At 71.3% G+C, this 56,961-nt stretch carries 52 protein-coding genes (1 of these 52 running past the window's edge); 23 read left to right on the top strand and 29 right to left on the bottom strand.

Annotated features, from left to right (window positions below; genetic code table 11):
- Nucleotides 1-107 precede the first annotated feature (107 nt).
- The 3 genes from B0B14_RS15720 to B0B14_RS15710 are packed head-to-tail and all read right to left on the bottom strand — an operon-like array spanning nt 108 to nt 1,816.
- Nucleotides 108-575 carry an SIP domain-containing protein gene (locus B0B14_RS15720; protein WP_076683536.1) on the bottom strand — a complete coding sequence of 156 codons (468 nt, stop codon included), beginning with the start codon at nt 573-575 and terminating at the stop codon, nt 108-110.
- 45 nt (nt 576-620) lie between these two features.
- Nucleotides 621-1,343, bottom strand: coding sequence for a tyrosine-protein phosphatase (locus B0B14_RS15715; protein ID WP_076683534.1), 723 nt, complete (start codon nt 1,341-1,343; stop codon nt 621-623).
- Nucleotides 1,340-1,816: a carboxymuconolactone decarboxylase family protein gene (locus B0B14_RS15710; protein WP_076683531.1), complete on the bottom strand. Its 477-nt coding sequence runs from the start codon at nt 1,814-1,816 to the stop codon at nt 1,340-1,342. The genes B0B14_RS15715 and B0B14_RS15710 overlap by 4 nt, the downstream gene beginning before the upstream one ends.
- A gap of 67 nt (nt 1,817-1,883) precedes the next feature.
- Between B0B14_RS15710 and B0B14_RS15705 the strand changes: the two genes are divergently transcribed.
- The 8 genes from B0B14_RS15705 (at nt 1,884) to B0B14_RS15670 (ending at nt 9,559) form a co-directional block, all read left to right on the top strand.
- On the top strand, nt 1,884-2,852 hold the full coding sequence (locus B0B14_RS15705; protein ID WP_076683530.1) for an alpha/beta fold hydrolase: 969 nt from the start codon (nt 1,884-1,886) through the stop codon (nt 2,850-2,852).
- A 128-nt stretch (nt 2,853-2,980) separates the two neighbouring features.
- Nucleotides 2,981-4,492 (top strand): ABC transporter substrate-binding protein, encoded by a 1,512-nt coding sequence (locus B0B14_RS15700; RefSeq protein WP_076683528.1) that lies wholly within the window; start codon nt 2,981-2,983, stop codon nt 4,490-4,492.
- Complete coding sequence (locus tag B0B14_RS15695; RefSeq protein WP_076683526.1) at nt 4,489-5,439, top strand: ABC transporter permease; 951 nt, start codon at nt 4,489-4,491, stop codon at nt 5,437-5,439. Before B0B14_RS15700 ends, B0B14_RS15695 begins: the two co-directional genes overlap by 4 nt.
- A complete protein-coding gene (locus tag B0B14_RS15690) occupies nt 5,436-6,377 on the top strand; it encodes an ABC transporter permease (RefSeq protein ID WP_076683525.1) in 942 nt (313 codons plus the stop codon). The genes B0B14_RS15695 and B0B14_RS15690 overlap by 4 nt, the downstream gene beginning before the upstream one ends.
- The gene (locus tag B0B14_RS15685) at nt 6,374-7,204 is read left to right on the top strand and encodes an ATP-binding cassette domain-containing protein (RefSeq protein WP_076683524.1); all 831 of its coding nucleotides are present in this window, start codon (nt 6,374-6,376) and stop codon (nt 7,202-7,204) included. The genes B0B14_RS15690 and B0B14_RS15685 overlap by 4 nt, the downstream gene beginning before the upstream one ends.
- Nucleotides 7,201-7,989, top strand: coding sequence for an ABC transporter ATP-binding protein (locus B0B14_RS15680; RefSeq protein WP_076683522.1), 789 nt, complete (start codon nt 7,201-7,203; stop codon nt 7,987-7,989). The genes B0B14_RS15685 and B0B14_RS15680 overlap by 4 nt, the downstream gene beginning before the upstream one ends.
- A gap of 150 nt (nt 7,990-8,139) precedes the next feature.
- Complete coding sequence (locus tag B0B14_RS15675; RefSeq protein ID WP_076683520.1) at nt 8,140-9,201, top strand: M4 family metallopeptidase; 1,062 nt, start codon at nt 8,140-8,142, stop codon at nt 9,199-9,201.
- Nucleotides 9,182-9,559: a protealysin inhibitor emfourin gene (locus B0B14_RS15670; protein ID WP_083710655.1), complete on the top strand. Its 378-nt coding sequence runs from the start codon at nt 9,182-9,184 to the stop codon at nt 9,557-9,559. Before B0B14_RS15675 ends, B0B14_RS15670 begins: the two co-directional genes overlap by 20 nt.
- Before the next feature lie 9 nt (nt 9,560-9,568).
- Here the strand turns inward: B0B14_RS15670 and B0B14_RS15665 are convergent, their stop codons facing one another.
- Genes B0B14_RS15665 through B0B14_RS15650 form a run of 4 tightly spaced genes read right to left on the bottom strand, consistent with a single transcriptional unit; the run spans nt 9,569 to nt 12,570 of the window.
- Nucleotides 9,569-10,192 (bottom strand): GNAT family N-acetyltransferase, encoded by a 624-nt coding sequence (locus tag B0B14_RS15665; protein ID WP_076683519.1) that lies wholly within the window; start codon nt 10,190-10,192, stop codon nt 9,569-9,571.
- Between the two features lie 9 nt (nt 10,193-10,201).
- Nucleotides 10,202-10,894, bottom strand: coding sequence for a uracil-DNA glycosylase (locus tag B0B14_RS15660; RefSeq protein WP_076683518.1), 693 nt, complete (start codon nt 10,892-10,894; stop codon nt 10,202-10,204).
- Between the two features lie 21 nt (nt 10,895-10,915).
- Nucleotides 10,916-11,791 carry an alanyl-tRNA editing protein gene (locus B0B14_RS15655; protein ID WP_076683517.1) on the bottom strand — a complete coding sequence of 292 codons (876 nt, stop codon included), beginning with the start codon at nt 11,789-11,791 and terminating at the stop codon, nt 10,916-10,918.
- The gene (locus B0B14_RS15650) at nt 11,788-12,570 is read right to left on the bottom strand and encodes an SDR family oxidoreductase (protein WP_076683511.1); all 783 of its coding nucleotides are present in this window, start codon (nt 12,568-12,570) and stop codon (nt 11,788-11,790) included. The genes B0B14_RS15655 and B0B14_RS15650 overlap by 4 nt, the downstream gene beginning before the upstream one ends.
- Before the next feature lie 127 nt (nt 12,571-12,697).
- Here B0B14_RS15650 and B0B14_RS15645 point away from each other — a divergent pair, with 127 nt between their 5' ends.
- Nucleotides 12,698-14,020 carry a bifunctional o-acetylhomoserine/o-acetylserine sulfhydrylase gene (locus B0B14_RS15645; RefSeq protein WP_076683510.1) on the top strand — a complete coding sequence of 441 codons (1,323 nt, stop codon included), beginning with the start codon at nt 12,698-12,700 and terminating at the stop codon, nt 14,018-14,020.
- A 130-nt stretch (nt 14,021-14,150) separates the two neighbouring features.
- Here the strand turns inward: B0B14_RS15645 and B0B14_RS15640 are convergent, their stop codons facing one another.
- Together B0B14_RS15640 and B0B14_RS15635 are read right to left on the bottom strand one after the other, a co-directional pair.
- Nucleotides 14,151-14,678: a hypothetical protein gene (locus B0B14_RS15640; protein ID WP_076683509.1), complete on the bottom strand. Its 528-nt coding sequence runs from the start codon at nt 14,676-14,678 to the stop codon at nt 14,151-14,153.
- 78 nt (nt 14,679-14,756) lie between these two features.
- Entirely contained in the window at nt 14,757-15,701 is a 945-nt protein-coding gene (locus B0B14_RS15635) for a hypothetical protein (protein WP_076683508.1), read from the bottom strand.
- 107 nt (nt 15,702-15,808) lie between these two features.
- Between B0B14_RS15635 and B0B14_RS15630 the strand changes: the two genes are divergently transcribed.
- Nucleotides 15,809-17,014, top strand: a complete 1,206-nt coding sequence (locus B0B14_RS15630; protein ID WP_076683507.1) for a homoserine O-acetyltransferase MetX — start codon at nt 15,809-15,811, stop codon at nt 17,012-17,014.
- 195 nt (nt 17,015-17,209) lie between these two features.
- Here B0B14_RS15630 and B0B14_RS15625 read toward each other — a convergent pair whose 3' ends face one another.
- The 6 genes from B0B14_RS15625 to B0B14_RS15600 are packed head-to-tail and all read right to left on the bottom strand — an operon-like array spanning nt 17,210 to nt 27,423.
- Nucleotides 17,210-22,792, bottom strand: coding sequence for a DUF11 domain-containing protein (locus B0B14_RS15625; RefSeq protein WP_076683506.1), 5,583 nt, complete (start codon nt 22,790-22,792; stop codon nt 17,210-17,212).
- Nucleotides 22,793-22,825: 33 nt separating this feature from the next.
- Nucleotides 22,826-23,584 (bottom strand): NUDIX hydrolase, encoded by a 759-nt coding sequence (locus tag B0B14_RS15620; RefSeq protein ID WP_076683504.1) that lies wholly within the window; start codon nt 23,582-23,584, stop codon nt 22,826-22,828.
- A gap of 46 nt (nt 23,585-23,630) precedes the next feature.
- Entirely contained in the window at nt 23,631-24,848 is a 1,218-nt protein-coding gene (locus B0B14_RS15615) for an MFS transporter (RefSeq protein ID WP_076683502.1), read from the bottom strand.
- 56 nt (nt 24,849-24,904) lie between these two features.
- Entirely contained in the window at nt 24,905-25,246 is a 342-nt protein-coding gene (locus tag B0B14_RS15610) for a thiamine-binding protein (RefSeq protein ID WP_076683501.1), read from the bottom strand.
- A 16-nt stretch (nt 25,247-25,262) separates the two neighbouring features.
- On the bottom strand, nt 25,263-26,540 hold the full coding sequence (locus tag B0B14_RS15605) for a glycosyltransferase 87 family protein (protein WP_076683500.1): 1,278 nt from the start codon (nt 26,538-26,540) through the stop codon (nt 25,263-25,265).
- Nucleotides 26,541-26,571: 31 nt separating this feature from the next.
- A complete protein-coding gene (locus tag B0B14_RS15600) occupies nt 26,572-27,423 on the bottom strand; it encodes an ADP-dependent NAD(P)H-hydrate dehydratase (protein ID WP_076683499.1) in 852 nt (283 codons plus the stop codon).
- Nucleotides 27,424-27,457: 34 nt separating this feature from the next.
- On the opposite strand from B0B14_RS15600, the gene B0B14_RS15595 reads away from it, so the two are divergent.
- Nucleotides 27,458-28,528: an NADH:flavin oxidoreductase/NADH oxidase gene (locus B0B14_RS15595; RefSeq protein ID WP_076683498.1), complete on the top strand. Its 1,071-nt coding sequence runs from the start codon at nt 27,458-27,460 to the stop codon at nt 28,526-28,528.
- Between the two features lie 63 nt (nt 28,529-28,591).
- Here the strand turns inward: B0B14_RS15595 and B0B14_RS15590 are convergent, their stop codons facing one another.
- The 3 genes from B0B14_RS15590 to B0B14_RS15580 form a co-directional block, all read right to left on the bottom strand.
- Nucleotides 28,592-29,650, bottom strand: coding sequence for a hemolysin family protein (locus tag B0B14_RS15590; protein WP_076683700.1), 1,059 nt, complete (start codon nt 29,648-29,650; stop codon nt 28,592-28,594).
- Nucleotides 29,643-30,968, bottom strand: coding sequence for a hemolysin family protein (locus B0B14_RS15585; protein ID WP_076683497.1), 1,326 nt, complete (start codon nt 30,966-30,968; stop codon nt 29,643-29,645). Before B0B14_RS15585 ends, B0B14_RS15590 begins: the two co-directional genes overlap by 8 nt.
- Before the next feature lie 125 nt (nt 30,969-31,093).
- Nucleotides 31,094-32,551 (bottom strand): GMP reductase, encoded by a 1,458-nt coding sequence (locus B0B14_RS15580; RefSeq protein ID WP_076683496.1) that lies wholly within the window; start codon nt 32,549-32,551, stop codon nt 31,094-31,096.
- A 176-nt stretch (nt 32,552-32,727) separates the two neighbouring features.
- Here B0B14_RS15580 and B0B14_RS15575 point away from each other — a divergent pair, with 176 nt between their 5' ends.
- Nucleotides 32,728-36,441, top strand: coding sequence for a multifunctional oxoglutarate decarboxylase/oxoglutarate dehydrogenase thiamine pyrophosphate-binding subunit/dihydrolipoyllysine-residue succinyltransferase subunit (locus B0B14_RS15575; RefSeq protein ID WP_083710653.1), 3,714 nt, complete (start codon nt 32,728-32,730; stop codon nt 36,439-36,441).
- A gap of 35 nt (nt 36,442-36,476) precedes the next feature.
- On the opposite strand, the gene B0B14_RS15570 is transcribed toward B0B14_RS15575, so the two are convergent.
- Entirely contained in the window at nt 36,477-36,971 is a 495-nt protein-coding gene (locus B0B14_RS15570; protein WP_076683492.1) for a DUF427 domain-containing protein, read from the bottom strand.
- Between the two features lie 101 nt (nt 36,972-37,072).
- On the opposite strand from B0B14_RS15570, the gene B0B14_RS15565 reads away from it, so the two are divergent.
- Nucleotides 37,073-37,675, top strand: coding sequence for a flavodoxin family protein (locus B0B14_RS15565; protein ID WP_076683491.1), 603 nt, complete (start codon nt 37,073-37,075; stop codon nt 37,673-37,675).
- A 5-nt stretch (nt 37,676-37,680) separates the two neighbouring features.
- Here the strand turns inward: B0B14_RS15565 and B0B14_RS15560 are convergent, their stop codons facing one another.
- Nucleotides 37,681-39,096, bottom strand: a complete 1,416-nt coding sequence (locus B0B14_RS15560) for a dihydrolipoyl dehydrogenase family protein (RefSeq protein WP_076683490.1) — start codon at nt 39,094-39,096, stop codon at nt 37,681-37,683.
- A 141-nt stretch (nt 39,097-39,237) separates the two neighbouring features.
- Here B0B14_RS15560 and B0B14_RS15555 point away from each other — a divergent pair, with 141 nt between their 5' ends.
- The 4 genes from B0B14_RS15555 to B0B14_RS15540 are packed head-to-tail and all read left to right on the top strand — an operon-like array spanning nt 39,238 to nt 42,394.
- Nucleotides 39,238-40,062 carry an ABC transporter ATP-binding protein gene (locus tag B0B14_RS15555; RefSeq protein WP_076683489.1) on the top strand — a complete coding sequence of 275 codons (825 nt, stop codon included), beginning with the start codon at nt 39,238-39,240 and terminating at the stop codon, nt 40,060-40,062.
- Nucleotides 40,059-40,730 carry an ABC transporter permease gene (locus B0B14_RS15550; protein WP_076683488.1) on the top strand — a complete coding sequence of 224 codons (672 nt, stop codon included), beginning with the start codon at nt 40,059-40,061 and terminating at the stop codon, nt 40,728-40,730. Before B0B14_RS15555 ends, B0B14_RS15550 begins: the two co-directional genes overlap by 4 nt.
- Complete coding sequence (locus B0B14_RS15545) at nt 40,727-41,449, top strand: ABC transporter permease (RefSeq protein WP_076683696.1); 723 nt, start codon at nt 40,727-40,729, stop codon at nt 41,447-41,449. Before B0B14_RS15550 ends, B0B14_RS15545 begins: the two co-directional genes overlap by 4 nt.
- A gap of 33 nt (nt 41,450-41,482) precedes the next feature.
- On the top strand, nt 41,483-42,394 hold the full coding sequence (locus tag B0B14_RS15540) for an ABC transporter substrate-binding protein (protein WP_076683487.1): 912 nt from the start codon (nt 41,483-41,485) through the stop codon (nt 42,392-42,394).
- A 114-nt stretch (nt 42,395-42,508) separates the two neighbouring features.
- On the opposite strand, the gene B0B14_RS15535 is transcribed toward B0B14_RS15540, so the two are convergent.
- The 3 genes from B0B14_RS15535 to B0B14_RS15525 all read right to left on the bottom strand — a co-directional run bounded on the left by B0B14_RS15535 (nt 42,509) and on the right by B0B14_RS15525 (nt 46,021).
- A complete protein-coding gene (locus B0B14_RS15535) occupies nt 42,509-43,792 on the bottom strand; it encodes an APC family permease (RefSeq protein WP_076683691.1) in 1,284 nt (427 codons plus the stop codon).
- An 82-nt stretch (nt 43,793-43,874) separates the two neighbouring features.
- Nucleotides 43,875-45,422, bottom strand: coding sequence for a glycerol-3-phosphate dehydrogenase/oxidase (locus B0B14_RS15530; RefSeq protein ID WP_143733743.1), 1,548 nt, complete (start codon nt 45,420-45,422; stop codon nt 43,875-43,877).
- Nucleotides 45,419-46,021: a TetR/AcrR family transcriptional regulator gene (locus B0B14_RS15525; RefSeq protein WP_076683486.1), complete on the bottom strand. Its 603-nt coding sequence runs from the start codon at nt 46,019-46,021 to the stop codon at nt 45,419-45,421. Before B0B14_RS15525 ends, B0B14_RS15530 begins: the two co-directional genes overlap by 4 nt.
- 35 nt (nt 46,022-46,056) lie before the next feature.
- On the opposite strand from B0B14_RS15525, the gene B0B14_RS15520 reads away from it, so the two are divergent.
- Together B0B14_RS15520 and B0B14_RS15515 are read left to right on the top strand one after the other, a co-directional pair.
- Nucleotides 46,057-47,733, top strand: coding sequence for an FAD-binding oxidoreductase (locus B0B14_RS15520; RefSeq protein WP_083710652.1), 1,677 nt, complete (start codon nt 46,057-46,059; stop codon nt 47,731-47,733).
- Complete coding sequence (locus B0B14_RS15515; RefSeq protein ID WP_076683484.1) at nt 47,730-48,641, top strand: diacylglycerol kinase; 912 nt, start codon at nt 47,730-47,732, stop codon at nt 48,639-48,641. The genes B0B14_RS15520 and B0B14_RS15515 overlap by 4 nt, the downstream gene beginning before the upstream one ends.
- Nucleotides 48,642-48,647: 6 nt before the next feature.
- Here B0B14_RS15515 and B0B14_RS15510 read toward each other — a convergent pair whose 3' ends face one another.
- Nucleotides 48,648-48,890, bottom strand: a complete 243-nt coding sequence (locus tag B0B14_RS15510) for a zf-HC2 domain-containing protein (RefSeq protein ID WP_076683483.1) — start codon at nt 48,888-48,890, stop codon at nt 48,648-48,650.
- Nucleotides 48,887-49,561, bottom strand: coding sequence for a sigma-70 family RNA polymerase sigma factor (locus B0B14_RS15505; protein ID WP_076683482.1), 675 nt, complete (start codon nt 49,559-49,561; stop codon nt 48,887-48,889). Before B0B14_RS15505 ends, B0B14_RS15510 begins: the two co-directional genes overlap by 4 nt.
- Before the next feature lie 36 nt (nt 49,562-49,597).
- Here B0B14_RS15505 and aroA point away from each other — a divergent pair, with 36 nt between their 5' ends.
- From aroA to bcp, 3 genes are read left to right on the top strand one after another with little or no spacing between them, the layout of a single operon-like run.
- Nucleotides 49,598-50,974, top strand: coding sequence for a 3-phosphoshikimate 1-carboxyvinyltransferase (aroA, locus tag B0B14_RS15500; RefSeq protein ID WP_076683480.1), 1,377 nt, complete (start codon nt 49,598-49,600; stop codon nt 50,972-50,974).
- A complete protein-coding gene (gene rsgA / locus B0B14_RS15495; RefSeq protein WP_076683684.1) occupies nt 50,971-52,044 on the top strand; it encodes a ribosome small subunit-dependent GTPase A in 1,074 nt (357 codons plus the stop codon). Before aroA ends, rsgA begins: the two co-directional genes overlap by 4 nt.
- Nucleotides 52,045-52,054: 10 nt before the next feature.
- Nucleotides 52,055-52,528 carry a thioredoxin-dependent thiol peroxidase gene (gene bcp / locus B0B14_RS15490; RefSeq protein WP_076683478.1) on the top strand — a complete coding sequence of 158 codons (474 nt, stop codon included), beginning with the start codon at nt 52,055-52,057 and terminating at the stop codon, nt 52,526-52,528.
- A gap of 4 nt (nt 52,529-52,532) precedes the next feature.
- Here the strand turns inward: bcp and B0B14_RS15485 are convergent, their stop codons facing one another.
- Complete coding sequence (locus B0B14_RS15485; RefSeq protein ID WP_076683475.1) at nt 52,533-52,946, bottom strand: histidine kinase; 414 nt, start codon at nt 52,944-52,946, stop codon at nt 52,533-52,535.
- Between the two features lie 247 nt (nt 52,947-53,193).
- Here B0B14_RS15485 and B0B14_RS15480 point away from each other — a divergent pair, with 247 nt between their 5' ends.
- Nucleotides 53,194-53,442 (top strand): WhiB family transcriptional regulator, encoded by a 249-nt coding sequence (locus B0B14_RS15480; RefSeq protein ID WP_055967481.1) that lies wholly within the window; start codon nt 53,194-53,196, stop codon nt 53,440-53,442.
- A gap of 201 nt (nt 53,443-53,643) precedes the next feature.
- On the opposite strand, the gene B0B14_RS15475 is transcribed toward B0B14_RS15480, so the two are convergent.
- The 3 genes in view from B0B14_RS15475 to B0B14_RS15465 are tightly spaced (at most 9 nt apart) and all read right to left on the bottom strand, a layout consistent with a single transcriptional unit that may run on beyond the window.
- Nucleotides 53,644-55,131 (bottom strand): sensor histidine kinase, encoded by a 1,488-nt coding sequence (locus tag B0B14_RS15475; protein ID WP_076683473.1) that lies wholly within the window; start codon nt 55,129-55,131, stop codon nt 53,644-53,646.
- 9 nt (nt 55,132-55,140) lie between these two features.
- Nucleotides 55,141-56,469: a CpaE/TadZ family protein gene (locus B0B14_RS15470; RefSeq protein ID WP_076683470.1), complete on the bottom strand. Its 1,329-nt coding sequence runs from the start codon at nt 56,467-56,469 to the stop codon at nt 55,141-55,143.
- Nucleotides 56,466-56,961 carry the 3' portion of an SAF domain-containing protein gene (locus tag B0B14_RS15465; RefSeq protein WP_076683469.1) on the bottom strand. The gene runs 134 nt beyond the window's last position, so 496 of the gene's 630 nt are visible here — the last part of the coding sequence; its start codon lies off the right edge, out of view; its stop codon occupies nt 56,466-56,468. Before B0B14_RS15465 ends, B0B14_RS15470 begins: the two co-directional genes overlap by 4 nt.

Genomic DNA, 56,961 nt, shown 5'->3' with positions numbered 1-56,961 from the left:
GGGGTTTCTCAGGCGGTTCGAGGTTTCTCGATCAGTCGAGAAGCAGGGGGACAGCCATTCGCGGGCCGCAGGCAGGCGGACGGCCCACCGGCGAGCGGCGGCGCGGGTCAGCGTGCGGTCGCGAGACCGAAACGCTCGGGAGTGTGGATCGCGGCGGCCGCGATGCCGAGACGCGCGGTCAGGTGGTCGACGATGTCGGCCGTGCCGAGGTATCCGCCGAGCAGGTGCACGCGCGTCGCGTCGTCGCCGTCGGTGCACAGCATCTCGTCGGCCCACGCGGTGACGGCGCGCGAGAGCGCCTCACCGGCCACGCAGCCGCGCCCGGATCCGGGTGCTCCGCTGCGGACCGATCGGTCGAGCCACGTCAGCGTCATCCGCGCCGGCACCGAGAGGGAGGCCTGCCACGAGGCATCCGGAACCTCGATGAACACGCGACCCGTCGAGCAGATCGGCAGGGTCGCCAGGAGAGCCTCGAGCTCGGCGAGCGCGTGCTCGTCGGCCGTGATGAGGTGCTGCACGCGCGTGTGACGCGACGTGCGGCAGACGGAGGCGTTGTGCTCGGCGGTGGTGATCATGACACCTCCACTATACGCCTGAGATAGGCCAGCCTTACCTGAGTATCAGCGTGGAGAGTCCACCAGTACCCGACGCAGCTCGGCGAGCTCATCGGCGCGCAGACCGTTCGCCTCCAGGTAGGCCGAGGGCGAGCCGTACCTCGCCGTGAGATCCGCGAGGAGATCGCGCATGACGGGCGCCGGCGAGCGCGTCGTGAGCTCCTCCAGGTTGCGGGCCTCGGGATGCTGCGCGCGCACCCACTGCAGCACAGCCCGATTGCGTCGCTCGGGAAGGAGCGTCTCCGTGCGGGCGTAGTCGGCGATCACGGCCTCCTCGTCCACGCCCGCGGCGGCCAGGGCGATCGCCACCGTGACCCCGGTGCGGTCTTTGCCGACCGTGCAGTGCACGAGGACGGGCTGATCGTGCACCACCCCGCGCACCACCTCGACGACACCGGGCGCGGAGTCGTCCACGATCCGACGGTAGAGCTCGGCGAGGGTCAGGTCGTCGGCGAAGAACGACGCGACCGAGCCGAGGAACAGAGGCACGCGCTGCACCGGGATGCCGAGTCCGTCGAGCCTGCTCGGCTCGTACGCCACCTCGTCGTCGTCGCGCAGGTCGATGACGCGCCGGAGCCCGAGGGCCGCGAGCGCCCCGCGCCCGCTGTCGTCGAGGCGGGCGAGCTGCCCGGAGCGGTACAGGATGCCGGAGCGGGTCGCGCCGTCGCCTGCGCGAAGACCCCCGACGTCGCGGAAGTTGAGCGCCCCGGGGACGAGCGGCGACGTCATGCCGGAGCGGCCGCCGCCCGAGGGGGGACGGGATACCGGCCCGCGATGGCGACGCGGTTGAACGCGTTGATCGCGACGAGGATCCAGCTGAGCGCGACGTACTCCTCTTCGCTCAGGATGCCGCCGACATGGTCGTAGACCTCGTCGGGCACTCCGTCCTCATGGATGAACGTGAAGGCCTCAGCGAGTTCGAGAGCCGCGCGCTCCCGCTCGGAGAAGACGCCGGACTCGCGCCACGTCGCGATCTGCGCGATGACGTCCGCGTCGAGTCCGGCGGCGAGGCCCCGGTCGACGTGGACCCGGACGCAGAACGCGCATCCGTTGAGCTGCGACGTGTGCAGCTGCACGAGCTCGCGCAGCCGGGCGTCGATGCCCGCCGCGTCGGCGACACCGGCAACCGTCCGCGAGAAGGCCTCGAGGGTCTTGTACGCCTCGGGGGCCGACCGTGACAGGTGCACGCGACGTTCGCTCATGGCCCCACATTACCGAGCGTCTCGACCCCCGGGCCCGGTGCCCGGGCGGACACGGCAGAATGGCGGAGTGAGCGAACCCAGCGACGAGTTCTCCTTCCTTCCCGCGCAGGCGGCCGATTGGGGCATCGACGGCCCGATCCCCCGCGGCGAGCGCGTCTCGATCACCCTGCCCGACGGCCGCACGCTCTCGGCGCTGCGATACGCCCCTTCGACAGGCTCAGGGGCCGAGGGCGGCTCGGGGAGCGCGGCGCCGGTCGTCACGTTCCTGCACGGCGCGGGCCTCAACGCCCACACGTGGGACTCCACGATCCTCGCGCTCGGCCTCCCCGCGCTCGCGATCGACCTGCCCGGCCACGGCGACTCGTCGTGGCGGGCGGATGCGGCGTACGTGGCATCCGTCCTCGCACCCGACGTCGTCGCGGGCATCGCCGCGTGGACCGACCGCCCGCAACTGCTCGTCGGCCAGTCCCTCGGCGGGCTCACCGCCGCAGCGGTCGCGGCGGCCGCGCCCGACCTCGTCCGCGAACTGGTGGTCGTCGACATCACACCGGGGATCTCCCCCCAGGGCGGGCCGGCGCAGCTGCGCGAGTTCTTCTCGGGCCCCACCGACTGGGCCTCCCGCGACGAGCTCGTCGACCGCGCGCTCGCGTTCGGCCTGGGCGGCTCGCGTGCCGCGGCCGAGCGCGGCGTGTTCCACAACTCCCGGGTGCGCAACGACGGCCGGGTCGAGTGGAAGCACCACTTCGCACGGCTCGCGAACGCGGCCGCCTCGGCACCGGAGAAGGCTCAGGCACCGGATGCCGATGCGCTCACGGCCGTGCTGTCCGACAGCGGGTGGCGCGACCTCGCGGGTGTGTCGGCGCCTCTCCTCCTCATCCGCGGTGACCACGGCTACGTCACGGACGAGGACGCCGCGACCTTCTCGGAGCGCCTGCCCGCGGCCTCCGTCGAGGTCGTGACATCCGGTCACAACGTGCAGGAGGAGGTCCCTGTCGAGCTCGGTGCGCGCCTGCGCACGCTCGCGGGAGTCGATTAACGCTTGTGTCTCGGTGACGGCCCCCGGTTCGGCGGCATCCGCGTCGTTATCTAGGCTTGTCTACCGCACCTGAGAATCAGCGTCCGCAACCCCCGAAACCGCACGCGGACGCTCCCGAAAGGAATCCCATGCTTCGTCGCACCGCCCTCGCCGCAGCGGCGTTCGCTGCCGCCGGCGCGCTCCTGCTCACCGCCTGCACCGCCGGAAGCCCGGAGCCGACCCAGACGAACACGGGCGCCCCGAACGCCGACGCGTCGGTCGCGATCCGGCTCGTGCTCGAGCCGAGCAACCTCGACATCCGCGAGACGGCGGGCGCTGCGCTCGACCAGATCCTCGTCGACAACATCTACCAGGGCCTCGTCTCGCGCACCCCCGAGCAGGAGATCGTGCCCTCGCTCGCGAGCGAGTGGACGGTGTCGTCCGACGGCCTCACCTACGACTTCACCGTGCGCGAGGGCGTGACGTTCCACGACGGCCAGCCCCTCACGCCGCAGGACGTCGTCTGGTCGCTCCAGACCCGCAAGGACACGGCGACGTGGCGCGACTCCGCCCGCCTCGCGAACGTGCAGTCGATCACGGCCGACGGCCAGACGGTGACCCTCACCCTCGCGGAGCCCGACTCGACGCTGCTGTGGAACCTCACGGGCCGTGCGGGCCTCGTCTTCAAGGAGGGCGACGCCGTCGACTACAAGACCAAGACGAACGGCACCGGCCCGTACACGCTCGACTCGTGGAAGCAGGGCGACAGCATCACGTTCCTGCGCAACGACGCGTACTGGGGCGACAAGGCCCAGGTCGCCGAGGTCGTCTTCGACTACATCCCCGACAACCAGGCGGCGCTCAACGCCGCGCTCGCGGGCGAGCTCGACGCCGTGACGGGCTTCGACGCGAACCTCACCGAGCAGGTGGAGGCCAACGGCGACTTCACCGTCGTGACCGGCGCCTCGACCGACAAGGGCACGCTGGCGTTCAACCAGAAGAGCGGTCCCCTCGCCGATCAGCGCGTGCGCCAGGCGATCCGCCAGGCGATCGATCACGACGCCATCATCGAGGCGCTCGGCGCCGGGGCGACGCAGTACGGCCCGATCCCCGAGCTCGACCCGGGCTACGAGGACCTCGCCGACGTCGCGCCCTACGACCCCGAGGCCGCCCGTGCACTGCTGGCGGAGGCCGGCGAGGAGGACCTGTCGCTGACGCTCACGATCCCTGCGTTCTACGGCACCACGATCCCGACGATCCTCGTCTCCGACCTCAACGAGATCGGTGTGACGCTGCAGGTCGAGGCCGTCGAGTTCTCGGCCTGGCTCGACAAGGTGTACAGCACCCAGGACTACGAGCTCAGCTACGTGCTGCACACCGAGGCGCGCGACTTCGAGAACTGGGCGAACCCGGAGTACTACTTCACGTACGACAACCCCGAGGTGCAGCGCCTGTACGCCGAGTCCGTCGCCGCCACCAGCGACGAGGAGGCCGCCGACCTGCTGCGCCAGGCGGCGAAGATCGTGTCCGAGGATGCCGCCGCCGACTGGCTGTTCAACGGCGCCTCCGTCGTGGCCGTCGGCAGTAACATCACGGGTGTGCCCTCCATCAACGTGAACGAGCGCCTCAACCTCAGCGAGCTCGCCAAGAGCGACGGGTGATCCGGTACGCGCTGACGAGACTGGCCCTGCTTCTGCTCGGGCTGTTCGTCGCCAGCGCGCTGATCTTCTTCACCCTCCGTGTGCTGCCGGGCGACATCGCCCAGGTCATCGGGGGGACCAACGCCACGCCCGAGCAGATCGCGGCGATCCGGGAGCGGCTCGGTCTCGACCGGCCGCTCCCGGTCCAGTACGCCGACTGGATCGGCGGGGTCCTTCGCGGCGACCTCGGCACGTCCCAGCTGACCGGCACCCCGGTGGCCACGGAGCTGGTGGAGAAGGCGCAGGTCACGGTGCCCCTCGGCATCCTGTCCCTGCTCATCGCCCTCCTGATCGCCCTCCCTTTCGGCGTGCTGTCGGCCATGAAGCGCGGACGCGCGGCGGGCACCGCGCTCAGCGTCACGTCGCAGCTCCTCGCCGCCGTCCCCGTCGTCTGGGCCGGGATGATGCTCGTGGTCGTCTTCGCCGTGTGGCTCGGATGGCTCCCGGCTCAGGGCTTCCCCCGCTCCGGGTGGGCGCAGCCGGGTCTCGCGCTGCGCTCGCTCCTGCTCCCCGCCCTCACGATCGGCATCGTGGAGGGCGCGATGCTGCTGAGATTCGTGCGCAGCGCGACGCTGCAGGCGGTCGGACAGGACTACGTGCGCACGGCCGCGGCGAAGGGCCTCACCCGCAACGCCGCACTCATCCGCCACGGCCTGCCCAACGTCGGCTTGTCGGTCATCACGGTGCTCGGGCTCCAGGTGGCGGGCATCATCGTCGGCTCGGTGGTCATCGAGCAGCTGTTCGGTCTGCCGGGCATCGGGCGCATGCTCGTGACCGACGTCGGCAACCGCGAGCTGTCGAAGGTGCAGGGCGAGCTGCTCGTGCTCACGAGCTTCGTCCTGATCATCGGATTCCTCGTCGACCTCACGCACCGTGTGCTCGACCCCCGGCAGCGGGAGGCGTCATGACGCCTTCGACGAGCTCAGGGACCGCGGGCGGGGGGCGCCGCCCGTCGCGCTGGGCGTGGCTCGGCCGCCTCTGGCGCCTCTCGACGGGCCGCTTCGGACTCCTCATCGTGGCGATCATCCTGCTGACCGCACTCGTCGCGCAGTTCTGGACGCCGTTCGATCCGCAGAAGACCGACATCTCGCAGCGCTGGCTCCCGCCGGGCTGGCCGCACGTGCTCGGCACCGACGGCACGGGCCGCGACATCCTGAGCCTGCTCATGGCGGGCGCCGGGACGGCCGTGTGGGTCGCGGTGGGCGCGGGCCTGATCGCCACGGTCATCGGCATCGCCCTCGCGGCCCTGGGCGCCCTCACCGCCCGGTGGGTGCGCGAATCGGTCGCCGTCTTCGTCGACATCCTGATCGCGTTCCCCGTGCTCCTCATCGCGATGATGATCTCGGCGATCTGGGGCGGGTCGCTCTGGGTCGTGGTGTGGTCGGTCGGCATCGGGTTCGGCGTCAACATCGCCCGCGTCACGCGGCCCGAGCTCCGCCGTGTGCTCCACAGCGACTTCGTGCTCGCGGGCCGCGCCTCAGGGCTGACGTTGTGGCAGAACCTCGTCCGGCACCTGATGCCGAACGTCGCGCCGGTGTTCATCGTGCAGCTGTCCTGGGGCATGGCTGTGGCCGTGCTGGCGGAGGCCGGCCTGTCGTACCTCGGATTCGGCGCCCCCGTGACGGAGCCCTCGTGGGGTCTCCTGCTCGCCGAGCTGCAGCAGTACATCACGGTGTATCCGCTCTCGGTGCTGTGGCCCGGTCTCGCGATCACGCTCACCGTGCTCGGCCTCAATCTGCTCGGCGACGCGCTGCGAGAGGCCACCGACCCGACGCTCTCGCGCGGACGCGACCCGCTGGCTCCTCCGCGCGCCGCGATCCGCCACGTGCCGGGGGTGGTCGGATGAGTCTCCGGGTGCAGGACCTCACGATCGACCTCGGCGGGCGGCGGGTCGTCGACGGCGTCACGTTCGACGTTCCCGACGGCGCCCGCGTGGGCCTCATCGGCGAGTCGGGGTCGGGCAAGTCGCTGACCGCCCTCGCGATCCTGGGCCTCCTCCCCGACGGCGCGTCGACGGGCGGATCGGTGCGCTGGAACGACGTCGAGCTGCTCGGGATGCCCGACCGCGAGCTCGCGGAGCTCCGGGGCGACGACATCGGCATCGTGTTCCAGGAGCCGCGCACCGCGCTCAACCCCATCCGCACCGTCGGCCGGCAGATCGCCGAGTCGGTCCGGATCCACGAGCACCTGGGCAGACGGGCCGCCCGGGAGCGAGCGGTGGCCGAGGCATCCCGCGTCGCGCTCCCCGACCCCGAGCGCATCATCGACCGCTATCCGCACCAGCTCTCCGGTGGACAGCGTCAGCGCGTGGCGATCGCGATGGCGCTCGCGTGCCGGCCTCGGCTGCTCATCGCCGACGAGCCCACGACCGCGCTCGACGTCACGATCCAGGCCGAGATCCTGGAGCTGCTGCTGTCGCTCGTGGAGGATGACGGGATGTCGCTCGTGTTCATCACCCACGACCTCGCCGTGCTCTCGCAGATCGCGACGCACGGCATCGTGCTCGAGCACGGGCAGGTCGTGGAATCGGCTCCCGTCTCCACCCTGCTGACCGCGCCCGCCTCCCCTGTGACGCAGGGGCTGCTGCGCGATGCCACCGCGACGCTCTGGCGCCCCGGCGGCGGGTCCGGGGCGGACCCCCGGAGAGAGCCGCGGGACGGGGGTGCGGGATGACGCTCCTCAGCGCACGCGGGCTCACCCGGCGGTATCCGCAGCCGAAGACGAAGCTATTCGAGCCCGCGCGCTTCACGACGGCGCTCGACGATGCCGATCTGGACGTCGACGAGGGTCAGGCCGTCGGCATCATCGGCGAGTCCGGATCGGGCAAGTCGACCCTCGTCCGCCTGCTCCTCGCCCTCGACACTCCGACCGCCGGCACCGTCGAGTTCGACGGGCGGCGGGTCGAGGCATCCGCCGCCGCCCGATCGCTGCACTGGCTGCGGCGCGAGACCGGCATCGTGTTCCAGGATCCGTACGCATCCCTCGATCCCCGCATGAGCGTCGGACGGATCGTCGCCGAGCCCCTCTGGGCTCTCGGCATCCCGGGCGATCGGCGCGCACGCGTGCACGACGTGCTCGAGGACGTGGGCCTCGAACCCGACATGGCCGACCGCTTCCCGCACGAGTTCTCCGGCGGGCAGCGGCAGCGCATCGCGATCGCGCGGGCGATCGTGCACCGGCCACGGCTGCTCGTCGGCGACGAGCCGCTCTCGGCGCTGGATGTCACCGTCCGCGCCCAGATCCTCGCCCTCCTCGCGGAGCTCCGTGCGCGCGACGGCCTCACCCTCGTGCTGGTGTCGCACGACATCGGCGTCGTGCAGAGCCTGTGCGATCAGGTCGTCGTCATGAAGGACGGACGCATCGTGGAGGAGGGTCCGACCGAAATGGTGCTGCTCCAGCCGCAGGTGGCCTACACGCGGCGCCTCCTGGCCTCGATCCCGGTGATCGACCCGCACTGAGCCGCGAACCCCGTTCCACGACGTCGGAGATCTGGGCTTCGCCGGTCCGAATCGCGGCAGCCCCTGCGCACGAGCGCGGATCTCCGGCGTTGTGAGAAGCCGGATGTCGTTCCCCGGCGGGATGTCTCCCCCCGGCGTTAGCCTCGGAGCATGACCTCGATCGTGCCGCCGTACCTCCTCGTCCGGATCGCCGCCGCCGACGCCGAGTTCCCGCAGGCGGCGAGCGCTGCCCGGGCGACTCTCGCCGCTCCGCGCGAATACCGGCCGATCCGGCAGAACCTCGTGCTGTCGATCGACGAAGGCGGAAGCCTGGTCGCCGAGACGTCTCCTGCGCCCGACCGGGTGATCTCCGACGCGAGGAACCGAGAGGTGCTGCCCGGTGTGCGCGTGCGCGGCGAAGACGATCCCGCCACGGGAGACGAATCGGTCGACGAGGCCTTCGACGGTCTGGGCGCGACGTTCGACTTCTTCGCGGATGCCTACGGCCGGGCGGGCATCGACGCGGCCAACGCTCCCCTGCTCGCGACGGTCCACTACGGCCGCGACTACGACAACGCGTTCTGGAACGGCGAGCGCATGGTGTTCGGCGACGGCGACGGCGAAGTGTTCACAGGCTTCACGAATTCGCTCACCGTCATCGCCCATGAGCTCGCGCACGGCGTGACCGAGCAGTCGGGTGGCCTCGTCTACGAGGGGCAGTCCGGAGCCCTCAACGAGTCGCTCTCCGACGTGTTCGGCGTCCTCGCCGAGCAGCACCACCTGCGGCAGACGGCAGACGAGGCCACATGGCTCGTGGGGGCCGAGATCTTCACGGATGCCGTGCAGGGCTCGGCGCTGCGCTCGCTCGCAGCCCCCGGCACGGCGTACGACGACGACGTCCTCGGCACCGACCCGCAGCCGGCGCACATGCGCGACTACGTCGAGACCGACGACGACAACGGCGGCGTGCACATCAACTCCGGCATCCCGAACCATGCGTTCTACCTCGCCGCCACCGCACTCGGCGGCCGTGCGTGGGAGCGTGCGGGGCTCATCTGGTACCGCACGCTGACGGCAGGGACCCTGTCGACCCGTGCGACGTTCGACGAGTTCGCACAGGCCACACTGGAGGCCGCCGCAGGCGAGTACGGTGAGGACTCGGAGGAATCCGCCGCCGTCCGAGCCGCCTGGGTCGGCGTCGGCGTGATCGAAGATGCGAACGAGCGAGCCTGACCCCGCCGATCGGCACGACACCGCGGGCGCCGCGCCGCCCGCCGACGTCATCATCGTCGTGCACGTCGTGCGCTCCGGCGGCATCGCCGGGCTCAAGCGCGAGTGGACCGCCGAGCCTCAGCCCACGGATGCTCCGCGGTGGATGCACCTGATCGACGAGTGCCCGTGGGAGGCATCCGACTCCGCGGGGCCACCGCGCGGAGCCGACCGGTTCCAGTGGCGGATCAGCGCCCGGTGCGCCGACGAGCCGGCGCGACAGGCGTCCCTGTCCGACGACGAGCTCGAGGGCCCGTGGCGCCAGCTGGTGGAAGAAGTGCGGTCGTTCGGGGGAACGCCGCGCGAGCGCGCCGGCCGCTAGCCGGCATCCTCACTCCGCGTTCTTGCGAGCGAACAGTCCGCGCTTCTTGACGGGCTTGAGGCTCTTCTGCAGGTAGATCGTGCCGAGCCAGCGCCCGAACTTGAAGCCGACGCGTCCCATCCGCCCGACCTCGACGAAGCCGAGCTTCTCGTGCAGGGCGACGGATGCCTCGGCGCCCTTGTCGCTGATCACGGCGACCATCTCGCGGATGCCCGCTTCTTCGCTCGCGGTGAGCAAGGCCTCCAGCAGCGCGCGTCCGAGACCCTTCCCCGCGGCCGCGTGACCCAGATAGATCGAGTTCTCCACCGAGAAGCGGTACGCGGACTTCGTCGAGAGGGGCTGCACGAGGGCGTACCCGAGGATCTGGCCCGATGGCGACTCGGCCACGAGGAACGGCATCTTCAGGCGCGCGAGGTAGTCGGCCTTCTCGCGCCACTGCGCCAGCGTCCACTTCTTCTCGTCGAACGTGACGACGGAGTTGGTGACGTAGTAGTTGTAGATCTCGCGGATGTCGGGAAGGTCGCGCGGCTGAACGGGTCGGATCTCGTACGAGAACGGGCGCTCGACCTCGGTCCGGGCGCGCAGATGCCGAGGGAGCACGCGTCTGCTCTTGTCGTATTCCTCCTCCAGCATGCCGACAGCCTACGCGGGGATGGTCCAGTCGATGCTCGTCGCTCCCTGCTGGGCCAGCAGAGCGTTCGTCTTCGAGAACGGCTTCGAGCCGAAGAAGCCGCGGTGGGCCGACAGCGGCGAGGGATGCGGCGACTCGATGATCGGCGTCGCACCCAGAAGCGGGCGGAGGTTCGCGGCATCCCGCCCCCACAGGATCGCGACGAGCGGCGCATCGCGGGCGGCGAGGGTGCGGATCGCGTGCTCGGTGACCTTCTCCCATCCCCATCCCCGGTGCGAGGCCGCGGCGCCGGGGGCGACCGTGAGCACCCGGTTGAGCAGCATGACCCCCTGATCGCTCCACGCCGAGAGATCTCCGTGCGGCGCGCGCGCGATGCCGAGGTCGTCCTCGAGCTCCTGGTAGATGTTCGCGAGGCTGCGCGGGAGCGGACGCACGTCGCGCTCGACGGCGAACGACAACCCGATCGGATGCCCCGGAGTCGGATACGGATCCTGCCCGACGATCAGCACCCGCACGTCGGCGAGGGGACGCTGGAAGGCGCGGAGCACGCGGTCACCGGCGGGGAGATAGGGCCGGCCTGCCGCGACCTCGCCGCGCAGGCGCTCGCCGATCGCGGCGATGTCGGGCGCGACGGGCGCGAGCGCGTCCGCCCAGCCGGCATCCATCAGCCCGGCGTCGGCGAGCTCCGGCAGCGTCTTGGCCATGGAATGCGGGTCCTTCCGGGATCAGGCGTCGGTCGGATGCGCCGTCGTGGTCATGACGAGTTCGATCCCGCCGTCGACCGCGGTGACGGCGAACGCGGTCGTCACGGCGCCGAGTTCGGCCAGCGACGTCGCATGCGTACCGCCGCACGGGATGCGCACCTCACCCTCCGGCAGCGTGCACACCCACGTGCGACGATCGGCCAGGGCTTCGCCGTCGCGTTCGATCCGGATGTCGGAGCCGGCCGCGATCCACGCGGCGAGACGCTCGTCGACGGCGGCCGCGAGCGCCGCGGGGTCGTCGAGCGCCGCGGGGTCGAAGCCCTTGCGGCGCAGCGACTTCCCGATGCGGTAGAGGTCGTGCGAGCCGTCGCTGAGGATCCGCGACTCCTGGATCGCCAGGGCGTCGAAGGCGGGGGCGCCGAGCGCATCCGTCGGCGCCTCCTTGCGCCACGCGGACGCGAGGGCGGCATCGAGCGCGAGCGACGCCAGATGGCACGCCGTGTGTCCGCGCGACAGCGCCGCGCGATGGTCGGCGTCCACGTCGATGTCGACCTCGTCGCCGACGGAGATCCCGTCGGCCTCGACGACGTGCGCGACGACGAAGGTCCAGCCCTCCGTTCCCGTGCGCACCGGCACCGCACGGCCGAGCAGCAGCTCTCCGCCCTGCGTCGCGCCGACGACGGCCTCGACGATCTCCGCCGGCGCGGCGTCGGCGACGCGCAGAGTGCCGCGATCGGCGGGCTGGTCGGGCCACGCGGTGTCGACCGGGTGGAAGGCCGTGCGATCGAGCACGACGGCGGAGCGACCGTCCGGCAGAGGTTCGACGTGGACGACCACCCCCGTGGACGCGGTTGCCCCGGCCGGGTAGTCGACCAGCGTCGCGGGCAGCGCCGTCACTCCGTGCCCCCGCGCGGACGCAGCGGACCGCGGGCCAGCAGGTGCTGGGCGGACTGCGCGACGGGGCGCATCGTGATGAGGTCGAGGTTCACGTGACCGGGTGCGTTGAGCGCATAGGCCACGACGTCCGCGACATCCGCTGCCGTCAGCGGATCCTGCACGCCCTCGTAGACCTTCTCGGCGCCCACGGTGTCGCCGCCGAGACGGTTGAGCGTGAACTCCTCGGTGAAGACCATGCCCGGTGCGACCTCGATGACGCGGATCGGCTCGCCGTTGAGCTCGAGGCGCAGGGCGTGGGCGATCATCGACTCCCCCGCCTTGGCGGCGTTGTACCCCGCGCCGCCGGGATATGCCGTCTGCGCCGCGGTCGAGGTCACGAACACCGTGCTCACGTAGCCGTCGTCGACGGCCGTGCGTCGAAGCAGAGGCAGCACCGCGGCGACGAGACGCTGCGTGGCGAGGACGTTCACCTCGAACATCCACTGCCAGTCCGCGGCCACGCCGTCTTCGACCCGGTCCGTGCCGCGCGCACCGCCCGCGACCTGCACGAGGGCGTGAACGGGGCCCGACTCCTCGAGCCATGCCGCGAGCGCCGACACATCGGCGGCGTCGGTCAGATCGGCCGCGTACGCGACGACCCCGACCTCGCTCTCCAGCTCTGCGAGGCGATCTGCGCGCCGCGCGACGGCGACCACATCCCACCCGCTCGCACGCAGCGCTCTGGCCACTGCTGCGCCGATCCCCGAACTCGCTCCCGTCACGACCGCACGTCTCGTCATGCGACCACGCTACCCGCAGCGGTTACGTCATATTTCCCCGGCGTTGTCGTTCCGGCGGCCGCTCCCTACTCTCGGGGGAGGCCGTAACACCCGTCGCGTGCCCGCCTCAGACCCGCAGGAGCCCATCATGTCCGCAGCCGAGAACTGGCGCTTCGAGACCAAGCAGATCCACTCGGGCGCCCAGCCCGATCCGGTCACCAAGGCCCGCGCCACCCCGATCTACCAGACGACGTCGTACGTCTTCGACAGCGCCGACCACGCGGCCAACCTCTTCGCGCTCGCGGAGTTCGGCAACATCTACACGCGCATCCAGAATCCCACGCAGGACGTCGTCGAGCAGCGCGTCGCCGCGCTCGAGGGCGGCACGGGCGCCCTCCTGGTCTCGAGCGGTCAGGCGGCCGAGACGTTCGCGGTGCTCAACATCGCCCAGGCCGGCGACCACATCGTGTCGTCGAGCTCGATCTACGGCGGTACGTACAATCTCTTCAAGTACACGCTCGCCAAGCTCGGCATCGAGACCACGTTCGTCGAGAACCAGGACGACCCCGAGGAGTGGCGTCGCGCCGTCCGTCCGAACACGAAGCTGTTCTTCGCCGAGACGATCGGAAACCCGAAGATCAACGTGCTCGACATCCGCACGGTCGCCGATGTCGCCCACGAGTCCGGCGTGCCGCTCATCGTCGACAACACGATCGCGACGCCCTACCTCATCCGGCCGTTCGAGTTCGGCGCCGACATCGTCATCCACTCGGCGACGAAGTTCCTCGGCGGTCACGGCACGACCATCGGCGGGATCATCGTCGACGGCGGCTCGTTCGAGTGGTCCAAGAACGTCGAGAAGTTCCCCGGTCTGACCGAGCCCGACCCGTCGTACCACGGCGCGTCGTACACGACGGCGGTCGGCGATGGCCTCGCGTACATCATCAAGGCGCGCGTGCAGCTGCTGCGCGACCTCGGCTCGGCGATCGCGCCCATCAGCGCGTGGCTCCTGCTGCAGGGCATCGAGACGCTCTCGCTGCGCATCGAGCGCCACGTGCAGAACGCCCAGGAGATCGCGGAGTGGCTCGAGAACCACCCCGACGTCGCCACGGTCAACTACTCTGGCCTCCCCACCTCGCCCTGGTACGCCGCGGCGAACAACTATGCGCCCAAGGGCGTCGGCGCCGTGCTGTCGTTCGAGCTCAAGGGCGGCGTGGAGGCGGGCCGCGAGTTCGTCAACTCGCTGTCGCTGTTCAGCCACCTGGCCAACATCGGCGACGTGCGCTCGCTCGTCATCCACCCCGCCTCGACGACGCACTCGCAGCTCACGCCCGAGCAGCAGCTCACGAGCGGTGTGACGCCGGGTCTGGTGCGCCTGTCGCTCGGTCTCGAGAACATCGACGACCTGAAGGCCGACCTCGACCAGGCTCTCGCCGCGGCTCGCCGCGTGTCGGAGGCTGCTCGCGCCTGAGCCGACTCCACCGGCACTCGAGCTGGTCGACGGCTCTTGAGCCTGTCGACGGCCCCTGAGCTTGTCGACGGCGCCTGAGCTTGTCGACGGGCGGATGCCCCGGACCGTACGGTCCGGGGCATCCGCCGTGTCACACCTGCGTCGCCGGCGCTTCTCCGCGGACCCCGGTCTTCTCCGTGACGCGGAACGCCGTGGCGGCGAGCACGTAGAACACGACGTCGGCCGCGAGCTTGCCCACGATCAGCCCGAGCGCGATGTCGGGCAGAAGGTGCACGGCCAGCGTCAGGGCGACCGGGCGCACGAGGAACGTATCGAGAAGCTCGGCAGGACCGAACTCGAGCACGAGGAGGACCGCCACACGCCGGGCGCGACGGAGCATCCCGTCGTCCGGGAAGTTGACACGCTGCTCGCGCCACACGGTGATCGCCGCGACGCTGTAGAAGCCGATATTCTCGGCCGCCGTCCCGACGAGTCCGATCACGATGGCGGGCGCTGCAGCTGCCGCGACCGCGACGCCGGCGACGAGCATCGTGGCGGTGCCCGCGAGCTCGGGCGGCAGGTAGCGCTTGATCCAGAACCAGAGCGCGCGCAGCGCGCGGTGGGCGGGCCGACGGGCCGCGTGGGCGGCGGCGGGCACACGCTCGGCGACGAGGGACATGCCGGCAAGAGGACGGATGCCGCGTCGCTGATACCTCGGTGCGCCGACCCGCGGGTCGAGGGGCGAGCGGGACGATCCTCAGGCCGCGGCCTCCCACCACCTCAGGACGCGGAGCGCGCGCAGAGTGACCCACCGGCTCGGGAAACCCTCGCCCTCCTGCTCGTGGGCGAAGAGGCGCGGACCCTCGTGACAGTTCTCGTAGGGGAACATGCCGTTCGCGTCGGCCTTGCCCCGCAGCAGCGCGATCGCATCGGAGAGACGCGGGTCGCGCCGGTCGGCCGCGCGGAAGTAGTCCAGCCCGCGCAGGACGTCGTGGAACCACCGGACGGGGAACGACAGCATCGTCATGCGGGGGTCGGCGACCTCCCCGGTCGAGGCGCGGCGGTAGAGCCCTCGGGCGAGGAGATAGTCCTCCCCGGCGATCCGCGCAGCCCTCGACGCCTCCGTGCCGCCGGTCGCCGCCTCCCACTCACGGAGGCCCTCGATGACGCAGATCGTGGAGTGGAAGGATCCCCGCGTCGACCCTTCCTCGGCCCAGCAGTTCCAGCCGCCGTCGGCCATCGGCTGGCCCACGATCGTCTCGGCGATGCCGGCGACGTCCTGACCGAAGTAGGCCCCGATCCCGAGCGCGATCCCGTTGATGCAGGGCTCGACCTCGCCGTCGAAGTAGGGGGCGCCGTTGTAGTCCCAGCGCACGTTGTCGCGCACGAGCGCCACGGCCCGCCGGGCCTCCGGCGATGCGGGATCGAGGCCGTACTCCCACAGCGCCTGCAGCGAGAAGTGCGTCGCGGTCCAGGCGTCGAAGAACGGCCGCCCCTCGTCCGCCCATCCGGGCCGGTAGGTGCCGCCGTCCCAGCGGCCGTCGTCGGCCTGGAGCGACAGCATCCGCGCGCCCCAGCCCTCCGTCGCGACGCGCGCGCGCTCGGCGGCGATCTCGGACGGCGACGCATCCGTCAGGTCGCGCAGCACCTGCCAGCGGATCGCGGGATCGCCCTGCAGCAGGTAGTCGATGACGGCGCTCATGCGCCGAGGATACGACCGGACACCGACATCCGTCCCGAGCCGTAACAGTCCGAGGAGGCGGGGCACCGAGCGCATAGCCTGGAACTCCGCCGCGAAAGGGACCCGGCATGGACTGGCAGACCTCCGAAGACACCGTGCCCTCGGCACCGGTGACGGAGGCCGACGCGCGCCTGCTCCTCGGTCGCCCGCCCGCGACCGGCGCCTGGCGCGACGGCGATCCCGTCGGAGAGCGCCGGTTCGCGAGCTTCGGCTCGTTCCGCACCGAGGGCGGGCGCGACCTTCCCGCGTACCGCATCGGCTACGAGACGTGGGGCGAGCTCAACGAGGCGCGCGACAACGCCGTGCTGGTGCTGCACGCCCTCACCGGTGACAGCCATGTGCGCGGCGCGGCCGGCCCGGGGCATCCGACCGCCGGCTGGTGGGACGACATCGTCGGCCCGGGCGCCCCGATCGACACCGATCGCTGGTTCGTCGTCGCCCCGAACATGCTGGGCGGATGCCAGGGCTCGACGGGCCCTGCGAGCATCGCCCCCGACGGCTACGAATGGGCCGCGCGGTTCCCCTACCTCACCATCCGCGACCAGGTCGCCGCCCAGGTGCGCCTCGCCGACGCGCTCGGCATCGACGTATGGGCCGGCGTGATCGGCGGCTCGATGGGCGGCATGCACGCGCTGGAGTGGGCGATCGGGATGCCGGAGCGCGTCGCGCGCGTCGGCATCCTGTCGGCTCCCCCGGCCAACACCGCGGACCAGATCGCGCTCAACTCGGTGCAGCTCGAGGCCATCGAGATCGACCCGCGGTTCCAGGGCGGGGAGTACTACGACGCCGGCCACGGCGACGGTCCGCACCGGGGGCTCGCCCTGGCGCGGCGCATGGCGCTGCTCAACTACCGCTCCCCCACCGAGCTCAACCAGCGCTTCCAGCGGTCATGGCAGTCCGGGGTCAGCCCGCTCGGGCACGGCGGCCGGTTCGCCGTGGAGTCCTACCTCGACTTCCACGGCAACCGCTTCACACGGCGGTTCGATGCCAACAGCTACATCGTGCTCGTCCATGCGATGAACTCGCACGACGTCGGGCGCGACCGCGGCGGCATCGAAGACGCCCTCGCGCGGGTCACCGCGACGGCCCTCGTGCTCGGCATCGACAGCGACCGCCTGTTCCCCATCGACGGACAGCACCGCATCGCCCGGAGCATCCCGAACACCCTCGACGGCGACGCGGCGGTCGTGCTGACCAGCGACTACGGGCACGACGGATTCCTCATCGAGACGCACGCCGTCGGCGCGCATCTGCGGCGGCTGCTCGAGGCCTGACCCCCGCCCCGCGGGGCCTGCGACCGGTCCCCCACCCGGACGGGTCTGCGCGGACGCACGTCGAAGACCGGAGGAGTTCTCGGCCGACACGCCGTCGCTCCGAACCCGCACCGGCGTGTCCTCCTCCATCCTCGACCGCTCAGCCACGCAGGTTCCCACCCGGTCCGTCTCCGCCGGGCTCCGGCCCCGCCCCGGTCAGGTCCGCCGCCTCCGCAGGACGAGGGCGCTGCCCGCCGCGGTGAGGGCGAGGGCGAGGAGCAGGGCGACGCCGGGCAGCGACCCTCCGGTCGGCGGCAGCACAGAACCGCCGCCCCCGCCCGAGACCGGCGGCTCGGTCGGCGGATCCACGGGCGGATCGAGCGGCGGTGCGAGCGCGAACGCGATCTCGTCGTAGTTGTCGGCGCTGAGCTCGTCCAGCGCTGCGGAGCCCACGAGCGCCCCGTTCACGACCGTGCGCAGAGCGGGGTCGGTGTCGACGGTGATGAGCGTCCGCACGGAGGCGCCGACGTCGAGGGCCCCGATCTCGCAGGTCACCACATCGATCCCCTCGGGCGCCGTCACCTCGCACGACCCGCCCGCGGGCACGACGGCCGAGACGTAGGTCATGCCGGCGGGCAGCGCGTCGCTCACGACGATCCGCGGCGCGGACTGCGGTCCGCGGTTGACGACGTCGAACGCGAACACGAGAGGCTCTCCGGCGACCGGGGCGGAGGTCACGAGCGACTTCGTGATGGCGGCGTCCGCGATGATGAAGGCGTCGACGACGGCCGTCGCGGAGTCGTTGCCGGCGACGGCATCCGGCGTGGCGGACGATGCGGACGCGGTGTTGGCGATCGGACCGGGCTCGATCCCGACGGGGAGCCGGGCGACGATCGTCGCGGTGACGGCCGCCCCCGCCGCGAGCGCGGGCGTCGTGCAGGTCACCGTCCCCGCCGCGAACGCGCACGCGAAGCCGTCGGATCCGACGACCGACACGAACTCGAGGCCGGCGGGGAGGGGATCGCTCAGTACGACGTCGACGGCGTCCGACGGCCCCGCATTGGTGACCGCTGCCGTGAACGTCACGAGTTCGCCGACGGCCTGGCTCGCGGTGTCGGCGATCTTGGTGACGACGAGGTCGGCGGACTGCACGATCCGCACGGGCACTTCGCTCTGATTGTCGGCGAATGTCGGCTCGGCGGTCACCGGCGATGCCACGGCGGCGAAGTTGACGACCTCCGCCGGCGCCTGACCGGCGGGCACCCGGCCCGACACGCGCACGATGCGCGTCTCACCCGCCGCGAGGGTGCCGATCTGGCACGACACGTACGTGACTCCCTGATCGTCGATCGGCGTGCACGAGGGATCGGATGCCGCGGCATCGAACACGATCTCGGCGGGGAGGAGATCGCCGACCTCGGTCTGCACCGCATCGGAGGGACCGGCGTTCGTGACGACGAGGCTGAAGCCCGCGAGTCCTCCCGCGGCGACCTCGGGGCTGTCGGCGATCTTGGTGATCGACAGGTCCGCGGAGCCGACGACGTCCTGCGTCACCGCGTCGGAGACGGTCTGGGAGACCGGCGAGGAGACCGTCGCGGTGTTGGTCACGGTCGGCGTCCCCGCCAGCGTCGGCGACACCGTTCCCGACACCGTGATCAGCACGTCGGGGGGCGCGGGGATCCGCCCAGGTCCCCTCACCGTGCCGAGCTCGCACGTGACCGTGCTCGGAAGGGTGATCGTGCAGGCGCCCTGGGTTGTCGAGGCGGATGTCGGGGTGAGACCGGCCGGGAGGGTGTCGGTGACGACGACATCCGGCGCATCCGCGGCCCCCTCGCGAGTGAGGTCCACGACGTTCGCGACGCGGATGTCGTAGCCGAACGTCGTGCCGGGGACGATGTCGGCGGCACCGTCGCCGGTGAGGTCGTCGCCGGCCAGCACCGACTTGTCGATCGTCAGGGTGGCGACCGGATCGGTCACGGTGATGGGGGCCTGCGATGTGTTGTCGGAAAGGTCGGCATCGGGCGTCGGCGAGGTCAGCGTGGCGGTGTTGACGTACTCCCCCGGCGCCGCATCGGACAGGGTCACTCCGTCGACCTGCACACGCCAGCTCGCATCGCCGGCCGCGAAGACCGGCACGTCGCCGATCCGGCATTGCAGATCGCCGCCGCTCCACGAGCAGCTCGCGGTGATGTCCTGCGGGTCGAGACCGGGCCTGAGGAGCACGATCCGGTTGACGTAGAAGTCGGTCATCGTCGACGAGTCGACCAGGACGGCGTCGCGGGCCACCGAGGGCCCGGTGTTGCGGATGTCGATGCCGTATCCCGTGTTCGTCCCGGCCGGCGCCGACGAGGGCACGGTGAAGCCGAAGCTCGGCAGGTCGAGGGAGTACGTCTGCTTGACGACGTTGAGATTCGCGGTGGTGGTCACCGCGTTGGTGACCGACGCGAGATTGTTGGACGACACGGGATCGACCCGGTCGGGGTCGGTCAGGGTGATCTCGACGGTGTTCGTGAGCAGCACGCCTTCCGCCAGCCCCGGATCGATGCGCACCCGGACGGGGAAGATCGCCGCGAACTGGTTCGGGACGGTCGGCAGATCGCAGATCACCTGGTTGGGCGGCGAGAACCCGCACTCCGGCACCGACGACACGAACGTCACACCGGGCGGAAGCGTGTCGACCACCCGGGCCGACGAGGCATCCGACGGTCCGAAGTTCAGGGCGGCGATGCGGTAGTCCACGGTCTCTCCCGCCGTGAAGACCCGTGGCGGCGTGCCCGGAGGCGACGGGAGATCGGTCGTGTCCCACTTCAGCACCGCGACGTCGGAGATCGCGCGGGCCGTCACAGTGGCGGTGGCCGTGTCATTGCCCGGCGCGGGGTCGGGCGTGCTGCTGGAGACGACCGCCGTGTTGACCGCGCCCGCCTGGAGGTCGAAGTCGGCCGGCACGTTCATCCGCACGGCGAACGTGGCCGTCTCCTGCGGGTCGAGGTCGTCGACCGCGCAGGTCAGCGCGCCCGTGCACGTCACCCCCGGACCGGGGTCGACCCCCAGCAGCGTCAGCCCGGACGGGAGCGCATCCGCCACGACCACGTCGCGCGCCGTCGAGGGTCCGGCGTTGGCGACGGTCACGGTGAACGTGACGTCCTCGCCGGCCGCCGGCTGCACCGGGCTCGCGGTCTTCGTGATGGACACGTCGGCGACGGCGGTCACACTCGTGGTCGCAGTCGCGGCGTTGTCGGCGGGGTCGGGATCGGATGTCGCGGAAGCCGCGGTTGCGGTGTTCACGAGCTCGCCGGGCGGAACCGACGGGTCGATGTCGGCGACGACGGTGATCGTGGCGCTCGTCGTGTTGCCCGTGGCGTCCGGTCCGGGCAGATCGCCGAGCGCGCACGTGATGGTGGGCCCTGCCGTGCACTCGCCGCGGCTCGACACGAGTCCCGAGATCGACAGTCCGGCCGGCAGCGCGTCGTCGAGGGTCACGGCGGTCGCGAGGGAGGGGCCTCGGTTGGTCACCACGATCGAGTACGTCACCTGGCCGCCGGCCCGGGCGTCGCTGCTCGTCTTCGTCGTCTCGAGGTCGGCCTGCGGCGCCGTCGTCGTGATGGTCGCGGTGGCGGCGTTGTCGGAGGCATCCGCGTCCGGGGTGCTCGAGGCGACGGTGGCGGTGTTCGCGAGCGTCCTCCCCTCAGCCGCCTCGGGAGAGACGCGCGCGGCGACGGTCATGACGAGCGACGCGCCGGCGGCCAGGCGCGGGATCGAGCAGCGGGATGCCGCGCCGCCGACCGTGCAGGTCGCACCGGGCGCCGTCGCGCCGGTGAGCACGAGCGCAGGGTCGGCCACCGAGTCGGTGAGGACGACGTCGACCGCGTCGGAGGGTCCGTCGTTGGTCGCGGTGACGGTGAACGTCGTCGCCGCCCCCGGAGCGACCGCCGTCGGCGAAGCCGTCTTCGTCACGCGGAGCGACGCCTCGCGCGTGAGGACGACCGATCCGCCGGCCGCGTCGTTTCCGGGGTCGAGATCGGCCGTGGTCGACGACACCGACGCGACGTTCACGACCGACGTCGCGGTGGAGTCCGCGGGAACGGCCACCACGACCTCGACATCCACCGTCGACCCGTTCGGTACGGAGCCGAGCCGGCACGTCACGACGGATCCGGCCGCTGCGCACGAGCCTTGCGGCGTGGTCGCCGACACGAAGGCGACGCCGGGCGGCAGCTGATCGGTCACGACGACGTCGGTGGCGGTGTTGGGACCGGCGTTCGCGATCGACAGCACCGAGGTCACCTGTCCGCCGGCCACCCCGGGGTCGGGCGACAGGGTCTTGCCGATCGAGAGGTCGGCCACCGCGTCGACGGGCATCAGAGCGGGCGCGACGACGTAGGTGAGATCGCGGCCGAGGGTCGCGGCGCGGTAGTCCAGCACCGCGGCGTTCCGCAGCGTCGTGCCGCCGGCATCCGGACCGACGTCCGCGCGCACGCGCGCCTGCCAGGTCTCGCCCACCCCGATGGTGCCGATCGCGCACGTCACGACCTCCCCGGCGGCCGTGCACGTGCCCGCGGAGGACTCCGCCGAGACGAACGTCGTACCGGCCGGAAGGACATCGGTCAGCACGGCATCCGTCGCGGGATCCTGTCCGGTGTTCGGGTAGGTGAGCGTGTACTCGAGCTGATCCCCCGGGAGCGCCGGCGTGCGGCCGGCGAGATTCGCGACCGTCTTGGCACTGGTGGTGAAATCGGGCGCGAAGAGGCGGATCGCGGTCGTCACGACGCCGGGGAAGTATCGGTCGCCCGTGCTCTCCAGCGAGATCGTGGCGGAGGTCGCGCCGTTCGGGATGCCGGTGGCGGCGAGGTTCTTGACGTCGTAGCCGAGCATGTTCAGGTGCGCCGGCGTGCGACCGGAGACGCTGACGCCGTTGTCGTCGTTCGTGCCGTTGAAGAAGTTGCTGCCCCGCGACAGAGGTGTGGTCGACAGGAGCGTGCCGTTGAGTCGGGCGTTGTCGCCGGATGTCGAGAAGTCCCCCTCGTACGCGACGATGCCCAGCTGCGTCTCGACCGGTCCGGTCACGGGCGTGCGGAAACCGGAGAGCGAGACGACCTGCGGCTCGTCGCGCCCGACATCGGCGAAGCCGTCGAACACCGTGAGGCTGCGCAGCGGGAGCCCCGGGGCGCGGTAGACGACCACCAGCGACCAGCCGGCGTAGCGGTCCTCCCCCGTGCCCGCGACGACGTTCGCGCCCCAGTAGGCGCCGGGTCCCGCCGCGCGCACGAGCGCGGTGACGTCGGCGAACTCCTGGTACGCCTGATCGCCCGCCGTCGGACCGAAGCTCGCCTGCGATGCGATCGGCGTGTACGTCGGCGACCCCGGGGTGCGCAGCGACATCTCGCGCCGATCGCCGACGCCCGCCACGCCTCCCGGTGCTCGGCTGAGGCGCGCACCCCAGTACAGACCGGCCCACAGGACCTCGCCGTCGGGCGGAGCCGCCACTGTCGAGCTCGACGAGTTGAACGTCGACGGATCGGCGTCGGCGTCGAGGTTCTGCATCGCGAACGCGTTGTTGTTGAGGGCCGTCGTGCCCGTCCTCGCCGCCGCGCAGCGCGGCTCGGAGTCCGGGCACGACAGCAGGTTGTTGCCGAAGACGAGCACCGTCCCGTTGTCGTCCGCCGAGAAGCGCGGCGCGAACGGAACGATGGGCACGGCGGTCGATATCGACGGCATCATGGCCACCAAGAGCACCGCGAGGAGTGTTCCGACGATTCCCGTCCGCCACCACCCGCGCGTCGTCCCTGCGGATCCCGCCACGGGGTCACAGTATCGACGGCATTTCCGATGCGTCTACATCTTGCGCGTATACCGCCAGGGCAGTATGCCCAGCTCGAGACGGTGTCGGGCAGACGGCGAGGTGCCAGCATCCGGATCGTACTCCGCGTCGCCCGACCACAGCATGATCGGCCCCTCGCTCCCCCGTCGCGCCGCCGTCCCGAAGTGCCGCATGCCCTCCCGTCGGTGCCGCTCGAGGATCGTCTCGACGTCGCGCCCCTCGGCGAGGTCGTGGAGCGTCACCCACGTCGGCGGATACAGCGTGATCTGCCCCCGGCCGTGACGCTCGAGCACGTCGCCCGGGCGCACCCACGCCGCCGCGACGACCTCGTCGACCGAGAGGACGAGCTCGGCATCCGTCGCCCGCGCCGCGAAGAACCACGTGCGGATGCGCAGCGGGAGCCCGGGCGGCGGGTCCCAGCGCGACACCGTGACGAGCTCGTCGGGCTCGAACTCGAGCCCGGCCTCTTCGCGGGTCTCGCGGACGGCTGCCCACCGCGCGGTGTCCTCCTCGGCGGCGTCGTCCGACTCCGCATCGCCCGGATCGACTTTGCCGCCGGGGAACACCCACGCTCCGGCGAACGATCCACGGTCGGGTCGCTCGATCATGAGCACTTCGGGACCACCGTCGCCGTCGCGCAGGATCAGCACGGTCGCGGCGACCGGGACGTCGGGATCGTGATCGTCCTCCGGCCGCCGGGGGCGTGTCTGGTCGAACGCGGCCGCAAGGGCCTGCAGCGTTCGATCGGCGGAGGAGGGCGCGTCTTCGGGCACCGACTCAGCCTACGACGCGGCATCGCCGCCGCCGCGACGCGCACGCTCAGACCGCGACGGGCTCCCGTCGCCGCTCGAGTGCGAGGCTCACCAGGGCCAGGGCGAGTCCGCTGAGCGACAGCCCGACGCCCACCCACGCCGGGGCGACGAATCCGAGGCCCAGGGCGATGACGAGGCCGCCGAGGAGCGCGCCGAGGCTGTTGCCGATGTTGAGCGCCGAGTGGTTCAGGGCGGCCGCGATCGACTGGTTGTCCTGCGCGACGTCCATCAGTCGGGTCTGGATCGTGGGGCTGAGCGCCGCCGCGACGAAGCCGGTGAGGAAGACGAAGCCGCCGAGGGTCCAGATCCACTGCGACGTCAGCGCGAGGAGGGAGAGGACGACGGCGAGGGCCACGAGCCCGCCCACCAGCGTGCGCTTCAGATCCCGGTCGGCCAGGTGGCCCCCGACGAGGTTGCCGATTGTCATGCCGAGCCCCATCACCACGAGCACGATCGGCACGGCCCACTCGGGGGAACCGGCGACCTCCGTCACCACGGGGGCGACGTAGCTGTACACCGCGAAGAATCCGCCGAAGCCGATCGCTCCCACGCCGAGCGCCAGCCAGACCTGCCCGATGCGGAACACCCTGAGCTCTGCCCGCATCGTGCGATCGGGGCTTCCCGGATGCTCCGGGACGAAGAAGCCGATGCAGATCGTCGCGAGCGCGAAGATCGCCGCGACGACGATGAACGCCGCCCGCCAGCCGACCTGCTGGCCGAGGAACGTCCCCAGCGGAACGCCGACGACGTTCGCGACCGTCAGGCCCGTCAGCACGAAGGCGACGCCCTGGGCGCGCTTGCCCGGTCCGAGCACGTCGGCCGCGACCAGGGCGCCGATGCCGAAGTACGCCCCGTGCGGCAGGCCAGACAGGAACCGCGACACCGCGACGAGCTCGAACGTCGGCGCGAGGAAGGTCAGGGCGTTGAACACCGTCAGGGCGAGGGCCAGCGCGATCATGACCCGGTGACGCGGATACTTGGCCACCGCGCCCGCGATGGTCGGGGCGCCGATCACGACGCCGAGGGCGTAGAGCGAGATGAGCCAGCCGGTCTGGGCGATCGCGTCGTCGGAGTTCGCGGCCCACTGCGACGGCAGGAGGTCCTGCGCGATGTTCGGCAGCAGGCCCATCACGACGAACTCGGTCATGCCGATGCCGAAGCTGCCGATGGCGAGGGAGAGGAGCGCCCACTTCGCCGCACCCCTCGCAAGAGTCGAGGAGGTCACGCGGTCATGCTAGCCGCGGATGCGGCACCCTGTCGAATCGATTCGAACCCGCCGGATCACGACTCGACGGTGTCGTGGGCGGACGCGTCGATCGCCCGCTCGAGGCGCTCGAGCTTGCCGTCGAGCTCACCGCCGTACCCGGGACGGATGTCGGCCTTCAGGACGAGCGAGACCCGCGATCCGAACGGAAGCACCGCGTCGGTCGCCCGGCGCACGACGTCGAACACCTCGTCCCACTCCCCCTCGATCTCGGTGAACATCGACGACGTGCGGTGGGGCAGTCCGCTCTCCCGCACGACCCGGACGGCGGCCGCGACGGCATCGTGCACCGACGCGTCCGCGCGCACGGCACCGCCCTCGGGCGTTCCGGACGGGGCGACGGAGAAGGCGACGAGCATGGGAGACCTCCGGGACTCAGGATGCCGCGGCGCGCTGCCGCTGCAGTCGGGCGTGGACGTGGGGGTGCGGGGCGACCCGGGCGATCATGACGACGACCCAGACGAACAGCACCACGACGAGGGCGTTGCGGGCCGTGAGCAGGAAGGCGGCGAACGGCTGGGCGTACAGCAGCCCGCCGTAGGTCAGCGGGTAGACGCCGAGCGTGAGCAGAGCGACGGCCAGCGCGACGGTCGCCGGACGCCACCAGTGCGCGCGGTCCACGACCAGCCCCAGCACCAGCGGAGCGATGATCCACGTCATGTACTGCGGCGAGCCGACCTTGTTGAAGACGATGAAGGCCAGCACGAGGCCGAGCGCGAGCCGCGGGAACAGCGACGCGAAGCTCGCTCCGCGCCAGGCCTTCACGGCGCCGAGCGCGGCGAGCGCCACGAGGGCGAGGATCTGCAGCGGCGTCATGAGCGCGATCACGACGTCGACCTGGGGACCCGTGATCTGGAACGTGAGCATGTCGGGGTCGTAGTAGATGAACGAGCCGGGCACGCCCTGCACCGCCTGCCAGAGGTACAGCGTCCCGACGGGCGCCTCGAGCTGGATGCCGCGATCGGACTGATCGGCGATGAACCCGAAAGCCCGCGGCGCTCCTCCCAGCAGTGCGATGCCCGCGAGGGCGACGGCCGACACGATGAGCCCGCCCCCGATCACGACGAGCCGCCGCCGGAGGGCGACGACCGCGGCCGCGATGAGGGCCGCCGGCCACACCTTGATCCACGTCGCGACGGCCAGCAGGATCGAGGCGAGCCAGGGGCGTCCGACGAGCAAGAGGCATCCCAGGATCGCGATCGGCACGGTGAAGCCGTCGAGGCGGTACATGCCCACGGGGCCCAGGAGCGCGATGAAGCTGAGCCAGAACCACGCGGCGACGGTGCGGCCGGTCGAGCGACCCCGGCCGACGAGCACGGCGAACGCCACGGCATCCGCGATCGTCACGAGGATCGCCCACCCGACCGTGTAGCCCGCGATCCACGAGAACAGCCACGTCAGCAGCATCGGGATGATCGCGACGAGCGGGTACACCCACGTCTCGGTGATGCCGACGAAGCCGATGTAGGTGCGTTCGCTCACCAGGGCGTAGGTCGCGGGATCGACGAAGCCGCCGTTCAGCCACGCGCCGGACCACCGCTCGTAGACGCGGTACACATCACCCATCGGCTCGTTCGGCAGCACGAACCCGAGCACCGCCACGCCCACGTGCACGACGACGAACGCGATCCACAGCACCGCTCGCCTCGACACGAGCCCATCCTACGGTCGGGCGCAGGGCCGCCTAGCGTGCGAGCAGGTCGGCGACCACGCGGGGCACCGCCTCGGCGACGTCGAGCGCCGTCACGGGTCCGCCCCCGTGGCCGACGGATGCCGCCGCCGTCGCCCCCGCGCGGCCGTGCACCCAGGCACCGGATGCCGCGAGCCGGCCGAGCGCCTCGGCATCCGGCGCCTCGCCGCGCGCGGCCGCACCTGCTACGAGGGCTCCGATCACTCCCCCGAGCACATCGCCGGTGCCGGCGGTCGCGAGCCACGGCGTCGCGGCCGACACGACCGTTGTCCACCCGGTCGGGGCGGCGACGATCGTGTCGGATCCCTTGAGCAGCACCGTCGCGCCGAGAGCCACCGCCGTCTCGCGCGCGTCGGCGATGCGGTCGCCCTCCGATCGGGTGAGCCCGAGCGCTTCGCGCAGACGAAGGAGCTCGCGCGCGTGCGGCGTCACGATGAGGGGGGCGGCGGCGCCCGGCGCCAGGTCGAGCGCCCCCGCGTCCACGACGACGGGCACCTCGCCGGCGAGCAGCTCCTGCAGCGCCCCGGTCTCGGCATCCGTGCGGTGCGCCGCATCGGTCCCCGAGCCGATCACCCAGGCCTGAACGCGGCCGGAGGCCGCGACGGTCTCGGGGCGGCGCTGGAGCACGAGCGCCGTCGCGCGGTCGGGGCCGAGATAGCGGACCATGCCGACGCCCGTGCGCCAGGCCGCTTCGACGCCGAGGACGGCGGCACCGGGATACGCGTCGGAGCCGGTCCGGAGGCCTATGACTCCTCGGGAATACTTGTCGTCGGACGCGGTTGGCGTCTGGAGGGCGCGAGCCGCGTCCGCCCGCGTCCATCCGGCCACCCTCACCGATTCACCCACACCGCCACACCCTATCCCCGTCGGAGCCACAGACATGAGCCTGCTGTTCACGCCCACCACGATCCGCGCCGTCACGCTGCGCAACCGCCTCTGGGTGGCGCCGATGTGCCAGTACAGCGCCGTCGACGGGATGCCGCAGGAGTGGCACCACACCCACCTGGCCCAGTTCGCGTCCGGCGGCGCCGGCCTCGTGATGGCGGAAGCGACCGCCGTGTCGCCCGAGGGCCGCATCTCGCCGCAGGACACGGGCATCTGGAGCGACGCGCAGCGCGACGCCTGGGTGCCGATCGTGGCGGCGATCCGCAGCCGCGGCGCCGTCGCAGGCATCCAGCTGGCCCACGCGGGCCGGAAGGCCTCGACGTGGTCGCCGCTCCTCGGAAAAGACGGCACCGTGCCGGTCGCCGACGGAGGGTGGCAGGCGGTCGCGCCGTCGGCGGTGGCCTACGAGGGCTACGCCGTACCGCAGGCGCTCGACGCCGCCGGCATCGACGCCGTCGTCGACGACTTCGCCGCCGCGGCGCAGCGCGCGCTGGATGCCGGGTTCGAGGTGCTCGAGATCCACGCCGCACACGGCTACCTCCTGCACCAGTTCCTCTCTCCGCTGAGCAACCGCCGCGACGACGAGTACGGCGGGTCGCTGGAGAACCGCGCGCGCCTGCTCCTGCGCGTCGTGGACGCCGTACGACGCGTCGCGGCGGACGCCCCGCTGTTCGTGCGGTTCTCGGGAACCGACTGGGCCGAGGGCGGATGGACCATCGAGGAGACCGCGACGGTGGCTCGCTGGGCGGCCGACCGGGGCGCCGACTTCTTCGACATCTCCAGCGGCGGCCTCGTCGCCCACCAGAAGATCGCGGTCGGCCCGGGCTACCAGGTCGCCCTCGCCGCGCACGTGCGCCGCGAGGCGGACGTGCCGGTCAACGCCGTCGGGCTCATCGACGACGGCCTGCAGGCCGAGTCGATCCTCGCCGCCGGCGACGCCGACGCGATCATGTCGGGACGAGAGTGGCTGCGCGATCCCCACTTCGGCCTGCGCGCGTCGGTCGATCTCGACGAGTCGCTCGACTACTGGCCGGCGCAGTACGTGCGCGCCCGCCGTCGCCGCTGACCGGCGGAGCGGAACGATGAAGCGCCTCGGGCCCATCGGCCCGAGGCGCTTCACGTGTCGTCGTCAGTACGCGCGGCGCCTGGTCGCGTCCTGCACTTCGCCGACGAGCTCCTCGATGATGTCCTCGAGGAACAGCACCGCGGTCGTGCGGCCGTCGAGGTCGCGCACCTGGGCCAGGTGACGACCCGCGCGGCGCATGAGGGCGAGCACGTCCTCGAGATCGGTCGTCTCCAGCACCGACACCATGTGGTGGATGCGCTTCGACGCGATCGGCTCGGCGACGTCGTCCGCGGCATCCGGACCCTCGGCCGCCCGCAGGACGTCCTTGAGGTGCACGTATCCGAGCGGCTGCCCCTCGGCATCCACGATCACGTAGCGCGAGAAGCCGTGCTTGGCGACGGCACGCTCGATCTCGTCGGGCGTCGTGTTCTCCGGCAGGGTGACGAGGTCGGCCAGGGGCACCGCGACATCCTTCGCCTTCTTGTCGGTGAACTCCACAGCCGCAGCCACCGTGCCGGAGAGGTCGTTGAGGACGCCTTCGATGCGGGACTGGTTGACGATCGTCGTCACCTCTTCGAGGGTGAAGGTCGAGGCCGCCTCGTCCTTCGGCTCGACCTTGAACAGACGCAGCACGTGGTTCGCGATCCAGTTGAGCGAGGCGATCACCGGGTAGAACACCTTCGACACCCACACGAGCGGAGTCGCGAGCATGAGCACAGCGCGGTCGGGCACCGAGAACGCGAGGTTCTTGGGCACCATCTCGCCGAACACGACGTGCAGGTACGACACGATCAGCAGCGCGATGATGAACGCGACGACGTCGATGACGGCGTAGCTCCATCCCGTGAGTCCCAGCGGCACGGCGAGCAGGTGGTGGATGGCCGGCTCGGAGACGTTCAGGATCAGCAGCGAGCAGATCGTGATGCCGAGCTGGCTCGTGGCCAGCATGAGCGTCGCATGCTCCATCGCGTACAGCGCGGTCTTCGCCGAGCGGGAGCCCTTCTCGGCGAGCGGCTCGATCTGAGAGCGCCGCGCGGAGATGACGGCGAACTCGGCGCCGACGAAGAAGGCGTTGGCGATGAGCAGCACGAACAGCCAGGCGATTCCTGCCCAATCACTCATCACGCTCACCCCCTTCGTTCGTGTCCGGCACAGGCTTCGGAGTGAACCTCACGCGGTCGACGCGGCGGCCGTCCATGCGCTGCACCTCGAGGGTGCCGTCGTCGATCTCGACGGTGTCGCCGGTGGTGGGGATGCGCTCCAGCACGCTCATGACGTAGCCGCCGACGGTGTCGTAGACATCGCCCTCGGGCACACGGATGCCGGTGCGGTCGAGCACTTCGTCGGGGCGGAGATCCGCCGGGAAGACGACGCCGTCCGCCGAGCGGACGACCCCGGCCTGGCGGCGGTCGTGCTCGTCGAGGACTTCCCCGACGATCTCCTCCACGAGGTCTTCGAGGGTCGCGACACCGGCGGTGCCGCCGTACTCGTCGACGACGACGGCCATCTGGTAGCCGCGGGCGCGCAGCTCGGACAGGAGCCCGTCGAGGTGCACCGCCTCGGGCACGCGCAGCGGCTCGGTCGCGAGCGCCATCGCCGGGACGTCGGCGCGGCGATCGCGGGGCACGCCGACGGCGGCCTTCAGGTGCACGACGCCGACGATGTCGTCCATGTCGTCGTCGTAGACCGGGAAGCGGCTGTGGCCGGTGCGGCGGGCGAGCTGGATGATGTCGTCCGCGGAGTCGCCGGCCTGCACGGCGTGCAGGCTCGGGCGGGGCGTCATGACGTCGGCGGCGGTGAGGCGCGCGAACGTGAGGCTGCGGTCGAGGAGGGATGCCGTGTCCTCTTCGAGCACGCCGGCGCTCGCCGAGCGGCGCACGAGGCTGGAGAGCTCCTCCGCGGTGCGCGCGCCCGACAGCTCCTCCTTCGGCTCGATGCCGAAGGAGCGGAGCACGCCGTTGGCGCTGCCGTTGAGCACCACGATGGCGGGGCGGAACACCGCGGTGAACGCGGTCTGGAACGGGATGACGAGCTTGGCCGTCTGGCGCGGCAGCGCGAGGGCGAAGTTCTTCGGGACGAGCTCGCCGAGGATCATCGACAGGACCGTCGCGATCGTGATCGCGACGATCGTCGCGATCGGGCTCACGAGGCCCGCCGGCATCCCCCACGAGGTCAGCACCGGCGAGAGGAGCCGCGAGAACGCGGGCTCCATCGTGTATCCGGTCAGCAGCGTCGTCAGCGTGATGCCGAGCTGCGCGCTGGAGAGGTGCGTCGAGGTGATCTTCAGCGCCGCGATCGTCATCGCCAGTCGCGTCTCACCGCGTTCGCGGCGTGCTTCGAGGTCGGCCCGATCGAGGTTCACGAGGGCGAACTCGGACGCGACGAAGAGACCGGTTCCGACGATGAGCAGGAGCCCCACGCCCAACATGACGTAATCCATCACGCATCACCCCCGTTCACAGGGGCGGGTCGGTGGGGCGAGCGTCTGCAACTGGGAGGGTCGTCCATCAGGCTGAACAGTCTACGGCACCCGTCCGCGGCCTCCGCCGGGAGCCGGCATCCCGCTCACCAGCTGACGGGGAGCGCCTTGCCCTCTTCGTAGCCGGCGGCGGACTGCAGCCCGACGTGCGCGCGGTCGTGGAACTCCGGCACCGTCGTCGCGCCCGCATACGTGAACGACGACCGCACGCCCGACGTGATCATGTCGAGCAGGTCCTCCAGCCCGGGCCGCAGCGGATCGAGGTAGATCTTCGACGACGAGATGCCCTCGGCGAACAGCTCCTTGCGCGCGAGCTCGTACGGGTCGAGGCGGCCGAACCGTTCGTGCACGGCCTTGGTCGAGGCCATCCCCCACGATTCCTTGTAGACGCGTCCGGCGTCGTCGGCCAGCAGCTCGCCCGGCGCCTCGATCGTGCCGGCGAACCACGAGCCGATCATGACGGATGCCGCTCCTGCCGCCAGCGCGAGGGCCACGTCGCGGGGGTATCGCACACCACCGTCGGCCCACACGTGCGCCCCCATGATGCGCGCGGCCTCCGCCGTCTCGAGCACGGCGGAGAACTGCGGCCGCCCGACGGCGGTCATCATGCGCGTCGTGCACATCGCGCCGGGACCGACACCGACCTTGAGGATCGTGGCGCCCGAGGAGACCAGATCATGTACGCCCTCCGCCGTGACGATGTTGCCGGCGGCGATCGGGATGCCGAGGTCGAGGTCGCCGACGGCGCGCAGCGCACGCAGCATCCCCTCCTGGTGCCCGTGCGCCGTGTCGACGACGAGAACGTCCACGCCGGCCGCCGCGAGCGCCTTCGCCTTCGCGGCAACGTCGCCGTTGATGCCGACGGCGGCGGCGACGATGAGGCGTCCGTCCGCGTCGACGGCGGGACGGTACAGCGTCGAGCGCAGGGCGCTGCGGCGCGAGAGGGTGCCGACCACGAACCCGTGGTGCAGAACGCAGACCGTCTCGGCGCCCGTCGCGACGAGGAGGTCGAACGCGTGGCGCGCGGTCTCGACGTCGTCGGCGTCGATCGACGCGGTCCGCCCGCGGGCGAGGTCGCCCAGGCGCGCGTCGGGGAGGGCGGTGCCCAGTCGCGTGGCGGGGACGATGCCGAGGACGTCGTCGATCCTCAGTCCGGCGCCGGATGCCTCGGCGACGACGATGCCGTGCCCCTCGGTCGGAGGAAGCAGGCGCGCGGCCTCGGCCACGGTCGCCGACGGGGGCAGCACGATCGGGGTGTCCCACGGGACGGGCTGATCCTTCACCCAGCGGATCGCGGCGTCGAGATCCTGCAGCGGCATGTCCTGCGGGAGCACACCGAGACCGCCGCGGCGCGCGAGGGTCGCGGCGAGCCGGGGTCCGGTGACCGAGTTCATGTTCGCCGAGACGATCGGGATCGTCGCCGTGCTGCCGTCGCGCGGGGCGAGGTCGACATCGAGACGGCTCGTGATCGCGGATCGCCGGGGGACGAGGAAGACGTCGGAGTAGGTCAGGTCGACGACGGGCTGCTCACCATAGAATTCCACGCGATAAGGCTAGTGATTCTTTCCTGGGGGGAAAGTGATGCGCGATCGTGCCGCGCTCCGCCTGGTCTCCCAGGGAGGCGTGCCGCAGACTGGGTTAGGCTTAGCAGTCGTGCGTGTGGGCGTGATCCAGCCCCGCACGTTCTCCAATCTTCACTGAGGAAAGCAGGCGATCGGGCGTGTCGAGCCAGGTGACAGGCGTCGGGACTTCGAGCGAAGGAGAGTTCGGGGCCAACGAATGGCTCGTCGAGGAACTCTACGAGCAGTTCAAGGTCGACAAGAACTCCGTGGACAAGGCCTGGTGGCCCATCCTCGAGACGTACCACTCCGCAGGCGAGAAGGATGCCGCCGCGGCCGCAGCGCCGCCCGCCGGAACCGAGTCGAAGCCCGAGTCGGCGTCGGCCGCCCCGGTCGAGCCGAAGCCCGTGACGGCGCCGATCCCGGTCATCGGCGCGCAGCCGGTCGCGCGCACGACGGCCAAGCCCGCCGCGGCGCAGCCGATCCCGGCGCAGGCGCCGAAGGCGCAGCCGTCGGCGGGTGAGGCATCCAGCGAGGAAGACCTCGTCACGCCGCTCCGCGGCATGCCCAAGACCCTCGCCGCCAACATGGACGAGTCGCTCACGGTCCCCACCGCGACCAGCGTGCGCACCGTTCCGGCGAAGCTCATGATCGACAACCGCATCGTGATCAACAACCACATGTCGCGCACGCGCGGCGGCAAGGTGAGCTTCACGCACCTCATCGGGTGGGCGATCATCCAGGCGCTCAAGGAGTTCCCGAGCCAGAACGTGTTCTACGCCGACATCGACGGCAAGCCGTCGGTCGTCGCTCCCGCGCACATCAACCTCGGCATCGCGATCGACATCCCCAAGCCCGACGGCACCCGCGCGCTCCTCGTGCCCAGCATCAAGCGCGCCGACACCCTCACGTTCGGCGAGTTCCTCGCGTCGTACGAAGACCTCGTGACCCGCGCGCGCAACAACAAGCTGACCGCCGGCGACTTCCAGGGCACGACGATCTCGCTCACCAACCCCGGCGGCATCGGCACCGTCCACTCGGTCCCGCGCCTCATGAAGGGACAAGGGTGCATCGTCGGCGCCGGCGCCCTCGAGTACCCGGCGGAGTTCCAGGGCGCGAGCTCGAAGACGCTCAACGAGCTGGCGATCGGCAAGACGATCACCCTCACGAGCACCTACGACCACCGCGTCATCCAGGGCGCGGGATCGGGCGAGTTCCTCAAGAAGGTGCACGAGCTGCTCATCGGGCAGCGCGACTTCTACGACGACATCTTCGCGGCCCTCCGCATCCCCTACGCCCCCATCCACTGGGCACCCGACATCAACGTCGACCTCGCCGAGCGCGTCGACAAGCAGTCCCGCGTGCAGGAGCTCATCAACTCGTTCCGCGTGCGCGGCCACCTGATGGCCGACATCGACCCGCTGCAGTACATGCAGCGCACCCACCCCGACCTCGAGATCGAGAACCACGGACTCACGTTCTGGGACCTCGACCGCGAGTTCGTCACGGGCGGATTCGGCGGCAAGCGCGTCATGAAGCTCCGCGACATCCTCGGCGTGCTGCGCGACTCGTACTGCCGCACGATCGGCATCGAGTACATGCACATCCAGGATCCCGAGCAGCGCGCGTGGTTCCAGGAGAACGTCGAGGTCAAGTACCAGAAGCCGGGTCACGACGAGCAGCTCCGCATCCTCGAGAAGCTCAACCAGGGCGAGGCGTTCGAGACGTTCCTGCAGACCAAGTACGTCGGGCAGAAGCGCTTCAGCCTCGAAGGGGGCGAATCGCTCATCCCTCTCCTCGACGAGATCCTCCAGGGCGCGGCCCAGGCGGGCCTCGACGGCGTCGGCATCGGCATGGCCCACCGCGGTCGCCTGAACGTGCTGACCAACATCGCCGGCAAGACGTACGGCCAGGTGTTCCGCGAGTTCGAGGGCGCCGTCGCCGTGGGCAGCAAGAGCGGCTCCGGAGACGTGAAGTACCACCTCGGCACCGAGGGCACCTTCGTCGCCGACGGCGGCCAGGAGGTCCCCGTGCTCCTGGCGGCCAACCCGTCGCACCTCGAGACCGTCGACGGAGTGCTCGAGGGCATCATCCGCGCCAAGCAGGACCGCAAGGCCATCGGCTCGTTCTCGTGGCTGCCGATCCTCGTGCACGGCGATGCGGCCTTCGCCGGCCAGGGCGTCGTCGTCGAGACGCTGCAGATGTCGCAGCTGCGCGGCTACCGCACGGGCGGCACGATGCACGTCGTCGTGAACAACCAGGTGGGCTTCACCACGGTGCCCGGCGACGCCCGCACGTCGGTGTACGCGACGGATGTCGCCAAGACCATCCAGGCTCCGATCTTCCACGTGAACGGCGACGACCCCGAGGCCGTCGTGCGCGTCGCACAGGTCGCGTTCGCGTACCGCGAGCGCTTCCACCGCGACGTCGTGATCGACCTCGTCTGCTACCGCCGCCGCGGACACAACGAGGGCGACGACCCCTCGATGACGCAGCCCCTCATGACGAACCTCATCGAGGCGAAGCGCTCGGTGCGCCGCCTCTACACCGAGGCTCTCGTCGGTCGCGGCGACATCACCGAGGAGGAGTACGAGAAGGCCAAGCAGGACTTCCAGAACGGCCTCGAGATCGCGTTCGCGGAGACGCACGCGGCCGAGACCGGCTCGTCGCCCGTGGTGACCGACCTCGACGCGGTCGCTCCCGCCGAAGGCGCCCCCGAGACGACGGGGGTGGGCTCCGAGGTCGTGCGACTCGTCGGCGACGCGTTCGTGAACAAGCCCGAGGGCTTCACGGTGCACGGGAAGCTGCAGCAGCTGCTCGAGAAGCGACTCGAGATGAGCCGCAGCGGATCGATCGACTGGGCGTTCGGCGAGCTCCTCGCCTTCGGCTCCCTGCTCCTGGAGGGCACGAACGTGCGCCTCGCGGGTCAGGATGCCCGTCGCGGGACGTTCGTGCAGCGCCACTCGATCCTGCACGACCGGGCGAACGGCCAGGAATGGCTGCCTCTGGCCAACCTCTCCGAGAACCAGGGCCGCTTCTACGTGTACGACTCGCTGCTGAGCGAGTACGCGGCGATGGCGTTCGAGTACGGGTACTCCGTGGAGCGGGCCGACTCGCTCGTGCTGTGGGAGGCGCAGTTCGGCGACTTCGCCAACGGCGCGCAGTCGGTCATCGACGAGTACATCTCGGCCGCCGACCAGAAGTGGGGCCAGCAGTCGGGCGTCGTGCTCCTCCTCCCCCACGGCTACGAGGGCCAGGGCCCCGACCACTCGTCGGCGCGCATCGAGCGCTACCTGCAGATGTGCGCGCAGGACAACATGACCGTGGCGCGCCCGTCGACCCCTGCGTCGTACTTCCACCTGCTGCGCCGCCAGGCCTACGCCCGTCCGCGCCGCCCGCTCGTCGTGTTCACGCCGAAGGCGATGCTGCGCCTGCGGGGCGCCACGAGCTCGGTGGAGGACTTCACGTCGGGCAGGTTCGAGCCCGTGCTCGACGACGACCGCGGTCTCGAGGCATCCGGTGTGAAGCGCGTGCTGCTGCACGCGGGAAAGATCCACTGGGACCTCAAGGCCGAGCTCGAGAAGAACCCGAACCCGGCGATCGCGCTCGTGCGCCTCGAGCAGTACTACCCGGCGCCGGTCGACGAGCTCAACGCCGTCATCGACCGCTACCCCGGCGCCGAGCTGGTCTGGGTGCAGGACGAGCCCGAGAACCAGGGCGCGTGGCCCTTCATCGCGCTCGAGGTCGTCAAGCACCTGCACGGTCGCACGATCCGCAGCGTCACGCGTGCCGCTGCGGCCTCGCCCGCCACCGGTTCGCCGAAGGTGCACGCCCGCGAGCAGGCCGAGCTGCTGCAGACGGCGCTCACGCTCTAGCAGTCGTGGGGGTGGCCGCCCGAGGGCGGCCGCCCTCACCACCCCATCGAGCCCGGGATCCCCTTGAAGGGGCCGACGATGTCGTGGGTCACCCAGCCTCCGTAGAAGCCGCCCGGCTGCGGCACGACGACCTCGCCGTCGACTTCGCACGCATCCATGGGTCCCGCGTACAGCGCCACCCTGTCTCGCAGTTCCCCGTACCCGGGCGACGGCTCGGGGTAGTTCCAGGCCGCACGCGATGCCGTGACGCCGCCCCCGACCACGTCGAAGTACCGCGCGCCGCCCTTGAACTCGCAGAACGAGCTGCCCGCAGCCGGCACGAGCGCGCCCGGTGAGAACGCGGAGATCGGCAGGTAGTAGACCGGCGGGTGGCTCGTCTCCAGCACGCGGACGACGTCGCGCGTGTCGACGATCGTCGCCCCTCCCAGGACGACGACCACCCGGCGGTCGACGTGCTCGACGCGAGGCGGGCGCGGGTAGTCCCACACGGACTCCTGTCCGGCGGCGACGGGTTCGGGGGTGGGTCGCATGTCACGAGCGTAGACGCGTGCACGGCGGGTCGGGGCGGTGTCAACCCCCGACGTCCGTCCCGTCCTCGGTCCTAGATTCCTCGAAAAGAGAGGAATCCGCCATGACACACGCCCTGGTGCTGAACTGCACCCTCAAGCCATCCCCCGCGCCCTCGAGCTGCGCGCTCCTCGCCCAGCAGGTGCTCGACGCGCTCGCCGATCACGACGTCAGCGGAGAGCAGCTGCGCATCGCCGACTTCGACGTCAAGCCCGGAGTGGACAAGGACATGGGCGACGGCGACGAGTGGCCCGGCATCCGCGCGAAGATCCTCGCCGCCGACATCCTCGTCCTGGCCACCCCGACGTGGATGGGGCACATGTCGAGCATCGCGCAGCGCGTTCTCGAGCGCCTCGACGCCGAGCTGTCGGAGACGGATGACGCGGGCCGCCCGATCCTGGCCGGGAAGGTCGCGGTCGCCGTCGTGCTCGGCAACGAAGACGGCGCCCACGCCATCACGGCCGACCTGTTCCAGGGTCTGGGCGACGTCGGCTACAGCATTCCCTCACAGGGAGGCGTGTACTGGAACGGCGAGGCGATGCACACGGTCGACTACAACGATCTCCCCGAGACCCCCGAGAAGGTGGCGCAGACCACGGCGACGCTCGCCCGCAACACGGCGCACCTCGCGAAGCTCCTGCGCGCCCAGCCGTACCCGGCGCCGTAGCGGGATCAGCGACCGAGCTCCTCGAGCCAGCGCAGCCACACCTCGCTCACGGTGGGGTACGAGGGCACCGCGTGCCAGAGCCGCTCGATCGGCACCTCGCCGACGATCGCGATGGTGGCGGAGTGGAGGAGCTCGGCGATGTCGGGGCCGACGAACGTCGCGCCGACGAGCACGCCGCGGCCGAGGTCGACGATCGCGCGCGCCCGTCCCGTGTAGTGATCGGCGTACGTGCTCGCCCCCGCGACCCACGAGAGGTCGTAGTCGAGGACGCGGATGTCGAGTCCCGCCTCGCGGGCGGATGCCTCGGTGTGCCCCACGGCCGCCACCTCGGGGTCGGTGAACACGACCTGCGGCACGGCGGTGCGGTCGGCGGTCGCGACGTGGCGGCCCCACGGCGCATCCTGCACGTCGTCGCCCTTCGCACGCGCGGCGATGACGTCGCCCGCGGCGCGGGCCTGGTACTTGCCCTGGTGGGTGAGCAGCGCCCGGTGATTGACGTCTCCGACCGCGTAGAGCCAGTCGGAGCCGCGGACGCGCATCGTGTCGTCGACGTCGAGCCACGAGCCCGGAGCGAGTCCGACGACGTCGAGACCGATGTCGTCGGTGCGGGGCGCGCGCCCGGTGGCGGCGAGCACCTCGGCCGCCCGCACCTCCGAGCCGTCCGACAGGGTGATGACGACCTCGGCTCCCTCACGGGCGACGCGGTCGGTGCCGACCCCCGCGCGGATCGTCACGCCCGCGTCACGCAGCGCGTCACCCACGAGCTCGCCCGCGAACGGCTCGAGGGAGGTCAGCAGCCCGGAGCGGGCGATGACGGTGACGGCCGTGCCGAACGACGCGAACGCCGTCGCCATCTCGACCGCGACGATGCCGCCGCCGAGGATCGCCAGCGATGCGGGAACCGTCTCCACGCTCGTGGCCTCCCGGCTCGTCCACGGTCGCGCGTCGGCGAGTCCGGGGATGTCGGGGGTCGCGGCATCCGTCCCCGTGCAGACCGCGACCGCGTGCCGCGCGCGCAGCACCGTCGTCGCGCCGTCCGCGCCCTCGACGGACACCTCCCGGTCTCCGCTGAGCCGGGCGTGCCCTCGGACGAGGTCGATGCCCGCCGTCTCGAGCCACTCCACCTGCGACGCATCGCTCCATTCGTGGGTGATGCCGTCGCGGCGCTGCAGCGTCGCGGCGACGTCGAGACGGCCGGTGACGGCCTCACGGGCGCCGGCGATGTCGCGCGCGGCGCGGAGTGCGGCACCACCGCGCAGCAGCGCCTTGGACGGCATGCACGCCCAGTACGAGCACTCCCCGCCGACGAGCTCGCTCTCCACGATGACGGCCGTGAGGCCCCCCTGGACGGCGCGGTCGGCGACGTTCTCCCCGACGGGTCCGGCGCCGATCACGATGAGGTCGTATTCGCGTGTGGTCATGCGCCTACGGTACGCCGGGCAGCGTGTCCGGCGGCGACGGGTCGGGTTACACACAGATGACGCTCCGCGTCAAGAGTGACGTGATTTCGAGCCTCGTGTCCGAGACCTGTGGTTGGGTTGAATCCCGCCCGAAAGGACAGCATGGCGATCGAGTTCCGCGCGGTGACCAAGCGCTTCCCCGACGGCACCACTGCGGTCGAGGACTTCACCCTCGTCATCCCCGCCCACAAGACCACCGTCTTCGTCGGATCCTCCGGCTGCGGCAAGACCACGCTGCTGCGCATGATCAACCGTCTCGTCGAGCCCACGAGCGGCCAGATCACGATCGACGACGAGCCGATCGCCGACCGCGATCCCGTCCAGCTGCGGCGGGGCATCGGCTACGTGCTGCAGAACGCGGGACTCCTCCCGCACTTCACCGTCGCCGAGAACATCGCGACCGTTCCGGTCCTCAAGGGCGTTCCCAAGAAGCAGGCCCGGGCGCGCGCTCTGGAGCTGATGGATGTCGTGGGCCTCGACCGCGCCTCGGCCGACCGGTACCCGAGCCAGCTCTCCGGCGGCCAACAGCAGCGCGTCGGTGTCGCGCGCGGGCTCGCCGTCGATCCGAACATCCTGCTGATGGACGAGCCCTTCGGCGCCGTCGACCCGATCGTCCGCAAAGAGCTGCAGGAGGAGACCCTGCGCCTGCAGCGCGACCTCGACAAGACGATCGTCTTCGTCACGCACGACGTCGACGAGGCGTTCCTCCTCGGCGATCAGGTCGTGATCCTCGAGAAGGGCGCGCACATCGCCCAGATCGGCACGCCCGACGAGATCATCGAGAACCCCGCCAGCGAGTTCGTCGCGAGCTTCATCGGGGCCGACCGCGGTGCCCGCGCGCTGCACAAGAAGACCACTCCGCGGGGCACGGTGCTCGTCGACGGAGCGGGACGCACGCAGGGAGTCCTGGTGGAGGGCCCTCCGTGAACTGGGTCCTCAACAATTTCGGGCTGATCCTGGAGCTCTCGGTGGAGCATCTGCGCCAGAGCGCCATCGCGATCGTGCTCGGATTCGTGATCGCGCTCCCCATCGGGTGGGCCGCGTTCCGGTACACCCGGCTGCGGGGCACGGTTCTTTCCACCATCAGCCTGCTGTACACGATCCCGTCGTTCGCGCTGTTCGCCGTGCTCTCGCTCTTCGGCGTGCCGTACCTGTCGCAGACGAACCTGATCATCGCCCTCACGATCTACGCCGTCGCGATCATGACGCGCTCCGTGACCGACGGCCTGGCCTCGGTCGACGAGGTGACGCGCAATGCGGCGATCGCCGTGGGCTTCGGCCCGTGGCGACGATTCTGGACGGTCGACTTCCCGCTCGCCGGCCCCGTCATCCTCGCGGGCCTGCGGGTCACGGCCGTCTCCACGATCTCCCTCGCGACCGTCGGAGCCCTGATCGGCGTGCAGAACCTCGGCTACCTCTTCACCAACGGAGCGCAGCGCCACATCCTCGGGGAGATCCTGGCCGGCGTCGTGGCCGTCGTGGTGATCGCTCTCGTGATCGATCTGCTTCTGGTCGTCCTCGGCCGCGCGCTCATGCCGTGGACCCGATCGACGCGCACCCCCCGCGCGGCACGCCGAGCGGTGGTGACCGCATGAACCTCCTCCTCGACGCCTTCGCGTGGATCTTCTCGCCCGATCGCCTGGCAGGCTCCACGCCGCTGCCGACCGCGATCGGGCAGCATCTCGCCTTCACGTTCGGCTCGGTGCTGATCGCGGCGCTCATCGCGATCCCGTGGGGCTGGGCCATCGGCCACACCGGTCGCGGCCGTGAGACGGCCGTGTTCCTCTCCGGAGCCGCCCGCGCCCTCCCGGCCCTCGGCGTCGTCGCCCTCCTCCTCGAGCTCATCCCCGTGTCCTACAAGACGTCGGCCGCCGTCGTCGCATTCGTGCTGCTGGCCATCCCGTCGATCCTGGCCGGCGCCTACTCGGGCTTCGAGGCCATCGACCGCACCGTCATCGGAGCGGGACGCGCCGTCGGCATGACGGAGCGGCAGATCCTCTTCACGGTCGAAGTGCCGCTCGGTCTGTCGCTCCTCATCAACGGACTGCGCTCGGCGACGCTCCAGGTCGTGGCCACCGTCACCATCGCGGCGTACTTCGGCCTGGGCGGCCTGGGCTTCTACATCATGCAGGGCCTCGCCAACCGGGACTTCGTGCAGATCCTCGGCGCGTCGATCATCATCATCGTGCTCGCCCTTCTCCTCGACGGCCTGTTCGCGCTCGTCGCGCGCTTCGCCGTGCCGCGCACCGACGGGCCCCGTGCCCGCCGACGCACTCCGATCAGCCCCACGTCCGTCCCCGCACCCACAGCCTGACTCCCCTGCCCCTCACCACACCGGAGGTTCCACATGAAGATCACACGCACCCGCCTGTCCCTCGCGCTCGCCGGCACGGCCGTCGCAGCGCTCGCCCTCGCCGGCTGCGCGTCGGGCGGCGATCCGCTCGACAGCGGCTCGACCGCCGAATCCGGCGACTCGTCGACCATCGTCGTCGGCTCGCAGACGTACTACTCGAACGAGATCATCGCCGAGATCTACGCGCAGGCGCTCGAAGGCGCCGGCTTCACGGTCGAGCGCAAGTTCAACATCGGCCAGCGCGACGCCTACCTCCCGTCGCTCGAAGACGGCTCGGTCGACCTCTTCCCCGAGTACAGCGGCAACCTGCTGCAGTTCTTCGACCCCGAGGCCACGGCGACGACGTCGGACGAGGTCTTCGCCCAGCTCCAGGAGGCTCTCCCCGAGGGCCTCACGGTGCTCGACCAGTCGTCGGCGACCGATCAGGACTCCTACAACGTCACAGCCGCGTTCGCTGAGGAGAACAGTCTCGTCTCGATCGCCGATCTGGCCGGCATCTCGCCGCTCGTGCTCGGCGGAGCGCCCGAGCTCGAGACGCGTCCGTACGGGCCGACCGGCCTGAAGGACGTGTACGGCGTCGACGTGACGTTCAACCCGACCGCCGACACGACGGTGCCCGAGCTCGTCGCCGGCAACATCCAGGTCGCCAACGTCTACAGCGCCGATCCGGCCATCGGCATCAACGACCTCGTCACCCTCGAGGACCCGGACGGTCTCCTGCTCGCGTCGAACGTCGTGCCGCTCGTGAACGCCGACATCGCCGACGAGATCGCCGACGTGATCAACGCCGTGAGCGCCGCGCTCACTCCCGAGGGCCTCGTCGCGCTGAACGTCGAGTCGACGGTCGACGAGCGCTCGTCGGCCGACATCGCCAAGGACTGGCTCGCCGCCAACGACCTGGGCTGATCAAGCCCGTCACACAGCGCCCGTGCGGTTCTTCCGCACGGGCGCTGTGTCGTCCGCGCGATGCCCACCACGGCGTCGATGCCCCGCCCGCGACGGCGGCCCACGAACGCCGCGTCAGCGCGAGCGACGCAGACGCCGCCACGCCGTGACGGCGATCGCCGCTGCCGCCAGCAGCGCTGCCGGCAGCAGATTCGCGCCCGCGAGCACGAGGAGCCCGGCGGAGAGGATCGCGGCGACCAGCGCCATCCACCAGCCCGCCGTGCCGCGCGGGAGGATCAGGAGGGCGGCGATCATGCCCGCCGTGTAGATCGCCACCATGTTGCTCGTGTGGATGAGGATGAATGCTCCCGTATCGCCGCCGGCAGCGAACGCGATCGCGGTGTACGCGAGCGCGATCGCGAACGTGAGCAGGAGCGCGCGACGCGGCACGCCTCCCGCCTCCGCTCCCGGGGCGAGCCATCGCGGAAGGTCGCCGGTGACGGCGAGGGAGGCGCCGAGCTTGCCGAACGCGGCGAGGTACGAGTTCGCGACGCCGACGATGACGATCCCCGCGACGGCGCCGACGATGATCGGCCCGGTACCCGGGGCGACGGCGTCGGCGAGCGCGAGCAGCGGGACTGCGGAGTCCCCGGCCGCATCGCCGAGCACGCCGACCGTCGCCACCTGGAGGAGCAGGTACGCCACGCCCGTCACGACGAGCGCGATCGCCGTCGCCGCCGGGATCGTGCGGCGCGGGTCTCGGAACTCGCCGGAGATGTGCGTCCCGACCTCCCATCCGGCGAAAGCCCAGACGAACAGGCTCACCGCCGTGCCGACCCCGCCCCAGCCGTACGGAAGGAAGGGGGTGAAACGGGAGGCGTCGGATGCCGGCAGAGCGGCCGAGACGACGAGGACGACGATGCCGATGAGGAGCCCGGTGAGCACGAACTGGACCCACCCCGCCGTGCGCAGACCGAGCATGTTGACCGCGAACGGCGGGACGAGGATCGCGAAGGCGATGATCGGCACGGCGATGCGGTCGGCGCCGGTCACGGCGGTGATGTACTCGCCGCCGAGGATCGCGAGCACGGGGAATCCTGCGGCGACGCCGAAGTAGAACCAGTAGCCCGTCGCGCGTGCCGCGGTGCCGCCGAGGGCGCGGCGCACGTAGCTCGCGACGCCACAGGGGTCGGGGTAGCGGGCGGAGAGCACCGCGAACGTGCCGGCCAGCGGCACGGCGAGAAGGATGACGATCGCGACCGACACGAGCGACGCGGGCCCTGCGACCTCTGCGGCGAGGCCGGGCAGGACGAGCAGTCCGGTGCCGAGCACCGAGGCGATGTAGAGCGCGACCCCCTGCGCCAGACCGAGACGACCGTGGGTCGTCTCCGCGCGCGCGGGAGCGGCATCCGTCGTCATCCGATCAGTGTGGTCGCGGATGCCGGCGCGCGCCTCCGGTGAGACGGCCGTTCCTGTGCGGATTCCTGCCAGCCGCGCCATCTCAGAGGGGATCGACGCCGGCGCGCGCGAACGCTGCGGCGGCAGCATCCATCGATGCGATCCGATCCGCCTCCACGAGCCCGACGCGCGTGCGGCGATCGAGGAGATCGTCGATCGTCAGGGCACCCTCCACGGCCACGCCCCACTGCAGCTCCTGGGCCGTCACGCCGCGCGCGGCGTCCGCACCGGGGGGCAGCGACGCCGCGTACGTCGCCTCGGCGCCGTAGCGCCGCACGAACCGGGGCGGCGCGTCGATCTCGCTCAGGCGCTGCCTCGGCCACGCCCCGACGAGCGGCAGCGTGCGCGTCTGCGAGGCGCGCGCCGTGGGCAGAGCGCGCAGGCGCACCGCTTCGTCCACGCCGTCCTGCGCCATGCGGCGATACGTCGTGAGCTTTCCGCCGACGACGCTCAGCACGCCGTCCGCCGATTCGAGGATCGCATGGCGCCGCGACAGGTCGCTCGTCTGTCCGTGGTCGGCGCTCTCGAGCAGCGGACGCAGGCCCGCGAACGTCGCGAGCACGTCGGCGCGCGTGAGCGGCTCGGCGAGCACGGTGTTCACCGTCGCGAGGAGCATCTCGATCTCGTCGTCGGTCGCCAGCGGCACGTCGGGCACCGGCCCGTCGTCGGGCACGTCGGTCAGACCGATGTAGGCGCGTCCGTGCACCGCCGGCAGGGTGAAGACGAATCGGCTGGAGGAGCCGGGAACGGGCACCGTCAGCGAGACATCCGATCCCCCCAGCCGTGCGGCGTCGACCACGAGGTGCGTGCCGCGACTCGGGCGGAGGCGGACGTCGGGGTCGAGGTCGCCCGCCCACACCCCCGTCGCGTTGACGACGGCCCGCGCCCGCACGACGAGGCTCTCCCCCGTCCGCACGTCGCGCAGCGTCGCGCCGTCGCCGGTCAGGGCGACCGCCTCGACGCGCGTGAGGACGGATGCCCCGTACCCCGCCGCCGTCCGCGCCACCGCGACCACGAGCCGCGCGTCGTCGATGAGCTGACCGTCCCACCCGCGCAGGCCGCCGCGGAGGTGGTCGCTCCGAACGGCGGGCACCAGTCGGAGCGTCTCGGCCGCGCCGATCACGCCCGGGGCGGCGAGGACGGCATGCGGCGTCCCGACCACACGGCGCAGGCCGTCGCCGAGACCGTATCCGGCGCCGATGTAGGCGCCGCGCGCGACGTGTCCGGGTTCGTACAGCGGCACGATCTGCGCCAGCGGCCGGGTGAGGTGCGGAGCGATCCGCGTCATGAGGAGGTGGCGCTCCGAGGCGCTCTCGTGGGCGATCCCGAACTGGCCCGTCGCGAGGTAGCGCAGCCCGCCGTGCACGAGCTTGGAGCTCCAGCGGCTCGTGCCGAACGCGAGGTCGTGCTTTTCCACCACGACGGTCCGAAGCCCGCGGCTCGCGGCGTCCAGAGCGATGCCCACGCCGGTGATGCCGCCGCCCACGACGAGCAGGTCGATGGGCGGATCCCCCGCGAGCGCGTCGAGTTCGCGCGCGCGTCTCGTCGCGTTCAGGGCCGAGGAATGCGGCGTGCGTCCGACGATCTTCACGACATCTCCCCGAGGTACCCGCGCAGCATCCGGGCCAGCTCGGTGCGCCAGCCGTCGTCGGGAAGCCACTCCGACACGAGCGGGGCGGACTGCACGGCGGACTGGAGGGCGAGCAGCAGAAGTGCCGCCATCCGGTCGGGGTCGCCCGCGCGGACGAACCCCTCGCGCTGGCCGGCGGCGATGCGGCGCACGAGGTCCGCGTGGATCACGCGCTGGCTCGTCCCGATGCGGTCGAACACGTACCGCGCGAAGAGCTCCGGGTCGGTGTCGCGGAGGCGTTCCATCAGCGGCATCCGGCGCACTCCGTCGGCCGTCGCGACCAGAAGTCCCACGAGGGAGTCGAGATCGTCGGGCTCTTCGCGGGGCAGCACCGCGATCAGCTCGCGTGTCACGAGGGTCGCGAAGACGGCCTGCGCGTCGGGCCAGTAGCGGTAGAGGGTCTGACGGGCGACACCGGCGCGACGGGCGATGTCGGATGCCGTCGTGCGGCGGATGCCGTGGGCGAGCACTTCCGCGAGCGCGGCGTCGAGAAGGGCGACCTCGGTGTCGGACGGCGCGACGGACGCAGAGGCGGCGGGGACGGGGGCTGCATCGACCATGTGACAACCATACAGAATGTGTCATACTGTCGCTCATGTCGACGAGGACCCCTCCCGAGCCCGAGCGCGCGCCCATCGCCGTCCCCTCTCCCGCACCGAGGTCGGAGTGGGACGCGTGGGGGTCGACCCCGGCGCACCTTCCGGCAGGCGCCCGCGCGATCGTCGCCGCACTGCTGCCCGGAAAGGCGCATCCGGTGCCCCGTCGAGACGTCCCCGCTCTCACCCCCAGCCGCCTCGACGCCGCCGATCTCGAAGCGCTCGGCGAGACCGTCGGACCCGAGCACGTCACGACATCGGATGCCGTGCGCCTCCTGCACCTCGGCGGCAAGAGCACGCCCGATCTGCTCGCGCGCCGGCTCGACGACGTGCAGACCGCGCCGGATGCCGTCGTGTCGCCGTCGTCGCACGCCGGGATCCTCGCGCTGCTCGCGGTGTGCGACCGACGCGGGATCGCCGTCGTCCCCTTCGGCGGCGGTACGAGCGTCGTGGGCGGCGTCGACCCCGACGCCGGTGCGCAGCGCGCCGTGATCGCGCTCGACCTCGCCCGCACGGCGGGCCTGCACGAACTCGATGCGGAGTCCCTCCTGGCGACCTTCGGCGCGGGCACGACCGGTCCGCAGGCCGAAGAACTGCTGGGAGAGCGCGGGTTCACCCTCGGGCACTTCCCGCAGAGCTTCGAGTACGCCACGATCGGCGGCTACGCCGCGACCCGCTCCAGCGGCCAGGCGTCCCGCGGCTACGGCCGATTCGACGACCTCGTGCACGCCCTGCGCGTCGCCACGCCGAGCGGGGAGCTCGATCTCGGTCGCGCCCCCGCGAGCGCGGCCGGCCCCGACCTGCGCCAGCTCTTCCTCGGCTCGGAGGGGGCCTTCGGCGTCCTCACCGAGGTCACCGTCCGCATCCGCCCCGTCCCGGCCGCCACGGCCTACGGGGCGTGGTCGTTCCCCGACTTCGCCTCGGGCGCGGCGGCGCTGCGCGATGTCACCCAGCGCGGCATCCGGCCCACCGTGCTGCGACTGTCGGATGAGACCGAGACGCGCATCAACGCCACGATGGGCGGTCACTTCACCCGGATGCGGGGGTGCCTGGCGATCGCCACGTTCGAAGCGATGACGGATGCCGATGCCGACGCCGCACGCGCAGCGGTCGACGCGGTCTTCACGGCGCACGGCGCGAAGTCGCGCGGCGAAGACCCGGCCCGGTCATGGGAGCGCGGACGGTTCGCATCCCCGGCGCTGCGCGACACGCTCCTGGACGGCGGGGTCCTCGCCGAGACGCTCGAGACCGCCACGACGTGGTCGAACCTCACGGCGCTGAAGGCGGCGGTGACCGAGGCTCTGACGACGACGCTGACGGATGCCGGCACCAAACCCGTGATCATGTGCCACATCTCGCACGTGTACCCGGCGGGTGCGTCGCTGTACTTCACGTGCATCGCGGCCCTGACCGCCGACCCGGCCGCGCAATGGGCGGCGGCGAAGGATGCCGCGTCGCGAGCGATCGGGAAGGCCGGCGGCACCATCACCCACCACCACGCGGTCGGTCGCGACCACCGCCCCTACTTGGAGGACGAGATCGGGCCGCTGGGGGTCGCGGTCCTGCGCGCCGTGAAGCACACGCTCGATCCGCGCGGCATCATGAACCCCGGAGCCCTCGTCGCCCTTCGAGAGGCTCAGGGCCCAGGAGAGGCTCAGGGACCGGGAGTCGGATGAACGTCACGCTGCTCGTCAACCCCGCCGCCCGGGCGGGGATGCACACGGGCGCGGCCCCGCAGGCCGCGGAGCGCCTGCGTGCGCACGGGCTGCGCACCACCATCATCTCGGGGGGAAGCGCCGAGGAATCGAGCCATCTCCTGCAGACCGCGATCGATCTCGGCACCGACGCCGTCGTCGTGGCGGGCGGCGACGGCACGGTGAACCTGGCGATCCAGATCGTCGCGGGCACCGGCATCCCGCTGGGCATCATCCCCTCCGGCACCGGCAACGACCTCGCGGCCGCCGTGGGGTTGAAGGAGCTCGACGTCGCGCGCGCCGCGGAGGCGATCGCGGCGGGCCTCACGCGCGAGATCGACCTCGCGCGCGTCACGCGCGCGGACGGCTCGACGCGGCTGTTCGGCACCGTGCTGGCCAGCGGATTCGACTCGAAGGTCAACGACCGCGCCAACGCGATGCGCTGGCCGCGCGGCGGATCGCGCTACAACATCGCGATCCTGATCGAGTTCCTGACCCTCGCCGGCATCCCCTACGACATCGAGCTCGAGCTCGCGGACGGCACGACCGAGAGCATCACGACCTACCTCGTGATGGCGACGGTGGGCAACGGCCGCACGTACGGCGGCGGCATCCCGATCTGTCCGGACGCCGACCCCTCCGACGGCGTGCTCGATGTCACGATCGTGCGGCCCGCGGGGCGTCTGCGCCTGCTGCGACTCCTGCCCCGTGTCTACAAGGGCACGCACACGAGCGTCGGCGAAGTGTCGACGTACCGTGTGCGGTCGGTGCGGCTCTCCTCGCCCGGCGTCACCGCCTATGCCGACGGCGATCCGATCGGCGCGCTGCCGCTCACGATCGACGTCGTCCCGAAGGCGCTGCGGATCTTCGCACCCGCAGGCACCGGCTGAGCGCGCTCAGGCCGTCGCGTGGGCGGCGCGGAGCTTCGCGAGCACCTGGTCGCGCAGCTCTTCAGGAGCCGTCTCCTTGCACGCACGGGCGAGCACGTCCGTGAGCGTCTGGGCGACGAGCGCCTCGTCGCGGCATCCGGGGCATCCGTCGAGGTGCTCCTTGATGTCGCTGTGCTCCGTCGTGCAGATCTCGTTGCGCAGGTACTCCTCGAGATCGCGTCGCGCCTTCTCGCAGCCGCAGTCGGTCATTTCGTGCTCCTCGTGGCGGCAGTGTCGATGCCGCGTTCCTTCGCGTAGTCGGCCAGCAGTTCACGGAGCATTCGCCTGCCACGGTGCAGACGGCTCATGACCGTGCCGATGGGGGTCTTCATGATGTCGGCGATCTCCTGGTAGGCGAAGCCCTCGACGTCAGCGAGGTACACCGCCAGCCGGAAGTCCTCCGGAATCGCCTGCAGCGCGTCCTTCACGACGGATGCCGGCATGTGATCGATCGCTTCGGCCTCGGCGGAGCGGCTGCTCGTCGCGGTCGTGGATTCCGCGCCGCCCAGCTGCCAGTCCTCGAGCTCGTCGATCGTGCCCTGATAGGGCTCGCGCTGCTTCTTGCGATACGTGTTGATGTAGGTGTTCGTGAGGATGCGGTACAGCCACGCCTTGAGGTTGGTCCCCTGCGTGAACGTCGCCCAGGAGGCGAACGACTTCACGAACGTCTCCTGCACGAGGTCGGCGGCATCGGCCGGATTGCGCGTCATGCGCATGGCGGCCGCGTACAGCTGGTCCATGAACGGAAGCGCCTGCTCCTCGAATTGGGTGCGGGCGTCGGTCACGGCATCGACCTGTTCGTTCATCACGAACAAGTCTACGTCCGGGGCGTCCCACTCCACGGTGGCGTCACGGACGGGCGGATCCAGGGTGGCGATCATCCGCCTCCTTCCAAGGGTTCAGTAGGGTAGAACCCGATGACTGCCGACGGGTATTCCCTCCCCTCCGCGCCGGCTGCGCGCGGACGATGGGCCGCGCCCACCGCCGCCGCCCCGCTGCACGCCGTCGTGACCGTTCCGGGGTCGAAGTCCCTGACCAATCGCGAGCTGATCCTCGCCGCGATCGCCGACGGTCCGAGCCGCCTGACGGCTCCCCTGCACTCCGAGGACTCGGCGCGCATGGTCGAGGCGCTGCGCGCCCTCGGCGTCGCGATCGAAGCGGTCCCCGGCACGGGCGAGTTCGGCGACGACCTCGTCGTCACGCCCGTCTGGCCCTTCGCCGGCGACACCGTCGTCGACAGCGGCCAGGCCGGCACCGTCATGCGCTTCGTGGCCGCCCTCGCCGGATTCGCGCAGGGCGACGTGACCATCACCGCGCACGAGAGCGCTCTGCACCGGCCCATGGGAGCGATGATCAAGGCGCTCCGCGACATCGGCGTCGACATCGACGACGGCGGCCACTGGGCGCTCCCCTTCTCCGTCAAGGGTCGCGGACACGTCCGCGGCGGTGAGATCGTCATCGACGCCAGCGCATCGAGCCAGTTCGTCTCCGGCCTGCTGCTCGCGGCGCCCCGCTTCGACGTCGGGCTGCATCTCATCCATCGCGGCGAGCGCCTGCCGAGCATGCCGCACATCGACATGACCGTCGAGTCGCTCGCGCACCGCGGCGTGCACGTCGAGCGGCCCGTGCCCGGCGAATGGGTCGTTCCCGCCGGCCCGGTGCGAGGAAAGGACGTCGCGCTCGAGCCCGACCTCTCCAACGCCTCGCCGTTCCTCGCTGCCGCCATGATCGCCGGCGGCAGCGTCTCGGTCACGGGATGGCCGGCGCATTCGACGCAGCCGGGCGCCATGCTCACCGACATCCTGCCGGTCATGGGGGCGCGCGTCTCGCGCCGGGGCGGCACGCTCACGGTCACGGCCGGCTCGAACGGCATCCAGGGCGTCGACCTCGACCTCTCCGCCGCGGGCGAGCTGACCCCGACGATCTTCGCCCTCGCGGCCTTCGCGAAGGCGCCGTCGACGCTCTACGGCATCGGGCACATCCGCGGGCACGAGACCGACCGCATCGCCGCGCTCATCGGCAATCTGCGCGCACTCGGGGGCGAGGCCCACGAACTCGCCGACGGCATCCGCATCGTCCCGGCCCCGCTCACGGGCGGCGCGTGGAAGGCGCATCACGACCACCGCCTCGCCACCACGGGCGCCCTCATCGGCCTCGCCGTCCCGGGGGTCGTGGTCGACGACATCGGAACGACCGCGAAGACCATGCCCGAGTTCCCGATCCTGTGGCAGCGGATGCTCGACGGCGCACCCGGCGATCCGTCCGCGCGCCCGGAGGCGCTGCACGCATCGTGAGCTGGCTCGACGACACCGACGACGAGTTCGACGAGTTCGACGAGGCGGACATCCGCGTCCGCCCCAATCCGAAGGCCAATCGCCCGCGCACGAAACGGCGCCCGGCGCACGCGGATGCCGTGATCGCCCGCGTGCTCGGCGTCGACCGGGGCCGCTACACCGTGCTCGTCGACGAAGACACCGACGACGAACGCGTGCTCACCGCGACCCGTGCCCGCGAACTGCGCAAGACGTCGATCGTCACGGGTGACCGCGCCCGCGTCGTCGGCGACCGCACGGGCGACGAGGGAACCCTGTCGCGGATCGTGGGCATCGAGGAGCGCACGTCGCTGCTGCGCCGCAGCGCCGACGACACCGACCAGGTGGAGCGCATCGTCGTCGCCAATGCCGATCAGATGCTCGTCGTCGTGGCCGCGGCAGATCCCGAGCCCCGTGAGCGGCTCGTGGACCGCTACCTGGTCGCGGCGCTGGATGCCGGCATCCGGCCCATGCTCGTGGTGACCAAGACCGATCTGAAGGATCCGAGCGACTTCCTCGGCCACTTCGAAGGTCTCGACCTCGAAGTCTTCACAAGCGCCCGACTCGAGATGCCGCTCGATCGCATCGGCGCAGCCCTCGTGGGGCACTCCACGGTCTTCGTCGGGCACTCCGGGGTGGGCAAGTCGACGCTCGTGAACGCCCTCGTGCCCGACGCGCATCGGGCCACCGGGCACGTCAATGTCGTCACCGGACGCGGACGCCACACGTCGAGCTCGACCGTCTCACTGCGCTACCGCGGGGACGGGGGCAGTGGCTGGGTCATCGACACCCCGGGCGTCCGCTCCTTCGGTCTCGGCCACGTCGATCCCGCCAACCTGGTGAAGGGCTTCACCGACCTCGCCGTCATCGCCGAGGAATGCCCGCGCGGATGCACGCACCTGCCCGACGCCCCCGACTGCGCGATCGCGGAAGCCGTCAGCCAGGGACGGCTCGGCCCGCGCGGCGCAGAGCGGTACGACTCGCTGCAGCGGCTGCTGGAGACCTTCGCCACGGCGTCCGATCGGCCGAGCCCCCGGCACCAGCCGTCCTAGGCTGGAGCACGTGACCTCACCTCGCCTCGAACCCGGACAGCCCGCCCCCGACTTCACGCTCCTCGATCAGGACGAGCGCTCCGTGACGCTGGAGAGCCTGCGTGGCGCCCCCGTCATCCTGTTCTTCTACCCCGAGGCGATGACCCCGGGGTGCACGACCGAGGCCTGCGATTTCCGCGACAGCCTCGCGCCCCTGCAGGCGGCCGGCTACACGGTCCTCGGGATCTCGCGCGACCTGCCCGAGAAGCTCGAGCGCTTCCGGCAGCGCGACGGGCTCACCTACGATCTGCTCTCAGACCCCGACCACTCGGTGCACGACGCGTACGGCGCGTGGGGCGAGAAGGTCAACTACGGCAAGGTCGTGGAGGGCGTCATCCGCTCGACGTTCGTGATCGACGCCGAGGGACGCATCGAGCACGCCCTCCACAACGTGCGAGCGACGGGCCACGTCGCCCGCGTGCGGACGCTCGTCGGAGTCGGCTGAGCCGTCAGCCCTCGGGAGTGTCGCCGGCGGATGCCTCGCGCCGTGCCTGTGCACCCGCCTCGCGAGCCGTGAGCAGGAGCGCGATGAACGTCACGAGGGCCGGCAGCGCGATGAGGAGCGCGGTGAGCGGTTCTGCGTAGGCGCCGGTGGCTGCGCCGAGCGCCACGGCGAGGATCATGACCTGCGTCACGATGCCGCCCGAGCGCGCCCACGAGAAGCCCCGCCACACGCCGACGGCGAATGCCACGACGGCGATCGCGGCCACCAGGGTCAGCACGATGAGCGCGATCGCGCTCACGGCGGACTCGGTGTCTCCGCCCGCGAGAGCGACGATCTGCCATCCGGCCAGTGCCAGGAGGGCGATCCCCTCGAGCCCGACGAGCGCCGACGCGACGCGCGCCGCGGTGTGTGTCCGCATCCCTGACCTTTCCGTGTCTCGCGGCGGATCGCTTGTGCGGATCCTCCATGCCGCCCAGAGAATACACAGGTCGCCCCGGGGATCGGCCGTGTCAAACCCTTGATTCGACCATGGGGCTGTGGGACGATTGATGAAGCCGTGTGCTCCCACAGCGACGTGGGGCGAGCGATCGCTCGCACTCCCCACAGGGTATCCGACCCGAACATGGGCCCTGGACACACCTACTTCCGCATCAAGGAGCATCACCATGGACTGGCGCGATAAGTCCGCCTGCCTGACCGTCGACCCCGAGCTGTTCTTCCCCGTCGGGAACACCGGTCCGGCCGTCGACCAGATCGAGAAGGCCAAGTCGGTCTGCGCTCGCTGCACGGTCACCGAGGTCTGCCTGCAGTACGCCCTCGAGACCGGTCAGGACTCCGGCGTCTGGGGCGGCCTCTCCGAAGACGAGCGCCGCGCCCTGAAGCGCCGCGCCGCCCGCGCCCGCCGCGCGAGCTGACCCTTCGCAGGAACCGAGCCTCCCGGGAGATCCGGCCCTCCGCGGTATCCGGCCCCCCGCCCGCAACTCCTCACTTCCGGCGTGATGTCGGCGTGTCGTCGACGCGACACCCCGTGCTCCCGTGAAAAGTGAGGAGTTCCGCGCGCGGACGAGGGAGCGGATGCCTCCGCGGCACCCGCGCACGCGGTCGGCGACGGGCGATCAGGCTCCCGAGCGGTCGATCCAGCGCAGCGGGATCTCGATCGTGACCTCGGTGCCGCTTCCCATGATCGTGTGCCAGTCGATCGCGCCGCCCAGTTCGCCCTGGATGAGCGTGCGGACGATCTGCGTGCCCAGGCCCCGGCCCACCTGACCCTCCGGGAGGCCCGAGCCGGTGTCGCGCACGCGCACCTCGAGGTGGTCGTCGGTGCGCTCGGCGATGATCTCGACGTCGCCCTCCTTGCCCGCGAGGCCGTGCTCGACGGCGTTGGTGACGAGCTCGGTGAGGGCGAGCGCGAGCGGTGTCGCGTATTCGCTCGGGAGCGTGCCGAACGTCCCCGTGGTGTGCGTCTGGGCACGCGTGTTGGCGCCGGCGGCGACCTCGGCCACGAGCTTGAGCACGCGGTCGAAGACCGTGTCGAAGTCGACGTTCTGCGCGAGTCCCTCCGAGAGCGTGTCGTGCACGACCGCGATTGCCGACACTCGCCGCATGGCCTGCGTCAGCGCCTCTCGGGCTTCTTCCGAGTGTGACCGGCGCGCCTGGATGCGCAGGAGGGATGCCACGGTCTGGAGGTTGTTCTTCACCCGGTGGTGGATCTCGCGGATCGTCGCGTCCTTGGTGATGAGCTCCTGCTCCTGGTGGCGGATCTCCGTCACATCGCGGCACAGCACGATCGCGCCGATGCGGGTCCCGCGGTCCTTGAGCGGGATCGTCCGCAGCGACACCGTCACCCCGCGCGCTTCGAGGTCGCTCCGCCACGGCGCGCGCCCCGACAGCACGACGGGCAGCGACTCGTCGAACTGCCGCTTGGACGGGAGGATCCGCGTCACGACCTCCAGGAGCGACTCGCCCTCGAGCTCGTCGTCGAAGCCGAGGCGGTTGAACGCCGACAGCGCATTCGGGCTGGCGAACGTGGTCATGCCGTCGACGTCGAGCCGGATGAGGCCGTCGGACGCACGGGGCGCCCCACGACGGGGGGAGGTCGGGGCGGTGAGATCGGGGAACTCGCCGGTCGCGATCATGCGGAACAGTTCGTCGGCGCAGTCGTTGAACGTGATCTGCTGCCGCGAGGGAGTGCGGGCGTCGCCGAGGTTCGTGTGCCGGGTGAGCACGCCGATGACCCGGGGGTCCTCGCCGCGCCCCGCGTGGACGATCGGCACCGCGCGGACGCGGGTGGGAGTCTCCTCGAACCAGTCGGGTGAGGCCGAATCGACGATCACCGACGTGAGGAACGCGTCGCGCACCTGAGTGCGCCATTGCGGACGCACGCGGTCGCCCACGATGTCGCGGTAGAACAGCGTCGCGGCCCCGCTCGGGCGCGTGTGGGCGATCGCGATGAACGAATCGTCCTCGGTCGGCACCCAGAACACGATGTCGGCGAACGCGAGGTCGGCCAGCAGCTGTCCGTCCCCTGCCAGGCGGTGCAGCCATTCGACGTCGGCGGCGCTGGAGCGCCCCTGGGCGTAGACGAGATCGCTGAGGGTCGACACGCCTCCAGCCTACCGAGGCGCGATCTCAGCCGAGGCCCGTCCTGTGGCGGAGCGCTCCGTGCGCGACGGGCGACGGATGCCGCGACCCCTCCCCCGTCTTGGCGACCGGGATGCAGGCTCGACAGGCGGCGCCGGAACGAGGGCCTCGCCCACGAACCGTCGGATCGCGAGCGTGAGCGGCGACTTCGGGGCGGTCTCGGCGACGGGACGACCGGCCAGGAGCGCCGCATCCGTCGAGCGGGCGTCCCACGGCACGAACCACACGTCGCGCACTCCGCCGAACCGCTCCAGCGTGCGTCGCACCTGCCCGCGGGCGTCGATGCCGAGCGAGCCGGGGCGCAGGCGGTTGGCCACGACGGCGACCGGCGTCGCGCCGATCGTCGCGCGCAGATCGGCGTGCGCCCGCAGGAACCGCGAGACCCCCACGGGGTCGGCTGCCGCGACAGCGACGACGAGGTCGGCCGCTCGCAGGGCGGCGAGCGTCGCGGCGTTGCGACGCGGCCCGTCGAGGTCGCTGACGATCTCCTCGTCGCGCTCGAGCGGAGCCGCGACGTCGACGACGATGTAGTCGGCCCACTCGCGGCAGACCTCGAGCGCCGCCGTGACCCGCGAGTCGGTGAGCTCCGGCCACCGGGAGGGCCGGTTGATGCCGGTCAGCACATCGACGCCCGTGCGTCCGAGCGGAACGCCGATGCGGGCGAGCTCTCCGACGTCGAGTTCGCCTCGCTCGGCCTGCCGGCAGGCGGCCGCGAAGCCCGGCCCCTCGTCGGCGAGGCCCAGCTGCAGAGCGACGGACGGCGAATGGGTGTCGGCGTCCACGAGGGCGACCCGGCGCCCACCGCGGGCGAGCTCGACCGCCAGCTCGATGGCGATCGTGGAACGCCCCGGTGCGCCGGGAGGCCCCCAGACGACCATGATGCGGGGCTCGTCGCGCGCCGACGCCGCGGCCGTCGTCACGGCGGGCTCGGCGCGGGAGGCCAGCGCTTCGGCGATCCGCCACGGCTCGGCGTCGAGCGGCAGTGCGGCCGCGAGACCGAACATGCCCGCCAGCGGAGCGTCGACCGCTTCCGCGCACAGCGGCAGGATCCGCACTCCGCTCCGATCGCAGAGACCGACGAGCGCCGACGTCAGCGACAGCCGGTCGGCCTGCAGCACGAGTGCGTCGGCTGCGCTCAGCGCGGCGGCGAGGTCGGCGTCGTGGAGTTCGGGCAGGCGATCGGCGGCGAACTCGGCCGGGGCCACGGATGCCGTCACCCCCACGATCTCGATGCCCTCGCGCTGCAGCGCCTCGGCGAGGAGAGACCCGCGCGGTCCGTCGACGGCGACGACCGCCTTCATCGCGCCGCCCCGGTCGTCTCGACCACCGACAGGGACGAGCCTCCCGACATGGCGGCGAGGGTCGCCGAGACGTCGGAGCGCGGGATGACCAGCTCGAGCGCCGCCGCTCCCCCGCCGATCATCGACTCGTCGCGCGCCACCGACACGACTGTGGCATCGGGCACCAGGATGCGCGGCGCGTCGAACACTCCCCGCTCGACGAGCGGGGCCTCCCAGATCTCCACGATCGAGCCCGGCTCGATCGACGCCGGCACGTCGACGTCGCTGCGCACCACGACGCGCGTCGTGCGGGCGTCGCCGGCAGGACCGACCGCCGCCTGCGGCACGAGCTCGCCTCTGCCGATCGTGCGTGTCGCCACGATGCCGTCCGCCAGGTCGTCGGAGCCCAAGTACGTCCCCGCCACCTGCCCCAGAGCAACCTCGACGACGCGCACGTCGTCGGCTCCGACGACCTCCCCGACGACGATCGTGCGCGCCGCGGCGTAGACGGGT

This window comes from Microbacterium sp. RU33B, assembly GCF_900155915.1.
Lineage (GTDB): Bacteria > Actinomycetota > Actinomycetes > Actinomycetales > Microbacteriaceae > Microbacterium.
This window is presented reverse-complemented; position numbering and strand designations above follow the sequence as displayed.

Coding starts and splice junctions, on each gene's coding strand:
- B0B14_RS15630 (WP_076683507.1), top strand. CDS start 15,809: ATGGACTGGCAGACCTCCGAAGACACCGTGCCCTCGGCACCGGTGACG.
- B0B14_RS15700 (WP_076683528.1), top strand. CDS start 2,981: ATGCTTCGTCGCACCGCCCTCGCCGCAGCGGCGTTCGCTGCCGCCGGC.
- B0B14_RS15660 (WP_076683518.1), bottom strand. CDS start 10,894: ATGGCCAAGACGCTGCCGGAGCTCGCCGACGCCGGGCTGATGGATGCC.
- aroA (WP_076683480.1), top strand. CDS start 49,598: ATGACTGCCGACGGGTATTCCCTCCCCTCCGCGCCGGCTGCGCGCGGA.
- B0B14_RS15685 (WP_076683524.1), top strand. CDS start 6,374: ATGAGTCTCCGGGTGCAGGACCTCACGATCGACCTCGGCGGGCGGCGG.
- B0B14_RS15590 (WP_076683700.1), bottom strand. CDS start 29,650: ATGAGTGATTGGGCAGGAATCGCCTGGCTGTTCGTGCTGCTCATCGCC.
- B0B14_RS15635 (WP_076683508.1), bottom strand. CDS start 15,701: ATGAGCGCCGTCATCGACTACCTGCTGCAGGGCGATCCCGCGATCCGC.
- B0B14_RS15585 (WP_076683497.1), bottom strand. CDS start 30,968: ATGGATTACGTCATGTTGGGCGTGGGGCTCCTGCTCATCGTCGGAACC.
- B0B14_RS15710 (WP_076683531.1), bottom strand. CDS start 1,816: ATGAGCGAACGTCGCGTGCACCTGTCACGGTCGGCCCCCGAGGCGTAC.
- B0B14_RS15665 (WP_076683519.1), bottom strand. CDS start 10,192: ATGCTGGAGGAGGAATACGACAAGAGCAGACGCGTGCTCCCTCGGCAT.
- B0B14_RS15540 (WP_076683487.1), top strand. CDS start 41,483: ATGAAGATCACACGCACCCGCCTGTCCCTCGCGCTCGCCGGCACGGCC.
- B0B14_RS15650 (WP_076683511.1), bottom strand. CDS start 12,570: ATGACGAGACGTGCGGTCGTGACGGGAGCGAGTTCGGGGATCGGCGCA.
- B0B14_RS15480 (WP_055967481.1), top strand. CDS start 53,194: ATGGACTGGCGCGATAAGTCCGCCTGCCTGACCGTCGACCCCGAGCTG.
- B0B14_RS15525 (WP_076683486.1), bottom strand. CDS start 46,021: ATGGTCGATGCAGCCCCCGTCCCCGCCGCCTCTGCGTCCGTCGCGCCG.
- B0B14_RS15690 (WP_076683525.1), top strand. CDS start 5,436: ATGACGCCTTCGACGAGCTCAGGGACCGCGGGCGGGGGGCGCCGCCCG.
- B0B14_RS15535 (WP_076683691.1), bottom strand. CDS start 43,792: ATGACGACGGATGCCGCTCCCGCGCGCGCGGAGACGACCCACGGTCGT.
- B0B14_RS15595 (WP_076683498.1), top strand. CDS start 27,458: ATGAGCCTGCTGTTCACGCCCACCACGATCCGCGCCGTCACGCTGCGC.
- B0B14_RS15565 (WP_076683491.1), top strand. CDS start 37,073: ATGACACACGCCCTGGTGCTGAACTGCACCCTCAAGCCATCCCCCGCG.
- B0B14_RS15570 (WP_076683492.1), bottom strand. CDS start 36,971: ATGCGACCCACCCCCGAACCCGTCGCCGCCGGACAGGAGTCCGTGTGG.
- B0B14_RS15670 (WP_083710655.1), top strand. CDS start 9,182: ATGCGAACGAGCGAGCCTGACCCCGCCGATCGGCACGACACCGCGGGC.
- B0B14_RS15720 (WP_076683536.1), bottom strand. CDS start 575: ATGATCACCACCGCCGAGCACAACGCCTCCGTCTGCCGCACGTCGCGT.
- B0B14_RS15640 (WP_076683509.1), bottom strand. CDS start 14,678: ATGTCCCTCGTCGCCGAGCGTGTGCCCGCCGCCGCCCACGCGGCCCGT.
- B0B14_RS15680 (WP_076683522.1), top strand. CDS start 7,201: ATGACGCTCCTCAGCGCACGCGGGCTCACCCGGCGGTATCCGCAGCCG.
- B0B14_RS15505 (WP_076683482.1), bottom strand. CDS start 49,561: ATGATCGCCACCCTGGATCCGCCCGTCCGTGACGCCACCGTGGAGTGG.
- B0B14_RS15485 (WP_076683475.1), bottom strand. CDS start 52,946: ATGCGGACACACACCGCGGCGCGCGTCGCGTCGGCGCTCGTCGGGCTC.
- B0B14_RS15520 (WP_083710652.1), top strand. CDS start 46,057: ATGTCGACGAGGACCCCTCCCGAGCCCGAGCGCGCGCCCATCGCCGTC.
- B0B14_RS15560 (WP_076683490.1), bottom strand. CDS start 39,096: ATGACCACACGCGAATACGACCTCATCGTGATCGGCGCCGGACCCGTC.
- B0B14_RS15675 (WP_076683520.1), top strand. CDS start 8,140: ATGACCTCGATCGTGCCGCCGTACCTCCTCGTCCGGATCGCCGCCGCC.
- B0B14_RS15610 (WP_076683501.1), bottom strand. CDS start 25,246: ATGCTCGTCGCCTTCTCCGTCGCCCCGTCCGGAACGCCCGAGGGCGGT.
- B0B14_RS15545 (WP_076683696.1), top strand. CDS start 40,727: ATGAACCTCCTCCTCGACGCCTTCGCGTGGATCTTCTCGCCCGATCGC.
- B0B14_RS15470 (WP_076683470.1), bottom strand. CDS start 56,469: ATGAAGGCGGTCGTCGCCGTCGACGGACCGCGCGGGTCTCTCCTCGCC.
- B0B14_RS15715 (WP_076683534.1), bottom strand. CDS start 1,343: ATGACGTCGCCGCTCGTCCCCGGGGCGCTCAACTTCCGCGACGTCGGG.
- B0B14_RS15515 (WP_076683484.1), top strand. CDS start 47,730: ATGAACGTCACGCTGCTCGTCAACCCCGCCGCCCGGGCGGGGATGCAC.
- B0B14_RS15555 (WP_076683489.1), top strand. CDS start 39,238: ATGGCGATCGAGTTCCGCGCGGTGACCAAGCGCTTCCCCGACGGCACC.
- B0B14_RS15645 (WP_076683510.1), top strand. CDS start 12,698: ATGTCCGCAGCCGAGAACTGGCGCTTCGAGACCAAGCAGATCCACTCG.
- B0B14_RS15510 (WP_076683483.1), bottom strand. CDS start 48,890: ATGACCGACTGCGGCTGCGAGAAGGCGCGACGCGATCTCGAGGAGTAC.